This is a genomic window from Pseudocoprococcus catus, assembly GCF_019734885.1.
Taxonomy (GTDB): domain Bacteria; phylum Bacillota; class Clostridia; order Lachnospirales; family Lachnospiraceae; genus Coprococcus_A; species Coprococcus_A catus.
Genome location: NZ_JAAXCM010000064.1, coordinates 115343 through 173013, shown reverse-complemented (window position 1 = coordinate 173013; position 57671 = coordinate 115343). Strand labels below are relative to the sequence as shown.

Here is a 57671-nt window from a genome sequence, read left to right as displayed (position 1 = left end):
GAGCACTTGAATAAGTAATACAGAAGCTGTTTGGAAAAATATTGTGAAAAATAGCGGGGAGGTTATTGATAATTAATGAATGTAAAATTAAAATCTGGAAGCAAGCAAGCAACTGTAGCCTGGAGGGTGGGAGAAAGATGAAGAAGTGCAAATTAGTACAGAATATAAGAAATTTCAAATTTTGTTATTTTATATTTTGCACAATTATATGTTTAATGGTTTTATCCGTTCCTACATTTGCCAAAGAAAACTCTGACAATGTTATCCGGGTAGGATCTTTTGAAGAAACTTATAATACCGTCAATGAAAAGGGAGAAAGAAGCGGCTATGGTTATGAGTATCTTCAAGATATTGCAGGTTATGCAGGTTGGACATATAAATACATAACAAGTGATTGGAAAAACTGCTTTACACAGTTGGAAAATGGAGAGATTGATATTCTTGGTGGCATTTCCTATACAGACGAACGTGCTGAAAATATGCTTTTTTCCGATATGCCTATGGGGGAAGAGAAATATTACATCTATACGGATGCATCCAATATGGATCTTACAGCAGGAAATTTGGATTCTTTTGAGGGAAAAAATATTGGTGTGTTTAAAGATAATATAACGGAGGATGTGCTTAACGAATGGGAATCAAAATATGGTCTGCATACGAAGCATATCAATGTTTCTAATACCGCAGAAGTTATGGACAAACTGTCGAAACATGAAATTGACTGCTTCGTTTCGGTAGAAGAACCCCGTTGGGAAGAATCGGAGATTTCGCCGATTACAAGTATTGGAGAGACAGAAATCTATTTCGCTATAAATCCAGAACGTCCGGATATCAAAGAAGCACTGGATAGTGCTATGCGCAGAATCAAGGATGACAACCCATTTTACACTGATGATCTCTACAGGCGTTATCTTTCTGCACAGAGCAGCTCGTTTCTTTCAAAAGAAGAAAGGGAGTGGATCGAGCAGCATGGAGCAATCAGGATAGGGTATCTGAATCAGGATGGAGGTATCAGTAGTGTAGATCCATCAACAGGCAAATTGACAGGTGTTATCACAGATTATGTGGATCTTGCAGAAAATTGTCTGCAAGGTCAGACTCTGGAATTTGAATTAAATGGATATGATACAAGAAGTGAACTGCTTCAGGCATTGCAGGATGGAAAAATAGACCTGATTTTTCATGCAAACCAGAATCCATACTTTGCGGAAACAAATGGATTTGATTTGTCGAATACGCTGTTGACTCTCAATATGGCAGCAATTACGGCAAAGGATTCTTTTGATGAGAATAAAGAGAATATAGCTGCTGTTGAAAAAGATAATTTTGTATTGAAAACATATCTTTCATACAATTATCCACAATGGGAGGTTATGGAATATGAGACATCAGATGCAGCAGTAAAAGCAATGCAGAAAGGGGAGGCAGATTGTATTGTAAGCAATTCAGGTACTGTTTCAGACTATTTGAAGAATAATAAGCTTCATAGTGTTTTCCTGACAAAAGAAGCTGATGTTTCATTTGCTGTTCAGCAGGGAGAACCGGTTCTTTTGTCCATTCTGAATAAAACACTGACATCTATGCCTACAACTCAATTTTCAGGTGCAGTGGTTTCGTATAATGCTTCTTCACGAAAAGTTACAGCGAAGGATTTTATTCAGGACAATTTACTGGCTGTCTCACTCATAGTTGGAATCTCTATTTTTGTTGTCCTGTGTATAATTCTTGATTCTTTGAAAAAATCAAAACGTGCGGAAGAAAAATCCAAGAAGTCTGCTGAGCAAGCATTGAAGCTGAATCAGGAGCTTGAAGAAAAACAGCAGGAATTACAAAATGCACTTGTAGAAGCACAGAGTGCCAATAAGGCTAAGACTTCCTTTTTAAATAACATGTCTCATGACATCAGGACACCGATCAATGGCATTATGGGCATGCTTACAATTCTTGAAAAAAGCGGAAATGATGGTGAGCGGGCAAAAGATTGCCTGAATAAAATAAATGAGTCTTCGAAACTGCTATTATCATTGGTAAATGATGTTTTGGATATGGCAAAGTTAGAATCGGATACCGTGGTTTTTAGTGATGAATCCATCAATCTGGATCAGGTATGTCAGGAAATCACGGAGTCACTATCTTTTCAGGCAGAAGAAAAAGGACTTCATGTTATAGGAGAACATGATGATTACAGTGGTATATATGTTTGGAGCAATGCAGTTCATCTGAAAAAAATATTGATGAATCTGTTTACAAACAGTATGAAGTACAATACGGTGAATGGTTTTATTTACATGAGTATGAGAACGATTGAAAGATCAGAAGATCACATGACATGTGAATTTAAAATAAAAGATAATGGAATTGGAATGTCAGAAGAATTTATAAAAAATGAATTGTTTACTCCATTTGTACAGGCAGATAATTCCCCACGTTCTGATTATAATGGGACAGGTCTGGGAATGCCTATTGTAAAACAACTTGTAGAAAAGATGGGTGGAACCATAACAGTTGAAAGTAAGCTGGGTGAAGGGAGCTGTTTTACTGTAGTACTTCCATTTGAAATTGATACGAATGCACGACCGGAAGAAAAAGAAGATTTTGATGCAGATATATCAGATATCCGGGTATTGCTGGTTGAAGATAATGAGCTGAATGTGGAAATAGCAGAATTTATGCTGACGGAAAATGGAGCTAAAGTAGAAACAGTGAACAATGGGTTAGAAGCTGTTCAGCATTTTGAAGCTTCCGAACCGGGAACATACGATGTTATTTTAATGGATGTTATGATGCCGGTGATGGATGGTCTTACTGCTGCAAGAACAATAAGAGACCTGGAACGGCAGGATGCAAAAACAATCCCTATTATTGCTATGACTGCAAATGCATTTAGGGAAGATGCAGAAAAGTGTATGGAAGCAGGAATGAACGCACATCTTGCAAAGCCGTTGGATGATGAAAAAATTAAGCAGACCATAAGCGAAGAGTTGAGAAAGCAAAAGGCCTGTCATGAATGATTATGAGGCAACCGCAGCAATCAGGAGCCTTCCAGGTGCATGGGATAAGCAGACAGGAAACATAGAGAGAGGATTTTGTTATAACAGAAATGAAATATATATTTCCGAAGCAACTGCAGTCTGTGGCTGCTTTGGCTTTTATAGCCGTGCTGATAATTCTGCAGCATATTGTACAGGTGCCACTTGCAGTGATATCAGAGTGGGAGTTGCTTCATTGTTCACAAGATGAAATCTACATTGTGGAAAATCCTTCTGTTTTTGCAGTATTGTGTGGAAAAGAAAAAGAGGAAAACACAAGAAGAGCGTATATGTGTATGAATGGACAGCCGAGACTGGCCGGACTGATGGTACTGGAGCTTCTGGCAAAGTCTGGAACCAGAGTGTATTATGCGGGAGATCTGGATCCGGAAGGTATACTGATCGCACAGAAATTATCACGGTATTATAAAGGAGAATTTCATTACTGGCATATGGAAACGGAAGATTATGAGAAGTGTAAGTCAGAGGAAGTTATATCGCCGAAGCGAATGAAGATACTGGAGCGGATTAGGGATGATAGATTGAAACCGGTGGTGGAAAGAATTAAAGCGTATGGGACTGCCGGGTATCAGGAAATGTTGATGGAGGAGACAAAATGATGATCAGAGACGCAAAAGAAAAAGATATTCCGAGAATTTTAAAGCTATTAGAACAGGTACTGCAAATTCATGCAAATATAAGACCTGATATTTTTATCCCAGGTACGACAAAATATACCATAGACGAATTGAGAGAGATTTTAAAAAATAAAGAAAAGCCAATATTTGTTGCAGTGGATGAAGCGGATGTTTGTGTGGGGTATGCGTTTTGCCAATTACAGGAGCAGCCTGTTTCAAACAATATGGTACCATTTAAGTCGTTCTATATCGATGATTTGTGTGTTGATCAAGAAGCACGGGGCCAGCATATTGGTGAAAGTCTGTTTGAACATGTAAAAAAAGAAGCAAAGCAACGGGGATGCTATGAAGTGACATTGAATGTATGGACAGGAAATACTTCAGCAGAAAAATTTTATGAGAGAATGGGAATGCGAACGAAAAAAAGACAAATGGAATACACGGATCTGTAAAAGGATAGCTTGAAACATTAGATTGTGAGATGAAGGCAAGGGGAAATGAAATATGATCACAAATCATCTGATTTTAGATTTTTCACATGTATATTGTGACGAGAAGATTCCAAAGAATGATAAAGTGCATTGGCTGGACTGTTCTGATATTACGGAATGTGATTTATATTGTTCCAAACGTGCAGAAGAAGAAATCAGAGCGAGAATTGCGCCCTATGGCATTCACGGAATTCATTTTCTGGATTCTGGAAATTATCACTATGTAACAGGCATCATGACGGCGTTCATTAAACAGAAATTTTCTTTAATTTTGCTTGACCATCATACAGATATGCAAAAACCGATGATTGAGCAAATGACAAGCTGTGGTGACTGGGCAGGAAAAGTATTAAAAACAAATCCATGGTTACAGCAGTTGATATTGATTGGACCGCAGGAGAGCGATATTTTGCAGGTATATCGTGAAAAAGAAGGTCTGGTGTCTGACGCAGAATTGCAGGAAAAGCTGATTACTTTTTCAGAAGAAGAGATTCAAAGTGTAGAAGATGAAAATAAAATTTCGAGGATAAAAAGGAATCTTCCGGTTTATATTTCTATTGACAAAGATATTTTGGATGAAGAATATTCAGAGACAAATTGGAGTCAGGGAAAAATGTCATTGCCTGTGCTGGAACGGCTGCTGATGCCATTTTTAAAAAGCGGAAATATTCTGGGCATTGATATCTGCGGGGAATGTCAACAGGGAATACCATTGCCGCAGTACCTGGAAGCAGAGCAAATTAATGGAGAAACAAATAAAGAATTGTTTGATTTTCTGATGCATTACTGTAGAAATTTTTGAGGACTGTCATCGGCGACATACAGGCATTGCGATTCAGAATTTAAGGGAATTAAGTGAAAAATTGATGCAGTGTTCTCTAAATATAGGTTGTCAAATATTTCCATGTTAGTTATAATAAAATGGAACAAATTGGTAAAAATTGGAAATTTTAGCTCGGAAAGCCAATAGAATATATGTAAAAGATGTTAAATGGCGAGAGATTCTTAAAAAGGAACAGCTATTAAGCAAATATAAAGGAGGAAATTCATATGAACGTTACAGAAATCAGACGTCCGGCTAACATGGAAAGAATTACAACACCAGAGCTTGCACAGACTTTTATTGAAGAGCAGATTGCATTGATCAAAGAACAGGTAGGAGACAAGAAGGTACTTCTTGCACTTTCTGGCGGAGTGGATTCCTCAGTTGTTGCTGCACTTTTAATCAAAGCCATCGGTCAGCAGTTAGTATGTGTCCATGTGAATCATGGTCTGCTTCGTAAGGGTGAGCCGGAGCAGGTCGTTGAAGTATTCCGCAATCAGATGAATGCCAATCTGATTTATGTGGATGCAACAGATCGCTTCCTTGATAAGCTGGCAGGTGTTGAAGACCCTGAGACGAAGAGAAAGATTATTGGCGGAGAATTCATTGAAGTATTTGCAGAAGAAGCCAGAAAGCTTGACGGTATTGAATTCCTGGCACAGGGTACAATCTGGCCGGATATTCTTGAGTCAGAAGAAGGCATCAAGGCACATCATAATGCGGGCGGCCTTCCGGAAGATATGGACTTTGAACTTGTTGAACCTGTCAGAGTTCTGTTTAAGGACGAAGTACGTGTTGTAGGTGAAGAACTTGGTCTGCCACATAATATGGTTTATCGTCAGCCATTCCCTGGACCTGGACTTGGCGTTCGCTGCCCGGGTGCTATTACGCGTGATCGTCTGGAAGCAGTACGTGAGTCTGACGCCATTCTCCGTGAAGAATTTGAAAAGAACGGTCTTGGCGAAAAGATCTGGCAGTATTTCACAGTTGTTCCTGATTTCAGATCAACAGGAATTAAAGGCGGAAAGCGTGCTTTTGAGTGGTGCTGCATCGTTCGTGCCGTATGTACAACAGATGTCATGACAGCAACAGTTGCTGAGATCCCACATGAACTGATGGTACATATTACAGACCGTATTACACATGAAGTCGCAGGCATTAATCGTGTGCTCTATGATTTCACACCAAAGCCAACCGGAACAGTGGAATTCGAATAAAACGAATCGATACAATATAAAGCTCTTAGCTGTGGGTCAAAACCCATAGCTAAGGGCTTTTGTCATACCTATAATCGGAAAAATTGTATCACTATAATGTATAATTCCACTTTCTGTTTGACGGCTTTTTGTGTATACTAAAAGTAGCAGAAATATCTTCGCGAAGCAGACGAAGGATTCGTGTCAGATGGATGAGCGGGTTCAGGTATGCAGCGCATATAAAAAGAGTTTCTGATGACGTTGCAGGAGGAAAGTTTATGGGAACACGAAAAAAGATTTTGTCATTGCTGCTGATGATTGTATTACTGCTTCCGATTGGAATGGGGCTTCATGTGGAAGCGGCAGATGAAACGAAACAAGTTGACGTTCTGTTTACACACGACACGCATTCGCATCTGAACAGTTTTTCGACAATTGTAGATGGGGAGCAAAAGGAAGTCGGAGGATTTGCCAGAATAAAAACGCTGATCGACGAGAAGAAGAAAGCGAATCCGGACACACTTGTGCTGGATGGCGGCGATTTTTCAATGGGAACGCTGATTCAGACGGTCTATGATACGGAAGCGGCGGAGCTGCGCATGCTTGGTTTTCTTGGATATGATGTGACGACATTTGGCAATCACGAATACGATTACCGTTCAAAGGGTCTGGTGAATATGCTGAAAGCAGCTGTAAAGTCCGGTGAGACATTGCCGGCACTGGTTGTCTGCAATGTGGATTGGGACAGTATGGAACAGACTGGACTAAGTGATGGACAGCAACAGATTCAGTCTGCTTTTGAAACATACGGTGTGAAAGATTACGTTGTGCTTCAAAAGGGAAATGTAAAAATTGCAGTGTTAGGTGTCTTTGGAACAGACGCTTTGAAATGTGCACCGACATGCGAACTCATTTTTAAAGACCCGGTTGAGGCTGTTAAGGAAACTGTAGAGGAAATCAAGAAGAATGAAGATGTCGATATGATTGCCTGCGTGTCTCATGGCGGTACGTGGGAGGATGAGTCGAAGTCGGAGGATGAAATCCTCGCAAAGGCGGTGCCGGATATTGATCTGATCATCAGCGGACATTCGCATACGGAGCTGAAAACAGCCATTTGCCATGGCGATACATACGTTGTTTCCTGTGGTGAATACGGAAGAAATCTCGGTTCCCTGTCGATGACACAGAAAGCGGACGGCCGATGGGAGCTGACAGATTATACGCTGATTCCGGTGTCTTCGGAGGTCGAGCCGGATCAGGCAACGCAGGAAAGAATCAATGCATTAATGGATACGGTGGATACGAATTACCTTGCTGGTTTTGGTTATACAAGAGAAGAGGTTCTTGCAGAAAATGCAGTGGAATTCAACAGTCTGGATGAAATGGGGACAAAGCATGAAGAGCTGAATCTCGGTGATATCATGTCTGATGCGTATATTTATGCTGTCGAAAATTCAGAGTATTTTGATGGAGATCCGGTAGACGTGGCAGTTGTTCCGAGTGGTACGGTGCGAGACACCTATACAAAGGGCAACCTGACAGTTGAAGATATTTTCAATTCATTTTCATTAGGTATCGGCAAAGACGGTGTACCCGGATATCCGCTGATTGACGCGTATCTGACGGGAAAAGAGCTGAAACTGGCAGCAGAAGTGGATGCTTCCGTTTCCGACTTTATGACAACGGCACGGTTATACTGCAGTGGTTTGAATTTTACCTACAATCCGAATCGAATGATTTTAAATAAAGTGACGGACTGTTATCTGACGCGCAAAGACGGGGAAAGAATCGAAATACAGAATGATCAGCTGTATCATGTTGTGACAGATTTATATACCGGGCAAATGCTTGGATCCGTCATGGATCTGTCGTACGGATTACTTTCACTTCAGCCAAAGGACAAGGACGGTCATCCGATTGAAAATCTGGAAGATTACGCAATTATGGAAGGTAACAGAGAGTTAAAGGCCTGGGATGCGATTGCCAGATATATGCAGTCTTTTGATGATACGGATGGTGATGGCATTGCCAATGTACCTGAGTACTATGCGATGACACACGGTCGTAAGGTGGTGGACGACAGTAAAAATATCATAGATCTTGTGAAGCATCCGAACAAGTTCTCTGCGATCATTATCATGATTTGTCTGATTGTTGTTGCTATCATTGTGCTTGTGATCATTTTGATCCGAAAGCTGATTCGGAGAGCCCGAAAGAAGAACAGTGAAAGCAAGGAGGAGTAAGCAATGCCCGGGTTTATTGAACTAAAAGATGTGCGTAAAATATATCGGATGGGAGAAGTTGAGATCAAGGCAGTGGACGGTATCAATTTTTCCATTGAACGTGGAGAATTTGTAGTTATCGTAGGGCCGAGCGGTGCCGGTAAAACAACTGTTTTGAATATTCTTGGCGGGATGGATCAGGCCACTAGCGGTGAGGTGTGGGTCAACGACAACAATATTGCCGAATATTCCGCAAAGGCTTTAACAAAATATCGAAGAGATGCCATCGGCTTTGTTTTTCAGTTTTATAATCTGGTGCAGAATCTGACGGCAAAGGAAAACGTGGAACTGGCTGCCCAGATTTGCAAGGAGCCTCTGGATGCAGAGCTGGTGCTGGAGGAAGTCGGACTGACAGCGCGCAAAGATAATTTCCCGTCACAGCTATCCGGCGGGGAGCAGCAGCGCGTCGCAATTGCAAGAGCTTTGGCTAAGAATCCGAAGCTGCTATTGTGTGATGAGCCGACGGGTGCACTGGATTATCAGACAGGAAAGCAGATATTGAAATTACTGCAGCAAACCTGCTGGGATAAGAAGATGACAGTTATCGTCATTACACATAACTCCGCAATTACACCGATGGCGGACCATGTCATTGAGATCAAGAATGGTCGTGTCGGGCGAGAATATCGCAACGAGAAGCCGCTTTCAGTCGATACAATTGAGTGGTAGTGGATCTGTTCAGACGAAGCGTATTCACGGTGCCCGTTATGTGATAGAATAGAGACAGAGATAGAATAGAGACAGGACATCCGTTTGAAGTGGCAGGAGGATAAAGACAGATATGATTATTTCAAATCAACAGGACAATGAGATGGAGCATTTAAATAAAAGGATTCAGACAGTGGCTGTTCTTGGCGCCGGTGCAGTGGGCTGCTATTTAATTGCGGGCCTTGCGCCAAAGCTTGGTGAAAACCTCTGGATTATCGCAGAAGGCAGCAGAAAAGAGCGGCTGGAAAATGAAGGCCTGATAATCAATGACGGTCAGCTGTCACTTTGTGTCAAGACGCCTGAGGAGGCTAAAGGTGCCGATCTTCTGATTGTAGCTGTCAAATACGGCAGTCTTGAAGGAAGTCTGGATGCCATTGAACAGATCGTTGATGATGAGACGATCGTGATGAGTGTGATGAACGGTGTTGACAGTGAAGAGATCATTGGCCACCGGATCGGCATGCAGCATATGATGTATTCGATGATCAAAATCGCATCTGAGCGCACCGGCCATTGCGTCCGTTTTAATCCGGAAGTGACGGAGGGTGTTTATTTTGGGGAGGCAGACGGCAGCCTGTCGTGGCGTGTTGCGGCAATAGAGAATCTTTTCAATGATTCCGGTGTGCGATTCCATATTTCAGAAGATATCCTCAAAAAAATATGGGCGAAATATGCCCTGAATATCAGTATGAATCTGCCGCAGGCCATCATTGGATGTGGTCTGGGCGGTTACAGAGACAGTGCGTATGTGATGGATATCAGTACAAAATTAAAGGACGAGGTAGTGGCAGTGGCCCTGGCCGTCGGCATCGATATCCGGGAGGAAAAGGCGGCGAGCTTTGACAGCAGGACGGTTTCGCCGAAGGCCCGCTTCTCAACACTTCAGGATCTGGATGCAAAGCGGCATACAGAAGTGGATATGTTTTCGGGAGTGCTCCTCCGACTTGGAAAGCAGTTGGAAATTCCGACGCCATACAATGCGTTGGCGCTGGATATCATCAAGGCACTTGAAGAAAAAAATGACGGCAGGTTTGATTATCAATAATCCGGGGGAGAAAATAGAAAAATGAAAAAGAGAGTAATCACAGGGATGATGACAACATTGGTGATAGTAAGCCTGGCAGGCTGTGGTGCAGGTCAGAAGGAGACCGTGGAAAGTACGGCACCGGCAACAATGACAGAAACAGTTGCGGCCTCTCAGGTGGAGACAGCTGAAGCAATCGAGACAGAGACGACGGTGCAGGCAGACCGTGCATCAAGAATCAAAGCCTATCAGGCAGCATTGGAAAATATTTATCAGAATCATATTTTGCCGGACGGATCAGAATTGAGAGATGACATCAGTGGTGAGATGTCAGGCAACAAATTTGCTGTTTACGATGTCGATCATGACGACAGAGAAGAGCTTGTTTTCTACTATACGACAACAAGCATGGCATCAATGACAGCGAAGATTTATGATTACGATGAAGCAAGCGGTGAATTGTATGAGGAACTCTCACAGTTTCCGATGCTGACATTTTATGACAATGCAACGATTGGAGCCGGTATTTCGCATAATCAGGGCTATGCCGGTGAGTTCTGGCCGTATATGTTTTATACTTATGATGCGGCCAATGACAGCTACCGGGCCGAATACTTTGTCGATGCCTGGGATAAATCTTTATCCGATGTCAATTATAACGGGGAAGCCTTCCCGGATGATGCGGACAAAGACGGGGATGGTATTGTGTATTACCTGGAGGCGCCGGATGGCAGTGAAACCGGCGAGCCGCTCGACAAGGATGCTTTTGATCAATGGATCAGTGAGAATGTCGGCAATGAAGAAAATATTCCGTTTCAGGATTTGACAGAAGACGCAATCAGTCAGATTCAGTAAAAAAAAAGAATGAAATATACATGTGCTGATCGTGTTTTTTTTATAGAAACAGAAGGTGCGTAAGGGGGAATTGGGGATGGAACAGAGAGAAATCAGAACACTGGTCAATAGGCAGCGCAGGTTCTTTTATACAGGAAAAACGCAGCATATGGCATTTCGTGAGATTGCTCTGCGGCGGCTGCAGATCAGCATTATGGCACATGAGGATGAGATCAATCGGGCACTCAGACTGGATCTCGGTAAAAGCGCATCTGAAGCGTATATGTGTGAAACCGGCATGGTGCTGGCAGAGATCAGCTATATGCTTAAACATATGCGGCAGTTTGGCAAGGATCAGACGGTGCGGACACCGCTGGCCCAGTTCGCGTCCAGAAGCTTCAGAAAGCCGTCGCCATATGGGGTGACATTGATCATGAGTCCGTGGAATTATCCGTTCCTTCTGACGATGGAGCCTCTTGTGGACGCACTGGCAGCAGGCAATACAGCGATTGTTAAGCCGAGTGCCTACTCGCCTTTTACGAGTGAGATCATGGCGAAGATCATATCGGAATGTCTGCCAAAAAAATACGTTGCGGTTGTGAACGGCGGACGTAAAGAGAATCAGTGGTTGTTAAAGGAAAAGTTTGATTATATCTTTTTTACGGGCAGTCAGGCAGTAGGTAAAGAAGTGATGGCACATGCGGCGAAGCATCTGACACCGGTGACATTGGAGCTCGGAGGCAAAAGCCCGTGTATCGTTGACGAGACAGCCAATATAAAGCTGGCGGCCAGACGTATTGTCTTTGGCAAATATCTGAACTGCGGTCAGACCTGTGTGGCACCGGATTATGTGTACTGCGCAGCTTTGGTTAAGGATGTACTTGTTGACGAGATGAAGAAACAGATCAGGAAGCAGTTTGGAGACGATCCGCTGGCGAATGCCGATTACGGCCGCATTGTCAATGAGAAGCATTTCAGACGTCTGATTGGACTGATCGATCCGACGAAGGTTGTCGCAGGTGGCGAGTGTGATAGCACACTCCTTCAGATTGCACCGACGATCATGGATCAAGTGACATTTGAAGATGCCGTGATGCAGGAAGAAATATTCGGACCGATTCTGCCGGTGATGACCTTCCATTCACTGGATGCGGTGATCAGCCAGATCAATCGCAGAGAGCATCCGCTCGCCTTGTATATGTTTACGGAGAGCAAGGCCAATGCCGATCGTGTGATGACAAATTGCGGCTTTGGCGGTGGCTGTATTAATGATACGGTGATTCACCTGGCGACAAGTGAGATGGGCTTCGGCGGTTTTGGGGAGAGCGGCATGGGGTCTTACCATGGCAAGACCGGTTTCGATACCTTCAGTCATTATAAGAGCATTGTCGACAAGAAGACATGGATGGATCTTCCGATGCGCTATCAGCCGTATAACAAAGTCTTTGATTTCCTGATCCGACTGTTTATGCATTGATGGCTGCGTTGAAACCGAATTTTCAAAAGAGATAGACTTGTACTTATGCATATTATTTGATATGATAAAAGACGATTTAATTTAGTTGTGCGCCGAATTAAAGTGGTGGCGGCAACAAGACTGGATGGAGGAAATTATCATGGTTATTGCAAAAAGAATGGAGCCGCTTGTTGCAGGAAGCTCTATTATCCGTAAATTATTCGAAGAAGGCAAGGAAATGGCCAAAAAGGTGGGCGCTGAGAATGTCTATGATTACAGCCTGGGCAATCCAAGTGTTCCGGCACCGGACGCTGTCAAATCGTCGATTATCAAAATCCTGGATACAGAGGATCCGCTTTTTGTGCATGGCTATATGAGCAATTCCGGCTATGAGGAAGTCAGACAGGCTGTGGCGGATAATCTGAATGAGCGTTTCCAGTGGCAATATAAAATGGAAGATATCATTATGACAGTCGGCGCTGCTTCCGGTATCAATGATATTCTGAATCTTTTTCTGGACAGCGGTGATGAAGTGGTCGTCTTTGCACCTTTCTTTGGCGAATACAGGAACTATGTCATCACCGCAGGCGGTGTTTTAAAGGCAGTGCCGGCAGACACAGAGACCTTCCAGATTAATATTGACGGATTGGATGCAGTGATCACGGAGAAGACGAAGCTGATCATTGTCAACAATCCGAATAATCCAACCGGCGTCATCTATTCAGGAGACACTCTGGACCAGCTGCAGAAGGCACTGGAGCGGGCCGAAACGCGCATCGGGCATCCGCTGTATGTGATTTCAGATGAACCATACAGAGAGCTTGTTTATGATGATAACCAGCTGCCGTTTATGCCGGCCCATGTCAAAAACTGTCTGATTGTTTACTCTTTCAGCAAATCACTTTCTCTTCCGGGAGAGCGTATTGGCTATATCGCTGTTTCACCGAAGATGGATTATTATGAAGAAGTAAAAGCCGGACTGATCACAACGAACAGAATCGGCAGCGTGAATGCCCCATCCCTGATGCAGCTTGTCATCAAAGAGTGCCTGAATGAGCGCCCTCAGATTGAAGTTTACGATCAGAACAGAAAGATGCTTTATGAGCATCTGACAGCGCTTGGCTTTGAATGTCTGAAGCCACAGGGGGCCTTTTATCTTTTTGTGAAATCACCGATTGAAGATTATGCCGCTTTTGTAGAAGAAGGCAAGAAACAGCATATTCTGATGGTGGATGCCTCAAGTTTTGGATGCCCGGGCTATGTGCGTCTGGCTTATTGTGTATCCACTGAGATGATCAAGCGTTCTTTCCCGGCCTTTGAGAGATTGGCAGAAGCATGCAAAGCAATGAGATAGAGGAAGAGGTGACCGAGATGAAAGCATGGCAGGATAAAATTCGTTCAGTTGTACCCTATACACCGGGAGAACAGCCGAACAGACCGAATATGATCAAACTGAACACGAATGAGAATCCATACCCTCCGGCACCGGGTGTGCGGGATGTATTGGATCATTTTGATGAAGACAGATTGAGACTTTACCCAGATCCGACAGCGGGAACTCTGGTTGGCGCACTGGCAGATTATTATCATGTAGGAAAAGACCAGGTATTTACCGGTGTGGGCTCTGATGATGTGCTGGCCATTGCCTTTATGACATTTTTTAATTCAGATAAGCCGATCTTTTTCCCGGATATTACCTATTCTTTTTATCCGGTATGGGCGGATCTTTTTAAGGTGCCGTATGAGACAAAGCCACTGAAAGAGGATTTTTCCATTTGTCCGCAGGATTATTATCCGGACAACGGCGGTGTGATTTTCCCGAATCCGAATGCACCGACTTCCCACTATGAGGACTTATCTGTGATCCGAGAGATTCTGGACCACAATCAGGATGTGATTGTCATTGTTGATGAAGCATACATAGATTTTGCCGGCGAAAGTGCCCTGAGTCTGTTGGATGACTACGAAAATCTGCTGATCGTGCAGACATTTTCAAAGTCACGTTCCATGGCGGGAATGAGAATCGGTTATGCCATCGGTCATCCTGAGCTGATCAAGGCCATGAATGATGTGAAGTACTCCTTCAATTCCTATACAATGAGTCAAACTGCACTGGCTCTCGGTGTAGAAGCTGTCAGAGATGATGTTTACTTCAAAGCATGCACTGCGAAGATCAGAGCAACCAGGGAAAAAGCCAAACAGGCATTTACAGATCTTGGATTTACTTATCCGGAACCGGGTGCCAACTTCATTTTCGTCACTCATCCGGACTATCCGGCCAAAGAACTCTTTGCAGCCCTTCGCGAAAAAGATATCTATGTCCGCTACTTCGATAAACCGCGCATCAACAATTACCTGCGAGTCACCATCGGAACAGACGAACAGATGGAAGCATTATTTGCGTTCCTAAAGGAATATATGAATCGATAAATTTAATGAGATAAATTCAGTAAAGCTGCCATAAATAAGCACTTTTGTGGCATTTTGCTGTTATCTTAAAGCTTTCATAGACAGCTGTCGAACGGTCATCTATTCCAAATCAGGTGCTTACAGCACGTCCGGTACTTAAGCGGCGTATTTTGGCGCTTTATGTACCGCTGACAGTGCTGTGCAGTGCGAGCGTGCCTGAATTGGAATAGATGACCGCACGACAGCGTCTAAAAAGGAGAAACAAAATGTCACAAAAAACAGTCACCGTTTCCGTTCGCCGGCTTGTGGAGTTTATTCTCAGATCTGGAGACATTGATACCGTTTCCGGCGCGTTTGGAGAAATGGATGCAATGCAGCAGGGTGGCCTGATGCATCGAAAACTTCAAAAAGAGGCCGGGCCTTCTTACAGGGCAGAGGTGTCTCTGAAGCATACGACAGAAATGGATGAGACGCTGGCGATTACTGTTGAGGGACGTGCCGATGGTGTCATAACAGAAACTGAGATGGCAGCGGATGAAAGCGGCGAGCTGGGACTGAAAGAAGTTGTGACAATTGATGAAATCAAAGGTACTTATAGAAATTTAAGGTATATCACAGAGCCTGTGCTCGTTCATCTGGCACAGGCAAAGTGCTATGCCTTTTTTTATGCAGAAAAAGAGGATTTAGAGGAAATACAGGTCCAGATGACGTATGTGCATTTGAAGACGGGGAAAGTTCAGCGTTTCAGGGAAAAAATGACACGAAATGAGTTGGAAGTATGGTATACTGAACTGATAGACAGATTTGCGGTCTGGGTGCGTCATCAGATAGCCTGGATTAAAAAAAGAAATCTTTCTATTGGTGCCGGCAGTTTTCCTTTTGAGTACAGAGAGAGTCAGAAAAAGCTCGTCTCAGGCGTGTATCAGACGATTCTGAGACATCGGCGGCTTTTTGTAGAAGCACCGACAGGTACCGGCAAGACGATTTCCGCCATTTATCCGGCTGTTCAGGCGATGGGAAATGGGTTGACAGAGACAATTTTCTATTTGACGGCGAGGACTATTGCCAGGACTGTTGCGGAAGATACATTCGGACTTCTTCAGGATAAGGGACTTGCCATGAAGGTGATCACCCTGACGGCAAAGGAGAAAATCTGCGTGCTGGATAAAGTTCAGTGCAGTCCGGAGTACTGTCCAAGGGCAAAGGGGCATTATGACAGAATTAATGAAGCCCTTTATGATCTGGTCACCCAAGAAGACCGGATGACCAGGGAGTGCATCCTGGCTTATGCCGGCAAACATCAGGTTTGTCCCTTTGAGTTTCAGTTGGATGCGGCTTTATTCGCGGATGCGGTCATTGGTGATTATAATTATGTGTTTGACCCGAATGTGGCGCTCAAACGTTTTTTTAGTGACAGAAGCGGGGACTATCTTTTTCTGATCGATGAGGCACACAATCTGGTGGATCGTGCCAGGGAAATGTACAGTGCCGTGATGTCAATGACTGAATTGACCCATGCCCGTCACGCAGTGGAAGATAAAGCTGTGGACCGGCGACTGGTCACTTATATGGATCGTTCGATATTGGCCATGTCTGCGCTTCGGGAGTCTTCAGACCAGTCCTGCCAGCTGATGGGGAATATCGGCAGTCTGATCGTTTACCTGACGAAGCTCAGTGAGCAGCTGGAGGAAACACTGAAGGAGGGCGTTACTGCGCCACTCAGGGAAGTTCTGATGGAATTTTACTTTGACATTCGACGCTTTATATGTGCCTTTGACCGGTCGGATGACCGCTATTTGATCTATGCGCTTCGAAGTGAGGACAGCTTTGAAATCAAGATTTTCTGTGTGGATCCTTCCAAAGATCTGGGAGAACGTCTGGCAAAGGGATGCGGAGCCGTATTTTTCTCTGCAACGCTTCTTCCGGTGCAGTACTACAAAGAAATGCTCAGTGATACAGCAGCATCGGATTACGATCTTTATGTGGATTCACCTTTTGCGGAGGAAAACCGTCTGCTTGTAGCGGCAACAGATGTAAGCAGCCGCTATACAAGGCGGGGTAGAAAAGAGTATGAACGGATGGCTGCATATATCCGGGATATTATTCGCGGCAAGCATGGCAATTATATGGTCTTTTTCCCGTCATATCAGCTTATGAAGGATGTTTTTGAAGTTTTTACGGAAATGGAATTAATGAAGGCAGGCCATGGTCTGCAGCTGGTTGTGCAGGAATCCGAGATGAGTGAAGATGCAAGACAGAAGTTTCTGGATGCTTTTCAGGCGGATGCTGCAGATGCGGTTATTGGTTTCTGTGTGATGGGCGGTATTTTTTCGGAGGGCATTGATCTGAAAGAAGACCGGCTGATCGGTGTCATCATTATCGGGACAGGACTGCCGCAAGTTGGAGAAGAGAGAGAGCTTTTAAGTCGGTATTTCAATGAGAAATCCGGCAGAGGGTTTGAATATGCCTACCTTTATCCGGGGATGAACAAGGTTTTGCAGGCAGCAGGACGTGTGATCCGAACGGAGAAGGACAGAGGCGTGATCGCGTTATTGGATGAGCGATTTAATTACAGTCAGTACAGAAAAATGTTCCCGAGAGAATGGCACAATTGCAGTAAGACCAGTCTGAATACAATCGTGCAGCAGGTGGAGGATTTCTGGACAGATAAAGCATAGGATCAAATTAGGATTAGATTGAGAGAAAAATATTTTCAGGCAGATGAGATATTTGATATAGATAATAACAGGAGATAAACGGAGGCGATAAAGTTGAGGATTGGTTTTATAGGGCTCGGTATTATGGGCGAGGCCATGTGCTATAATATTATCAGAAAACATGACGGTGACGTCTATATTTATGACGTAAAAACAGAACCGGTACAGCGGTTGGCGGAAAAAGGTGGTATCGCCTGTGACAGTGCCATTGATGCAGCAAAACATTCGGATGTGATCATTACGATGCTGCCGAGATCAGAAGATTCCCTGTCAGTATATAAAGAAATACTCCCGGCCGTCAATGCAACGAAAATCTGTATTGACATGAGCACCATTGATCCTTCCGTTTCATTGAAAATCAGTGTTATGATCCAGGCTCATGGCGGACATTTCCTGGATGCGCCGGTTGTTAAGTCGAAGGCGGCCGCGGTGCTGGGCAATATCGGCATTTATGTAGGCGGCGAGAAAGAAATTTATTTCCAGGTGAAGCCAATCCTGCAGTATATGGGATCAAATGTACTGTATATGGGATCCAGCGGCAAGGGCATCGGTATGAAGATCTGTCAGACCACGCTGCTGGCACAGATTCAGAATGGTGTCAATGAAGCCCTGGCTATGGCTGTGAAACAGGGCATTGATGTGGATCGTTTTACAGCGGCCCTGTCTTTTGGCGGTGGTCAGAATGCGTATTTTGATGAACGTCAGATGGCCATCAAGAACAAAGATTATACGACGACATTTTCGGTCCGGAATATGTCCAAGGATATTGATATCTGTCGTCGGCTGGCAAAGACGGAAGGAGTTCAGACAGAAAGTCTGGAAGGCATCAGGGAAGTCTACGACCGGGCACTTGAGGCGGGATATGGTGATAAGGATTACAGTTCTGTTATTGATATGGTCTTTGAGAAAAACTATGTCAAATATAAACCTAAATTATAAAAGCGATAGATTGTTGAAAGTGCGATTATAAAAGTATTATTCAAAAGTGAATATTGAATATTGTATACAAATTGTATAAAATTAAAAACTATAGGAAACTGTGTTGAAAGAAAAAGAAACTATTGTTAAAATATTGTTAATCACTCGGGGAGGAGAATGATTAACTAAAATAAGGAGGAATTGCTATGACAATCACAATCTGTATTGGAAGTTCATGTCATCTGAAAGGTTCAAGAACAATTATTCAGAAACTGGAAGAATTGATCACGGAGCGTCAGTTAAACGACAAAATTGAGCTCAATGGTTCATTTTGCATGGGCGAATGTTCAAATGGTGTTTGTGTAAAGATTAACGATGAATTGTTCAGCGTTTCACCGGAGACTGTGAATACATTTTTTGAAAATGAAGTACTCAGGAGGCTTTAAGGGTGGGCGTCATTGGATTTAGAAAGGCAAAGTGCAAGGACTGTTATAAATGTGTCCGTTTGTGTGAAGTAAAGGCCATTCGTATCAAGGATGAACATGCACAGTTTGTTGCTTCAGAGTGTGTGGAATGCGGTCAGTGTCTGGAGGCCTGTCCACAGAATGCGATTACATTTATCAAGGATATTCAGTGGATCAAGTCCATGGTGAAGAACCGGGAGAAGACCGTTGTATCTCTGGCACCGGCGTACCTGGGGGTATTTGGAGATGCAGATCCGAACCAGATGGCGGCAGCCCTTCATCAGCTGGGATTTACATATGTACATGAAACGGCAGAAGCTGCCGGATATGTTGTGCAGGAATACATGAATTATTGTGACAGATCCGATAAGGATGCAGTCCTTCTGACATCATCATGTTCTGCCATCAACAACTTGATTGAGAAATATCATCCGGATATGCTGCCGTATCTTCTGCCTGTTGTGACACCGGCTATCGCACATGCAAGAATGCTCAGAGCACAGTATGGACCGGATGTGAAGATCATCTATATCAGTCCATGTGTCTCAGATGGAGGAGATGCATTAAAGGATCCGAGAACAAAAGGCATCATCGATGCGGTGTTGGATTTTGCAACACTGCGTGAATGGCTCAGAAGCGAACAGATCAAGATTCCGGAATGTCCGAGCAGCCATATGGACAGTATGGATCCAAAGGTGATGCGTCTGTTTGCTGTCAGTGGAGGGATTCTTTCTGCTATTAAGGCTGCAAAAGGCCGTAAGTACAAGCACAAGCGACTGTATGTCAGTGGTATCGGACCATGTGAAGAGCTTTTTGAATGCATTCGCAACGGTGAGATCAAGAATTGTGTTATTGAGCTGAATTCATGTACCGGCGGCTGCATCAACGGACCAATGACCGGAGGCAAGAAGCGTGACCGTTTCAGATCCAAGATCAGTGTCAGCCAGAAAGTAGATGAGCATGAGGCACCGGAATTGCCGCCGCTGCCGGAAGGTGTCAGCCTTTATAAGGAATATACGGCACGCTGCGAAAAGAGAATTGTCCCGTCAGATGAGCAGATCCGTGCGATCCTGTCCAAGATTGGCAAGGATTCACCGGAGAAGGAATTAAACTGCGGTGCCTGCGGTTTCCCGACATGCCGTGATAAGGCCATTGCTGTATACCGCGGCAAAACCCAACTGACCATGTGTATTCCGTATATGTATGAGCAGGCCAAGGGTATGTCTGATATTATTCTGGCTGTGACACCAAGTATGATCATTGTTGTGGATAAGGATTATTATATCTGTGAATTCAACAATGCAGCAGAGGTCGCTTTTGGTGTATCCCAGCAGAAAGCGCTGGGACATCCGGTATCTGAATTTATTTCCACAGAATATTTTGAAAAGGTTTTCCGTGAGAAGCGAAGTATTATTAATCAGCGTGTAGATTATGATGCCTATCATATTAAGACAATGCAGAATATTATCTACATGCGTGAGCAGGAAAAGGCCCTTGTGATTATGCGTGACATTACGGAAGGTGTGCGCAAGCAGGAGCAGCTTCGGAAGGTGAAACTGGACACAGTGGCTATGGCTCAGAATGTCATCAACAAACAGATGATGGTGGCTCAGGAGATTGCCGGTCTTCTTGGTGAGACAACAGCTGAAACGAAGTCAACCCTTCGCAAATTGAGAGACACACTGATGGACAGTGATGAGGATATAAAGATATGAATGTAAGTCTGGATGTCTGCAGCAAGAGTCTGAACAAAAGAGAAGAAGAACTTTGTGGTGATACTGTCGAGATCGTTAAGACAGCGGATGCTGATATTATCATTCTGTCAGATGGTATGGGAAGCGGTGTAAAGGCCAATATCTTATCCACATTGACCACCAGGATTCTCGGTACGATGCTGAAAAACGGCGAGACCATTGAAGACTGCGTGGAGACCATTGCTATGACACTGCCAATCTGCAAAGTAAGGCAGGTGGCCTATTCCACATTTGCGATCCTTCAGATTTTCAGAGATGGGCGTGCCTATCTGGTGGAGTATGATACACCGGCCTGCATTGTGATCCGTGACGGTCAGAAGCTTGATATTGAGCATACAGAGCGGGAGCTTTCAGGCAAGATTATCAGAGAATATCGTTTTAACATTCAGGAAGACGATTATTTTGTGATGATGAGTGACGGTGTGACCCATGCAGGGGTTGGCGGTCTGTATGGTTTTGGATGGGGACGGACGAGAGTCGGTGAGTTTATCCAACAGAGGTTCAATGATACGAAGATGACGGCAGCACGCCTGGCATCCTATGTGATCAATGAGTGCAGTCAGCTGTACCATCAGCGACCGGGAGATGATACAACCGTTGTTGTGGCGAAAGTGACAGCACGAATGGACCTGAATATTTTCACAGGTCCTCCGACAAAGCGAGAAGATGACGAAAGTGCTATCCGTGAATTCATGCGCTCACAGGGGCTGCATGTTGTCAGCGGCGGTACAAGTGCCACAATAGCGGCACGTGTATTAAACAAACATATAAAAGCATCCCTCATTTACGAAGATCCGGATATTCCTCCGACAGCTGAAATTGACGGACTGGATCTTGTGACGGAAGGTGTTCTGACACTGAACCGTGCGGTGAGTATGATGCATGAATATAATGAAGGACGGCAGGATCAGTCGTTTTTCAAACGGCTTGATGAGAAGAATGGCGGTTCGCAACTGGCAAAACTCATTATTGAGAGATGCACGCATCTGCATTTATTTGTAGGTGAAGCGATGAACCCGGCTCATCAGGCAGCTGGTCTTCCATTTGATCTTAGTGTCCGCATGCGTTTGGTGGACAAGATCATTGAGGAAGGCAGGAAGATGGGAAAAACAGTCAGTGTTAAATATTATTGAGGATGATATGTATGAAGACAACATTTATTACTGATATTAATAAAATTAAATTTGAAGTCAATACAGAAGTTGCCCGGCTGGCTTTTGCAGGAGAATTGGACGAGAAAGCCAATGAGATTCCTTACAAGCTGATTCCGGGACGTACACCGCACTACAGATGCTGCGTTTATAGAGAACGTGAGATCATCCGTGAACGTGTACAGCTGGCTATGGGACGTTCTGCCATGTCCGGCCAGAAGAACAAGAATATTGTGCAGGTGATCGAGGCTGCCTGTGAAGGCTGTCCGATCAACAGATTTAATGTGACTAACAACTGTCAGATGTGTATGGCCAAAAAATGTCTTGGCGCATGTAATTTTGGCGCCATCAAGTTTGAAGGCGGCCATGCCGTCATTGACCATAAGAAATGTAAAGAGTGCGGTAAGTGTGCAGAGGCTTGTCCTTACAATGCCATTGCCGACCTGATGCGTCCATGTAAGCGCAGCTGTCCTGTAGATGCCATTACAATGGATGAGGACAACATTGTTGTTATTAATGAGGAGAAATGCATTAACTGCGGTCAGTGTGTGATCAACTGTCCGTTCGGTGCTTTATCAGACCGTTCATTTATGGTGGACGTAATCAAACTGATCAGCAGCGGCGCACCGGTTTACGCCATGGTGGCACCGGCTATTGAAGGGCAGTTCGGCCCTGATGTCAGTGTCGGTATGATCCGTGAGGCTGTCATGAAGCTTGGTTTCAGAGACATGTATGAAGTATCTCTGGGCGCAGATTTTGTTTCAAAGAATGAAGGACAGGAGCTTCTGGAGCACTATGAAGCCGGCGAGAAAATGACAACATCCTGTTGTCCGGCTTTCGTTTCTCTGATCAAGAAGCATTATCCGCAGGTGCTCAAGTATATGTCTACAACTGTTTCACCGATGACAGCTACAGGACGTCTGATCAAAGCCATGCATCCGGATGCTGTATGCGTTTTCATAGGACCATGTATTGCCAAGAAATCCGAAGTCATTGATTCCATTACTTTCGGTGGTGCGGATTATGCCATGACTTATGAAGAACTGGCCAGCATGTTTGAGGCGAAAAATATTGATCCTGAGGAATGTACAGAGACCCTGCAGCAGGGAAGTAAGTTCGGCAAGCAGTATTCTGTATCCGGCGGTGTAACAGCAGCCGTCCTTGAAACATTCAAGGAAGCCAACAAAGAAGTTGATCTGAAGGTTAAGACCTGCAGCGGTGCACAGGAATGCAAGAAAGCACTGATGCTTCTGAAAGTCGGCAAGCTTCCGGAAGACTTTATTGAAGGTATGGCATGTGTCGGCGGCTGTGTTAACGGTCCAGCAATGCTTGGTAAATCCAGAACATTCCTCAAGGACAGAAATGGTCAGATCGCCAAGGCGGATGATCGAGGTGTTCTTGAAAATGTTGCACAGTACGATGAATACGGTATTAATATGACGAGAAATCATCAATAAAATGATTAAAATGCGTTCGTATATTTCGAAAAGGATATAAAAAGGAGACTCTTCAACAGGCACGTTTGCACTGCCTAGCTCTGGCAGCAGTACGTAAGATGCTAAAAAACAGCATCTAAGTACTGGCCGAGCTAGAAGCACCTGTTTGAAGAGTCTCCTTTTTATATCCTTTCTCCGAAGTGTTTAGACGCATTTTATATGATGTATTGATGGTTTCTCGAAATCGGAGGAAGAGTGGGGAATAATCGAGGAAGATAAAATAGTGAGCAATTTTTTTTTTGATGGTTTTGACTGCACGCTGTGATGGGCAGAAGTGTATAGGAAATAGTCTTCTTTTTTATCACCTTTTCCGAAGTGTTTTGTACGCATTTTATATTTTATTGCAGGGATGAATGCTGTGGTTGAGTACATTTTTTCAAGAAAATGTAGAGAATATAGGAAATAGATATTGACGAAAAAATGTTTATATACTAAAATAATGATAACGATTATTATTTATAAAAGTGGAAGCTGGTATATGAAAGCTGGCTTCGGAGAGTTATATTGAGTTAGATTTAGTATAGAATTGAGGAGATTAGTATGCCGGGATTGAAGTACAGCAGACAGAGAGAGTCTATTATTAATTGCCTGAAAGGGCGGAAGGATCACCCGACAGCAGATATGATTTACGCGTCGGTGCGGGAGGAGTATCCGAAGATCAGTCTTGGGACGGTTTACAGAAACCTTTCTTTATTAGTGGATCAGGGAGAAATTCTCCGCTTTTCATGCGGGGAAGGACAGGATCATTATGATGCAGATACATCACAGCATTATCATTTTGTATGCAAGAAATGCAGGGCTGTTTCAGATTTGCATATGCCACCGTTGGAACATATCGATGTGCTTGCGAAGGATGGTTTTGACGGTGAGATAGATGGTCATTTCGTTCTGTTTTATGGCACCTGCGGGAAATGCAAAGAAAATGAAAAAAATAGTTGACAAGGCGGGAAAAGTGGTGTAATATACAGATAACAGTAATGATTACTGTTTTGAGAGAAACATATTAATCGTAACCGTTCCGTATAATGGGGAAGCAGTCAGCGGGCATATAGCTGAAGGCAGTTAGTATGGATCGGAATGGTTACAGGATATTATAAAGTATGAAAAGGAGATTATAATTATGAAGAAATGGGTTTGTACAGTATGTGGTTATGTTTACGAAGGTGAGAATCCACCAGAATTTTGTCCAGTCTGTAAGCAGCCTGCCAGCAAGTTCAAAGAACAGTCCGCAGATAAGACATGGGCTGCAGAACATGTTGTAGGTGTTGCACAGGGCGCCCCGGAAGATATCATGAGTGATTTAAGAGCGAACTTCGAAGGTGAATGTTCAGAAGTTGGTATGTATCTGGCAATGGCTCGTGTGGCTCATAGAGAAGGTTATCCTGAAATCGGTTTATACTGGGAGAAGGCAGCTTATGAGGAAGCTGAACATGCAGCTAAGTTTGCAGAACTCCTTGGCGAAGTTGTTACAGACAGCACAAAGAAGAACCTTGAGATGAGAGTAGATGCTGAACACGGTGCAACAGAAGGTAAATTTGACCTTGCTAAACGTGCGAAAGCTCTGAACCTGGATGCAATCCATGATACAGTGCATGAGATGGCCCGCGATGAGGCCCGCCATGGAAAAGCGTTTGAAGGACTGCTTAAGAGATACTTCGGCTAATCACAAAGCCGCATAGAATAAGGATTTTTATAAGAGGGAACCACGAAAGTGATTCCCTCTTTTCAGTTTCGTCGATCTTGATCCTTCCCTTTTTACAAGTCGTAGTCTTGGATTTCAATCGATGGGCAGCGGATTAATGGACCGCAGATATAATAGCCTGTCCTCGTTTAATCATGCTGGATAACTTTGCCTGATTGAGTGGTTTGCGTTTGTAAAGGACATAATCATAAAGATCCTGTCTGTATTGGTGTACTTCTCGGAGCAATGAATTTGTAGCAGAACCATGAAACGGCTCACTGAAGATATCTTCAAGGTTTAAAACGATGCGCTCTCTTGACTTTATTTCTTTCATAGCCCAGTCTTTACGATATTCCGTTGTCATTAAATCAAGGTACATATTGAGCAGATTGATTTGGGCTTTTCCAAGGCTCTGAAGCTCTGCCTGAGCTGTCTTTTTAAGTTCTAAACTTGAATCACCGTAGAAAATTGCATCTTTATTGTCAAACCAAAGCTTCCAATTGAAATCATAGGTTTGACTATTCCAACATTGTTCCACAAGTTTGTACATTTCTTGTTGGAAATATTTTTTTGACCTTTCCTTTTCGGCTTTTTCATTTGTCTCTTTTGTGTGATTATACAGACAAATACCTACGATTACACCAATAACGCCGTATAGATGTCCTCCGCTCAGGAAAATAAGGATACCGATGATAGAAATGATGATGCCGACAGCTTCTGTTTCGAGACAAAATAGAACAACATTTACAAGGATTATAAAGAGGAGGGCTAATCCGATAATAGTTAATAACATTGATGTATCAATTCCTTTCTTTTCTGTTTATTTGATTTTTGATGAGTTGTGAAAAATAATTTGTTTTCTATGCTGTTATTCTATCATTCAAATTAGAAGCGGGTGGTCCCGGGTGGGTAAAAAAACAGTGATTTGGAACTTGTAGGCGGCCGTGATAATCGCTATAATAATGAAAGAGATAAACGGGCGCTTCACAGTGCGACCGTGTCAAAGGAGTCGATCAATGATAATTACAATACTACTTGCAGGGCTGCTTCTTATACTTGTTGCAGGCATCAGGTGTGGCTTTGCGTTGAATGATTTAATACGGATGGCAGTCAATGGCATAAAAAAGGCTGTGAATGTCCTGATTGTGCTGGCGGTCGTCGGCATTTTGACAGCGATGTGGAGGGCAGATGGTACGATCGCTTATATCGTATCATCTGCAGCGGGGTTATTTAAGCCATCTATTTTGATCGTGACCATTTTTTTGATGAATTGTCTTGTTTCTTTTATGACAGGGACTTCATTTGGAACAGCGGCAACCATGGGCGTGATCAGTATGACGATTGCAGGAACAGCGGGTGTCAATCCGATGGTCAGCGGTGGTGCGGTGATTTCCGGCTGCTTTTTTGGTGACAGAAGTTCGCCGCTTTCAAGCAGCGCAATTTTAGTTGCCTCGATTACAGAGACTAATCTCTTTGATAACATCCGAAATATGTTAAGGACGGCAGCCGTTCCTTTTGTACTGACATGTATTATTTATGGGGTCATTGGACTTGGCGGTGTCAATCAAGTTGATGCAGTTTTCGTATCGGATGTTTTTGCAAAAGAGTTTCAGCTGAATAGGTGGATGATTTTGCCAGCTGTGATTGTGCTTGGACTTTCGATGCTGCGTGTCGATGTGAAGAAGTCAATGACATTGAGCATTGTATGTGCAGTCATCCTTTGTATTGTATTTCAACACAGATCAGCGCCAGAGATTATTCGGATTATGCTAACAGGTTATAAGGCTACAGATTCGGCGGCTGCGCAGATGATTGATGGCGGCGGCCTGTTATCGATGAAGAAGGTCTTGATGATTGTCTGTATGACATCGACTTATTCGGGAATTTTCAGTGGTACCGGAATGCTGGATGGTATAACAGAATATGTAAAAAAATTTTCCAAAAAGACGGGAAGATTTTTATGTATCGTGTTGCTTTCTGTTATTACAAGTATGGTTGGCTGCAATCAGACAATCGCGATTATGATGACAGAGCAGCTTGGCTGCGTTTTGTATAAAGCACAAGAGAATTCGCAGAGAGCAGTTGATCTGGAAGATTCTGCCGTTTTGATTTCGGCACTTATTCCGTGGTCCATTGCAGGAGCTGTGCCGGCAGCTACGATTGGTGCACCGCTATATTGTCTTGCAGCGGCATGCTATCTGTATTTAATCCCGATTTGTCGACTGGTTAGAAAAAAGAATATCTTTCCGGGATGCAACAATTAAGAATAATATAAGAAATAAGTCAGTCAATCGTCCTTGACAGAAGATGCAAAAAAAATTACAATATCTATTATACATGGAATTTGCTCCCAATTCCGCTGAAAATAAGGATGGGAGCCTTTTTATCATAATTGGAGTATAAATTCCGCCTGTGGTAAACGCTCCGCATGGATGCGCAGCGATTTTTAATGGATATTTAGTTTGATCATTGAGTTTTGTCTGCACATGCAGACAGATAGATTTAGGAGGAGACGACAACATGCCGATTAAAATACAGGATGATTTGCCGGCAAAGTCCGTGTTGGAGGATGAGCACATTTTCGTGATGACGGAGACGAGAGCTTTGTCTCAGGATATCCGTCCTTTGAAAATTGTGATTCTGAATCTGATGCCGACGAAGATTGAGACAGAGACGCAGATTCTGAGACGCCTTTCCAATACGCCGCTGCAGATTGAGATTACGCTTTTGCAGACAGCGACCCATGAGTCGAAGAATGTATCTGAAGAGCATATGATTGCTTTTTATCAGGAATTTGACCAGATTAAGGATGAGAATTATGACGGAATGATCATTACCGGTGCGCCGGTGGAGATGATGCCATATGAAGAAGTGGAATACTGGGATGAGTTATGCGAGATTATGGAGTGGAGTAAGACACATGTGCATTCTACCTTCCATATTTGCTGGGGTGCCCAGGCGGGGCTTTATTATCATTACGGTATTCCGAAGTATATTCTGGACAAGAAGATTTCCGGCGTATTTTCCCATAAAGTGCTGAACAAGAAGTCCAGATTGTTCAGAGGTTTTGATGATACATTTTATGCGCCGCATTCCCGTCATACGGAAGTGAGAGCCGAGGATATCGAGAAGGTGCCGGAGTTGAGGATTATGGCAGCTTCCGAGGAGGCCGGTGTTTATGTTGTGGGCAGTGCGGATGATTCCCAGTTCTTTATTATGGGACATTCAGAGTACGATGTGGATACATTGGCGAAAGAATATTTCAGGGATGCAGAGAAGGGAATGAATCCGGAAGTGCCGAAGCATTATTTCCCGGATGATGACCCGACGAAGCAGCCGGAGATGAAGTGGAGTGCCCACGGACAGTGGATTTATTCTAACTGGATGAATTATTTTGTTTACCAGACAACACCATATGAATTGAAGAACGGTGTTTTTGTACCTGTAGAATAGCATAACAGTTACCCTGTGAAATGAGTGACAGGTAAGCGTATACCGGCGAAGCGATACAGTAATGCCATGGTATACAATATAAAAAGGATGATTTTATGACGGAAGATTATAAGGGACTATCTGGGAGTGAAGTCAGCCAGAGAGTTGAAGCGGGAAAGGTCAATACCACCACCAACAGTATATCCCGAACGAAGAAAGAGATTTTTCGGGCGCATTTATGTACCTTCTTTAACTTTCTGAATGTTTTTCTTGGTGCACTTGTTCTGATGACAGGACAGATTAAGAATCTGACTTTTATGTTTACGATTATTGCCAATTCAGTCATTGGTATTATTCAGGAGTTAAAGGTCAAGAGTCTTGTGGATAAGTTGTCTGTGATTACAGCTTCGAAGGCGACGGTTATCAGGGATGGCACGAAGAAGCAGATACCGCTGGATGAGCTTGTTGTGGATGATGTGATGGTGCTGGAAAGCGGTGATCAGATTGGTGCGGACTGCGTGGTTCTGGAAGCCCAGGGCATTGAAGTGAATGAATCCATGATTACAGGTGAATCTGTGGCTGTGAAGAAGCATGAAGGCGATGAGATGTTGTCGGGAAGCTTTCTTGTGGCCGGAAGCGGTGTGGCAAGGGTTATTCATGTGGGCAGTGAGAATTATGCTACGATTCTGGCAGCCAAAGCCAAAGACAAAAAGCGTGCCACGTCGGAAATGCAGGATTCCATCGGCAGGATTATCAAGATTGTCGGTTTCCTGATTGTACCGGTTGGTATATTGCTTTTCCTTTCTCAGAGAGCCATTGAGGGAACCACCACATCCGATGCCATTGTCAACACCGTTGCCGGTGTCATCGGTATGATTCCGGAAGGGCTGGTACTTCTGACAAGTGTTTCATTTATTTTGGGTGTTGGCCGTCTGGCAAGAAAGCAGGCATTGGTGCAGGAGATGGAAGCCATTGAAGCACTGGCCCGTGTGAATGTGCTTTGCCTAGATAAAACCGGTACCATCACCACCGGTGATTTGGAAGTGGTGGAAGTTGTGCCTTGTGGGACTATGTCGGATGAGAAGATCAGAGAGGCCATGAATGAGATCACATTTGCATTCAATGATGTCAATCCGACCCAGCAGGCTTTGATGAATTATTTTGAAAAGACGCAGAAATGGCAGACAACGGATTTGATTCCGTTTTCCTCTGCAAGAAAATATCGTGCCATTGCCTTTGGCGAGCACGGAGCTTATGTGCTGGGCGCGCCGGAATTCATTATGAAGAATGATGAAGAACTGCTGAAGAAGAGCGAAACTTATGCTTTGCAGGGCTATCGTGTGCTTTTGCTGGCGGAGACGAATCAGATTTCAAGTGCCGATGGTGCGGTGGGAACACCAAAACCTGCAGCGCTTATTGTTATTTCCGACTGTGTCAGAGAAGAAGCACCGTCCACATTTGCTTATTTTGAAGCACAGCATGTGGCGATTAAGGTTATTTCTGGTGATAATCCGGCGACAGTTTCACAGATTGCCCAGAAGGCCGGTCTGAAGGATGGCGACAAATATATCGATGCTTCCACTTTGCCGGAGAGCTTTGATGAGCTGAAAAATGTTGTCAAGAACTACACGGTTTTCGGCCGTGTAACACCGGAGCAGAAGCAGCGCCTGATCAAGGCTTATCAGGCCAATAAATCGGTTGTCGGCATGGTGGGCGATGGTGTCAACGATGTTCTGGCTTTAAAGGATGCTGACTGTGGTATCGCCATGGCGGCGGGCAGTGATGCAGCGAAACAGGTGGCACATATCGTGCTGCTGGATTCAGATTTTGTTCATTTGAAGGAAATCGTCAGCGAAGGCCGTATGATTATCTCCAACATTGAGAGAGTGAGCTCTCTGTATCTGACAAAGACGATTTATTCATTGCTGTTGAATGTGATTTTTATCTTATTGGGACGTTCCTATCCGTTTGTGCCGATTCATCTGACACTGATCAGTACGGTGGCCATCGGTATTCCAAGTTTTATTCTGGCATTAGAACAGACCGAGACTGTGACCCAGAGCGGCTTCCTAAAGCATGTGCTTCGAGTCGCACTGCCTGGAGCTTTGACCATGGTGCTGAATATGCTGCTGATTCAGGGAATTTCTATTGTACTTGGGTTTGACAGCGGCATGACTGCGACGTATAATTTGATTGTGGCAGGCATGGTCAGCCTGATGGTACTGATGCGGGTATGTAACCCGATGAATAAGATCCGAAGTATTTTGTGCAACACGATGATTGTGATTTTTGTGGCCTGTGTCATTTTATTCCCGGATCTGTTCAGCATCAACAGTGTATTCAGCTGGAGAATGATCTTTATTGCACCGCTTGTTATTTTTACTTATTACAGTATGAAGTATCTGTCGGCAATTGTTCATTTTCTGTTAAGAAAACATATTTAGAATCAGGAGGCCGTCGCTGCCTGTCGAAGTCTTTCGGCAGTGGCGGCGGTTTTTGTTTACGCGAGCAACGAGCAAAAGTCCGTGCTTGCACGAGACCTTGGCGTTGCTAAGCGCCAGTGGCGCTTGTTTAGCAACGACCGAAACGGAGTGTAGAGGCCGCGATAACTTGAGAAACTCGCGAAGCGTGTTTCGTCTCGTTTTTCTGTAATTCGAGCATTAAAGATATAAAGATATCGCTGAGTGATTGAGTCATCAGCGTTAGGGAGGTATTTGTATGGATATAAAAACTTTTGCCAAGGAACATTTTGAAGAATATCAGGCACTCATCTGCAAACTGACGTCAATTCCGGCACCCTCACATCATGAGGAAAGGAGAGCGGCGTTTATCTGCGAATATCTGCATCAGTTGGGATATGGCCAGGCGTTTATTGATGATGCGAAGAATGTGATCTGTGAGATAAAAGGCAGTGATTTAGAGGCACCGGTGCATATTTTTATGGCGCATACGGATACGGTTTTCCCTGATGAGACAGAGATTCCGGTTGTTGTGGAAGACGGCTGTATCAAGGCACCGGGAGTTGGGGATGATACCACCAATGTGTGTGCGATTCTGATGACTTTGAAATATTTATCAGAGAAACAGATTGTGCCAAAACAAACCATGGTTTTTGCCTTGAATTCCTGTGAGGAGGGACTTGGCAATTTGAAGGGATGCAGAGCCCTTGTGAAGCAGTATACAGGAAGAATCGGACAGTTGGTTTCTTATGATTGCGGGTACAATGCGGGAACCGTCTGGGCTGTCGGTTCGAGACGTTATGAGATTCATATTCGGACTACCGGTGGACATTCCTATGCAGATTTTGGAGCGACCAATGCGATTGCCGTGGCTGCAGATATGATTCATGATTTTTATGAGATAGACACCAATACGATGCCGGGAAAAACGACGTACAATGTAGGATTGATCGAAGGCGGTACATCAGTGAATACCATTGCTCAGGATGTGAAGATTCTCTATGAATATCGTTCAGACAGAATGATGGGACTGGAGCTGATGGAAAGAGAAATGTCAGCGATTGTTGATAAGTATACTGAGCGTGAGGATGCCAGAGTGGATATTGAGATGATCGGGGACAGACCTTCTATGGGGCAGGTAGATAAAAAGAAAATGGCGGAGCTGCAGAAGCGGGCAGAAGGGATTATTTTCAGAAATACCGGTGTGATGCCGATGTTCGGAAGCGGATCCACAGACTGCAATATTCCGTTGTCCATGGGCATACCGGCCATCTGCTTCGGCGTCTATCTGGGCGGCGGACAGCATACAAGAGAAGAATATGTCCGAATCGATTCACTGGAAACAGGCCTGTGTGCGGCCATGCAAATGATTTGCGAGGATATGACGAACCCGTTGTAGGAAAGCTGGGGTTCTTGGTTGTTAACGGCTGAATATATGGTATTCCTCCCTGAAACGTCGCACACCCGTGCGAAATGTTTCAGGGAGGAATACCATATATTTCAGCCTGCGAATAGAAAGAACAGGAGCTTTGACAATAGAGGGTTTGTGATATCCTCTTTTATATAAAGCGGTTACGAGGATGAAAAGAATAGGAAGTGGGACAGATATGAAGATCAATAGAATGGCAGTTGTACAGGGGCTGAATCTTGAGACTGTTCCGGGACAGTTAAGATATGGCTGCAGCATGACTGATTTTGAGGACTTTTATGACATTGCTGAATGCGTGAATGAAAAAGCATATTTGGGCAATCAGATTGTTTTTGGCGATTATGAAACGGGGGCAGTGTATACACCTTTTGAAAAGGAAAGGAATATTGCCTATGGCGGAGTTGAATGGATAGAAGGTTATTTTTATTTTTTAAAGGCTGATTTTAGCAAAAAGACGGTGACAATTATGCAATATCGGCCGGATTGGGAATGTAAGGAATACTTCAGTATCGAAATGGCTGAAGTGGAATTGTATAATTTGCGTATTGTTGGGACACCGGTCCATTTGATTAGCCAGAGTGAAGAGATGAGGTGTTATTATCCTGAACAATTTTCAATTAAGCTTTCAGTTCGGGAAAGTGTGATTGAAATTGTGGATAATCTTATCTATTGCAGCAGCTGGGAAGAAGAAGGTATTGCTGATGGTGGGATCACGGAAGATTATAAATATTATGAAAAACTGATCGTCAGAAATAGATTCGGTGATGTGGTGTCAGAGGAACCGGGGGCATTGACACGGCTGCCGAATGGCCAGTGGTGGTTGTCGTAGAAGTTGCCGCGGATGTATCAGATAACAGGTGTGAATTACCTTTTTCATGCAAGCGGGAATGCCGCCGGTTTGACACCGCTGCCTGACAGAGATGGAAAACCGGTGTTTTCTCCGATTATGAGTGAATAGGTTTACTGAATAAATATTAGGTCATGTTGTAATAGGCTGCATAAATGCCATTTTTATCAAGCAGTGTCTCATGTGTTCCGCGTTCGGCAATGCCGTTTTCAGTGAGGACAATGATTTCATCTGCATTTTTAATAGTGGACAGACGGTGAGCGATGGTGATCGTTGTACGGTTTCTGGAGAGTTCCTCCAGACTGTGTTGGATCCATCGCTCACTTTCGTTGTCCAGGGCACTTGTTGCTTCATCAAGAATAAGAATCGGCGGATTCTTCAAGAAGACCCGGGCAATGGAAATACGTTGCTTCTGGCCACCGGAAAGTCTGGCACCACGTTCACCGACAAAGGTATCATATTGATCGGGCAATTCCATAATGAAGTCGTGGATATTGGCACGTTTGGCAGCTGCAATAATTTCTTCTTCTGAGGCATTCGGTTTACCGTAAGCAATGTTATCGCGGATGGATCCGGAGAACAGATAGACATCCTGCTGTACAACGCCAATCCGGCTTCGCAGACTTTTTAGAGTGAGGGTGCGGACATCGTGACCATCAATTGTGATCCGGCCATCGGTTACATCGTAGAAGCGGGGCAGCAGGGAGCATATGGTTGTCTTACCGCCGCCGGAAGGACCGACCAGTGCGACGGATCTGCCGGCAGGAATATCAATGGATACATGGGAGAGAACGGTTGTCTCATCGTCGCTGTAATGGAAGGAGACATCTTCATAGCAGACATGACCTTTCACATTGGCAAGATCCACGGCATCCGGTGCATCCTGAATTTCCGGCACGGTTTCCATAACATCAAGAAAACGGCGGAAACCGGAAAGACCCTTCTGCATCATTTCCATCAGTTCTACCAGAATCTGTATCGGACTGATGAAGATGCCGATATACAGGGCATACATAGCCAGGTCGGCAGCAGACATTTCGCCATTGGCGATTAAGAAACCGCCATAAACCAGTGTGACAAGATACATCATGCCCTGGAAGAACAGATTGGAGCTCATGAATTCACCCATACATCTGTAGTTGTCTTTTTTGGAAACAAGGAATGCCTGATTGCTCCGTCGGAACTTTTCTTTCTCGATGTCTTCATTTGTAAAGGATTGAACCACACGGATGCCGGCTAAAGTATCCTGCAGGCTGGCATTGACATCCCCGATTTTTCTTCTGTTTTCCATGAATGTCCGCTGCATCTTCTGATTTTGACGGAAAGAGAAGAAAAACATGACAATGACAAGAAAAATCAGAGGCAGAGCAAGCTTCCTGTTGATGACAAAAAGGAAGATGAAGGCACCGACAATTTTGATCAGAGAAATGAAAAGATTCTCCGGACCATGGTGGGCAAACTCAGAAATATCGAACAGGTCACTGACCAGTTTGCTCATCATTTGTCCGGAATTATTCTGGCTATAATAAGAAAAAGACAATTCTTCATAATGCTCAAAGAGCTGCTGACGCATATCCCGTTCCATGTTGGCACCCATCATATGACCCTGATAGCTGACATAATATTTGCACAGGCTCTGGATCACGTACATCAGGAATAATCCGATGCCGATCCATGGGAGGGCATGCAGGATCATGCTTTTATCCTGAGTGAAAAGTGTTTTGGTGGCTGTCCGCAGAATCTGCGGGTAGGAAAGGTCTACAAGGCTGATGATGGCTGCACAGAGCAGGTCAATAAAAAAGACCACTTTATAGGGGCCGTAGTAATGAATGAATTTTTTGAGTGTATGCATAAAAAGTTCCTTTCATCATATGATTTCTATTTGGTCAGTCATGACGTTGATTTTATTATAAAGGAATACGGGCACTATGACAAGCTGTTCATTCAAGTCATTTACCGACCTCTGTTTTTATGGTATAGTGACAATCTGGATTGAAGCAGGGTATATCATCAATTTGGTCATACTATGTTTTTTACTTTAATCAAGATTAGAAAAAATGTAAAATTAAATAGTAAACAGGTCGGAAAAAATGTAAAAAATATAATTGTGGCAAATTTCATCCTAAGAAAGCGGTGCGTTTTTCTACTTTAAAGTATATGGATCAGGAATGGATGGTCAACATACCGCTGTATGCGGTATGTAACTTATAAATCCGGATTTGTGAAGTTGGAGGAAAAGGTATGACAGAATGGGAAAAATCCTGTTTTTGACGAATAGAGAAAAGAACATTCAGATGTATTAAAACGTTAATCGCATCTGATGCCATACCACATTTCCGTGGACAGATTCTGAAATGCCTTCGTCCACGAAACCAAAGGAGGCATAATAATGGATCAGCTTGTCTTTGCAGGTTAATACCAGACCTTTTCGGTGCTGGGCTTTTGCGTCGAAAATGGCTCTTCGGATTAATTCTCCTGCATAGCCATGCTGACGATAAGAGGGGATGGTATTGACACCGAAAATCATTTGCCATGCCCCTTTTTCATTGTGCATAGAGGCGTTTTCATACATTTCATCGGTCAAATCCGGCTGGTCGGTAACAAATCCATCCACAAAAGAAATGAGTTTGTCTGCATCAAACATCAGCCAAAAATGATCGCCGTAAAATTTAATCCGTTCTGCAAATTCTTCTTTGGTTGCGGCTTCTGCTGCAGGAAAACATTCTGCTTCGACAGCAGCGACCGCTTCAAGATCATTGATGGTGGCTGTTCTTATCTCCCTCTGATGCCATAGATTAATTGATTCGATATCTGCTTTTTTAAATTCATCTTTTATATTTTTTTCATTGTCCATGTGAACCCCACCTGCATTTAAATTTTGGGGGATTATATCATAAATTAAAATATTTGTCAATCAAAACATATGAAGGATATTCGGGCCAGTGTGGATGTATTGATACATGAAAATATACAGCCACTTATTTTTGTGATATAGTGTTGGTAGAAACAACTGTACTTGGAGGTATACGATGATTTTTTGTTTTTCAGGAACCGGCAACAGCCAATATATTGCACAGCGGATTGCGGAGGCTCTGCAGGAACCGATGATAGATTTAAATGCCAGAATTAAGGCAAATAATACAACAACTGTGGATACCGGCAGTGATGTTATCATGGTGACGCCGACTTATGCATGGCGTATTCCAAAAATTGTCTCGGAATGGATGGAGAAAACAAAGTGGACAGGTGCGAAGCGTATCTGGTTTGTGATGGACTGCGGCAGTGAAATCGGCAATGCGGCGAAGTATAATCGTGGTCTGGCAGAACAAAAACAGCTTCACTATATGGGAACAGCACAGATTATTATGCCGGAGAATTATATCGCCATGTTCAATGCACCTCAGGTGGATGAGGCACAGCAGATTACGGCAAAAGCGGAACCTGATATTCAGGCAGCAATCAAATGTATTCAGAAGAAGCAGGAATTTCCTGTACCGAGGAATAATTTGTATGACCGTTTGATGAGTGGACCGGTGAACCCGATTTTTTATAAAATGATTGTAAAAGCGGATGACTTTAAAGCAAGTGAAGCCTGTACTGGATGCGGATTGTGTGTTAGAAAATGTCCGATGAACAATATTCAACTTCGGGAGAAAAAGCCGGTGTGGGGTAGAAATTGTACCCATTGTATGGCCTGTATCTGCTATTGTCCGACGGAAGCCATTGAGTATGGCAAGAAGAGCATCGGCAAACCAAGATATCAATTTGAAAAGCTGACAGGGGTGAAGTGATGGAGATAAAACTGCATTATCAGGAAAAAGGGGAAGGCGAACCGATGATTCTTCTGCATGGAAACGGGGAGGATGGTTCTTATTTTGCACATCAAATGGACTATTTCAGCAGGAATTATCGTGTGATTGTGGTGGATACAAGAGGACATGGACAGTCACCCAGGGGAACGGCGCCATTTACCATTGCTCAGTTTGCGGATGATTTGAAGGATTTTATGGATGAGCTTGACATTTCAAAGGCAGTGATTCTTGGTTTTTCAGATGGGGCAAATATTGCTATGAAGTTCGTTCTTAAATATCCTGAAAGGGTAAAGGCTCTGATATTAAACGGAGGCAATCTGAACCCGAAAGGTGTAAAGCCTATCACGCAGATCCCGATTGAGATTGGTTACAGAATAGTCTCGAAATTCGCTTCAAAATCAGCTGGGGCGAGGAAAAATGTGGAAATGTTGAGATTGATGGTGAATGATCCGAATATTGAGGCAGAAGAATTGTCCAAGATTACGGTTCCGACTCTTGTTATTTCCGGAACGAAGGATATGATTAAGGAATCTCACACAAAGGAGATTGCCAAAGCGCTGCCCAATGCAAAGCTGGCTATTATAGAGGGCAGCCATTTTATAGCCAGTGAGAATCCGAAGGTATTTAACCGGGTGGTGGAGCAGTGGTTGTCGGGGGTGCAGCATGAAAGATGAAGCAGAATATCAATGCTAAGCCTGTGGCGTAATTAAGGAAATGTAGTGGTTGACAATTAAATAAAGAAAAATATATAATAAATTATGTCGTACGACTAAATTGATTTTGAAATCGCTGAAATTTAGTCGTACGACTAAATTATATAAACTAATTACTAAAATTTAGTCGTACGACTGAATTTATTATGAGGTGTATACTGTGAAGATTAAAAACGCAGCTGATTTTGGACAGATAATACGAAAGAGAAGAAGAGAACTGGGTTATACACAGGAGTTTGTAGCTGAGTTTACAGGGGTGAGTGTGACTTATATATCACAGTTAGAAAGAGGGAAAAAAACGGCAGAAATTGAGAAGGCAATAATGCTTGCGAATGTTCTTGGATTGGATTTATGCATAGAAAAGAGAGGGTAGTGCATGAAGAAATTAAAAATATACATGGAAATTTGCGGGAAAAGTCATCTGGTTGGACACATTCTGGTGTATAAAGATGGGGGCGCAGAATTTATTTATGATGATGGGTATCTCGAGTGGCCTGAATGCAGACCTATATCTATTAGTTTGCCATTAGAAGAAAAAAGTTTTAATTCGGATAGAACAAAAAAATTTTTTGAAGGATTACTTCCAGAAGGATTTACTAGAAGATGTGTTGCAAATTGGCTCCATAAAGATGAGACTGATTATATATCAATTTTATCTAATCTCGGAAGGGAGTGCCTTGGAGCTATAAAAGTTGTTTCTGAGGAAGATGAAAATGTTGAATCTTCATATCGTAAATTGTCGGCTGAAGAAGTAAAAAGATTGGCGCAGGAAGGTGCAACGGAATCTGCAGAACTTGTTACAAAAGCGCATCTATCATTGACAGGGGCATCAGGAAAAGTTGGATTGTATTATGATAATGAAAAAGATGAATGGTATCTTCCATATGGGGATGCACCGAGTACACATATAGTCAAACAAAGTCATGTAAGGTTAAAAAACATTGTAGCAAATGAACAATTATGTTTGTTGACAGCAAAAAAATTAGGAATAGAAGTTCCCGAAAGTTTTATTGTAAAAACGACAGGTATTGATAGTGAAGACGTACTTTTTGCAACAAAAAGATATGATAGAAAAATTTCTGTCAATAACAAAAAAATAAATGGGTTAACAATTCCTTATAGACTTCATCAAGAAGATTTTGCCCAGGCATTGGGCATAGCTTCAAGTGACAAATATGAAACGAATAATGAAGAGTATTTAGTGAAGATGTTTTTGATATTGCGTAATTATTCAGCTTCACCAATTGAGGATCAGTTAAAGCTGTGGGATATATGTGTATTTAATTATTTAATTGGAAATACCGATAATCATGTAAAAAACTTGTCATTGTTATACAGTGAAGATTTAAAGTTGATACGTCTTGCGCCAGCTTATGATATAGTAAGTACGATAGTGTATGAAACAAGTACTGAAAAAATGGCATTACGTGTTGGCGATGTCTATAAACTTTCTGACATAAGAAAAGGTGATTTTGAAAAGGAAGCAAAAAAAGTTGGCCTTGGAAAAAATATCGCAATGAAAAGATTTGATTCAATGAGCGGAAAATTTTTAAAAGCAATCAATGAGGCAAATGAGCAATTGATGGACAAGGGATTTCGGACAGAGCAATTAAAAGAAAAGATATTGTCAAAAGGTGGAATTGCTTATATTACAAAATGAATTTAAGGTGGGGTAATAATGTTTATACAACCGGACCATACATACAGAGATATTCAGGAAAAATCCTTCCAGCAGTGGCTGGATGAAATGGAGCAGCATGAGGATTTGGCCGTCAGCGGCGGCGTCAAACTGGCCAGAGAATATGTACAGCATCTGAAAGATGAGATAAAGCGTCAGGAAGAATCCAACCAGCTGAAAATAGACTATATGAAAAAACTGAAAAACGGCAGATAGAGAAAGAAAATAACAGAAGATGAAACAGACAGCAGAATGACTGGAACAATGGAATGGTCATATCTATGGCTTTGTCCGTTGAAACGTTTCGCACGGGTGTGCGTTGTTTTAACGGACAAAGAACATGAAATATGACCAGACTGTGCCTATGTGCTGTCTGTTTCATTTTCTGTTATTCAAAGCCTATTTGTTTTCGGCTCAAAATTTTTAGTTTAATTCGGCGATTCGCGATACCCCCACATAGATTTGGCTGATCTTATACCATGTGGCATAATCCGTCACCCCGGTCTGAGGGAGATTGAAGATTTTCTGGAAGGTCCGTACAGCCTCTGCGGTCTGATTGCCATAGATGCCGTCTGCCGCTATTTTCGGAATAGCTGGATAATTATCGGAGATACGGTTTAATTGTTCCTGCATCTGCTGGACCTTCTGGCCGGAACTGCCGATGGTGAGATCGTAACCCGGCCAGGAGCTTGGAATGCCGCTGATCTGTTCTGCAGAATTAATATAGATATCATCCCCGTAGTAATAGCGCAGAATCTCAATGGGTGAATAGCCCTGTTCGCCCAGATCCTTAGAGCCCCACTGGCTCATCCAGTTTGGGCAGGAGACCCGGCGACCGTCACAGTACTGGGTGAGAATCGGCTGCAGGACACCCGGACGGGAGAGATAGTTGGAGAAAATCATATCCACTGTTTCGGATATGTTTTCAAAAATATTTCTTCCATAGACAAAGAAATGGTCGTAGGCAGTGGAGTTGGTGATAGTGAAATTATAACCCTTATTGCGATACCATTCAGTGAACACTCTGTTGAGGGTGAAGGAGATAATGGCCAGACAGTTGGCGATAATGGAGGATTCCGGCCAGGTGGCGTAGATTTCACTGGAAGCGACATTTTTGATATATTCTTTAAATGGAATATAATAATTGGCAGCTCTGGTATCTGTAGGCGGTCCGTCGTGGACGATGATGGTTTCGGGAATGACAACACGGCTTAGTACGACTTCACCGGATTCAGAGACATCTTTGATTTCCGCTTCTGCGATTTTAGGCGGGAAATTACCGTATAGGGTATGAGGCGGTACAACGATCGGAGAAGCTTCGATGTTGGTCAGGGGCATAAGTCGGGCGCTCTGAAGGGCAGTAACGTTGGCTAGTATCTGAGCACCGCTGATTGTCAGATTGGAATAACCTTCAGCCTGAACGGTGAAATTATACTCTGAATAGGGTTGGGCACTGCTGCTCTCCAGACTGTAAGAAACAGGAGGGGCAGGCAATTCAATGGTGGGTGTTTCACCGGAATTATCTGTTGTCAGTTCCTCAATAATATTGTCTGGATTTCCGGTATCTGTAATCTGGATTATGGCATTTTCGATGGGAGTATAATCATTGCGGCCTGTGACGGCAAGCTGCAGGCGACCGTAGGAAGCGGCGGATACCTGAGCCGGCATAACAGGAACTGGGGATGAAGCCATGGGCGTAAACCTCAATAGGGAATTGATTTATTATATGCATATTTGACGAAAAGATGACGGAGAAAGCATGCATTATGTGAAAAATTATGCATACAAAAATTTTCAGATAATCATATAATTATTTAGGTTGAATTTGCTTTTAATCTATGGTATACTTCATGCAGTTTAAAATTCAGTGTCGAAAGATATTGAATATAAGTGACTTTTGGAAGTTATTTACAAAAAAGGACAGGAGTGGAAGTATCAATGATGTGGTTATATTCGCAAAGTTTGAAAATGCATATTTATACAAAACTCTCCATTTCTTGTTTATATTTATTAACTTAAAAAAAGAGGTTTCATGTTATTGTCTTTTCTATTTTTGACATGAAATTATCTTTTTTTTTTGCAAATTAGGAGAAAGGATCAGGTGAGAAAATGAAAGCGTTTCTGATTTTGGCAGACGGTACTGTTTATGAAGGAGAAAGCATCGGTTCTACCAGAGAAGTTATCAGTGAAATTGTGTTTAATACATCTATGACAGGTTATTTGGAAATTTTAACAGATCCGTCCTATTGCGGCCAGTCTGTCGTTATGACGTATCCGTTGATTGGCAATTATGGTGTATGTTATGAGGATATGGAGGATCCGGAATCTTATGTAGACGGTTATATCGTCAGAGAGATCTCCAATAGCCCAAGCAACTTCAGAAGTGAAGATAAACTTGAAAAATTTCTGGTGGATCATGATATCGCCGGCATCCAGGGCATTGATACACGTGCATTGACAAAACGTCTGAGAAACTACGGTACAATGAACGGCATGATCACAACCAATGAAAATTTTGTTCTGGAAGAGGTTCTTCCGAAGATTAAGGCTTACAAAGTAACAGATGCGGTAAAACGTGTCAGCTGCAAGGAGAAGACAGTCCTTCCGGGTGACGGCATGAAAGTAGCTTTGATGGATTTCGGCGCAAAGAAAAACATTGCCAAATCCCTGAATGAGCGCGGATGTGAAGTAACGATTTATCCGGCGTATACATCTGCCGAAGAGATTATTGCTTCCAATCCGGACGGTATTATGCTGTCAAACGGCCCCGGCGACCCAAAGGATTGCGGACCGATCATTGAAGAACTGAAGAAGCTTTATGCAACAAATATTCCGATTTTTGCAATCTGTCTTGGACATCAGCTGATGGCGCTGGCCAATGGCGCTGATACAAGAAAGATGAAATGGGGGCATAGAGGTGCCAATCATCCGGTCAAAGATCTGACAACAGGCCGTGTGTATATGTCTTCACAGAACCATGGTTATGTGGTAGCAGATAAGACAGTACCGGAAGATGTAGCTGAGATCAGTTTCATTAATGCCAATGATGCCAGCACAGAAGGTCTGCATTACCTTGGCAAGAATATTTTTACGGTGCAGTTCCATCCTGAAGCCTGCCCGGGTCCACAGGATACAGCGTTCCTTTTCGATAAATTCATAGACATGATGGAGGTCAATAAAGATGCCGAAGAATAATAGTATTAAAAAAGTTCTGGTTATTGGTTCTGGTCCGATTGTCATAGGACAGGCAGCAGAGTTTGATTATGCAGGTACACAGGCCTGCCGTTCTCTGAAAGAAGAAGGTATTGAGGTTGTACTGGTCAATTCCAATCCGGCAACCATCATGACGGATAAACAGATTGCGGACAAAGTGTATATTGAACCGCTGACAACAGAGGTTTTGAAGAAGATTATCAAGAAAGAAGAACCGGACAGCATTCTTCCGACACTTGGCGGACAGGCTGCACTGAATCTGGCTATGGAGCTGGATGAGAGCGGATTCCTGGTTGAAAATCGTGTCAGAATGATCGGTACTTCTTCACAGACCATCAAGAAAGCCGAAGACCGTCTGGCATTCAAAGAGACAATGGAGAAGATCGGCGAGCCATGTGCAGCCAGTGAAGTCTGCACAACACTTCAGGGATGTTTTGATTTTGCAGAGAAGAACGGTTATCCGGTTGTTATCAGACCAGCTTATACACTGGGCGGCAGCGGCGGCGGTATTGCACATGATGCACAGCAGCTGCATGATATTGCCAGCAATGGTCTGAGACTGAGCCGTGTCGGTCAGGTCCTTGTTGAACGCTATATCGGCGGTTGGAAAGAAATTGAATATGAAGTAATCCGAGACAGCTACGGCAACTGCATTACCGTATGTAATATGGAGAATATCGATCCTGTGGGCGTTCATACAGGCGACAGTATCGTTGTGGCACCTTCACAGACTCTGGGGGATAAAGAGTATCAGATGCTTCGTACATCTGCTCTGAACATCATTCAGGAACTGGATATCCACGGCGGCTGCAACGTACAGTATGCACTGAATCCAAACAGTTTTGAATATTGTGTTATCGAGGTTAATCCGCGTGTATCCCGTTCTTCAGCGTTAGCTTCCAAGGCAACGGGTTACCCGATCGCCAAAGTTGCTGCCAAGATCGCTCTGGGTTATGCCTTGGATGAAATCAAGAATGCGGTTACCGGCAAAACATACGCCAGCTTTGAACCGGCCCTTGATTATGTGGTTGTCAAAATCCCGAAATGGCCTTTTGATAAATTTATTACAGCGAAACGTACACTGACGACTCAGATGAAAGCCACAGGCGAGGTTATGAGTATCTGCCAGAATTTCGAAGGTGCGCTGATGAAAGCCATCCGTTCTCTGGAACAGAATATTTACAGCCTGGATTACGGCAAATACCATGAGCTGACAGATGAAGAACTGAAAGAACATTTATATAGAATTGATGACAGACGTCTTTTCTGTATCGCAGAGGCTATTCGTCGTGGTTATACACTGGAAGAAATCCATGCCATCAATAAGATCGATCTCTGGTTCCTGGATAAGATCGCCAACCTTGTCAAGATGGAACAGCGTCTGAAAACAGAGCCGATGTCTGTTGAACTGATGAAAGAAGCAAAGCGTATGGAATTCCCTGATAAGGCCATTGCTGAGTTTACACATCAGTCCGAAGCAGAAGTGAAAGCTTATCGTTACAGAAACGATATCGTTGCAGCATTCAAGATGGTTGATACATGTGCAGCTGAGTTTGAATCCGAAACACCATATTATTATTCATGCTTCGGCAATGAAAATGAAGTTGAAGTTGGCGAGAAGATGCGTAAGAAAGTCCTTGTACTGGGTTCAGGCCCAATCCGTATCGGTCAGGGTATAGAGTTTGACTACTGCTCCGTTCACAGTGTATGGGCATTCGCAGACTGCGGTTATGAGACAATTATTGTCAACAACAACCCGGAAACAGTCAGCACGGACTTTGATATTGCAGATAAACTGTATTTCGAACCATTAACACCTGAAGATGTGGAGAATATCGTTCGTTTGGAGCATCCGGACGGTGCGGTTGTTCAGTTCGGCGGCCAGACAGCCATTAAACTGACACAGGCCATCATGAAGATGGGTGTGCCGATTTACGGTACACAGGCAGAGGATGTAGATGCAGCTGAAGACAGAGAGCTGTTTGATGAAATCCTTGAGAAGTGTAAGATCCCGAGACCTGCAGGCACAACAGTATTCACAACAGAAGAAGCATTGAAGGCAGCCAACCATCTGGGTTACCCGGTACTGATCCGTCCTTCCTATGTTCTTGGCGGACAGGGTATGCAGATTGCAGTTAATGACGGCGATATTGTCGAATTTATGAATATTATCAATCAGACAGTTCAGGAACATCCGATCCTGATCGATAAGTATCTGATGGGTAAGGAAGTCGAAGTGGATGGTGTCTGCGACGGCAAAGATGTCCTGATCCCTGGCATCATGGAACATATTGAGAGAGCCGGTATCCACAGCGGTGACAGTATTTCCATCTATCCTGCACAGCATTTGAGCGATGCCGTTATTGACAAGATTGAAGACTACACAGCGAAACTGGCGAAAGGCCTGCATGTCAAAGGTCTTCTGAACATTCAGTTTATTGTATATCAAGAAGAGGTTTATGTTATTGAAGTAAACCCTCGTTCAAGCCGTACGGTACCTTATATCAGCAAGGTAACAGGTATTCCGATTGTCGATATTGCATCAAAATGTATCGTGGGCAAGACGATCAGAGAGCTTGGTTATGAGCCGGGTCTTCAGAAGAAAGCAGATTATATTGCCATCAAACAGCCGGTATTCTCATTCGAGAAACTGCGTGGTGCCGAGACAAGCCTTGGACCTGAAATGAAGTCAACGGGCGAAGTTCTTGGTATTGCCAAGACATTTGAGGAAGCCCTGTACAAATCATTTATCGGTGCCGGCATCAATCTGCCGCGGACAAAGAAGATGATCTGTACAGTCAATGATGCGGACAAAGATGAATTAGTACCGATCGCAGCACGCTTCCAGAAATTGGGTTATACCATCTATGCAACCCGCAGCACTGCAGATAAGCTCATTGAGAATGGCATTCCTGCCATCAAGATCAAAAAGATTTCTGCAGGCTCACCAAATGCGCTGGATCTGATCCTTGCCGGTGAAGTCGACCTTGTTATCGATACACCGACACAGGGTCGTGATAAGAGCAGAGATGGTTTCCTGATCCGTCGAAATGCCATTGAGACAGGATGCACATGTCTGACATCCTTGGATACAGCGGCAGCATTGGTAACAAGCCTTGAAAATGCCAATATGGAGACACTTTCCGTGATTGATATCGCAGAAATCTAAAAGCTTCTGACATTTTTGACGGTATGAAAAGATTCATGCTGGTCAATTGAGAAAAAGTATGCTAAACTAAATACAAAATATGGAAAAGGCTGCAAGGGGGCAGTGTGTGGAGTGAGAATTCCCTGCCCTTTTGCGGTCTTTTTGTATATGCCTGACGTAAATTTTTTACAATATTGACAAAGAAAGGGCATTATTGATATAGTTGAACTATCTTAATATAAGGAGAGAGCGTAATGGCAAAATATACAAAAAAGGACATTATTCAGATGGTGGAAGATGATGATGTTGAATTTATCCGACTCCAGTTTACGGATATTTTCGGAGCATTGAAGAATGTGGCGATCACAGCCAGTCAGATTGAAAAAGTACTGGACAATGGCTGTATGTTTGACGGCTCTTCGATCGAAGGCTTTGCCAGAATCGAAGAATCCGATATGTATCTGGTACCTGACCTGAATACATTTGAGATCTTTCCGTGGCGTCCGCAGCAGGGCAAGGTGGCACGTCTGATCTGCGATGTTTACAAACCGAATGGTGAACCTTTTGAGGGCGATCCCCGTTATATTTTAAAGAAAGTGATCAAAGAGGCAGATGCGATGGGCTATACATTCAATGTCGGTCCTGAACTGGAATTCTTCCTTTTCCATACAGATGATTACGGTATGCCGACGACAGAAACCCATGAAAAAGGCGGTTATTTTGATCTTGGTCCTATTGACCTTGGTGAAAATGCAAGACGTGATATGGTACTGACCCTTGAGGATATGGGATTTGAAATCGAGGCATCCCATCATGAAGTTGCACCGGCACAGCATGAGATTGACTTTAAGTATACAGATGCTCTTCATACAGCGGACAATATTGAAACCTTCAAGCTGGTTGTCAAATCCATTGCGAAACGCCATGGTCTTCATGCGTCCTTTATGCCGAAGCCGGTTTACGGTGTGCCTGGTTCCGGCATGCATATCAACATGTCACTGGATGACCAGGATGGCAACAATATTTTTGGTGATCCGAATGATGAGAATGGTCTCAGCAAAGAAGCCTATTATTTCCTGGCCGGTCTGTTAAAGCATGCAAAAGGTCTGATGGCATTGACGAATCCGCTGGTCAATTCCTATAAGCGGCTTGTACCGGGGTATGAGGCACCGGTGCATATTGCCTGGTCGTCCATCAACAGAAGCCCGCTGATCCGTATTCCGGCAACCCGAGGAACCGGACGTCGTATTGAACTCAGAAGTCCTGATCCGGCCGGCAACCCGTATCTTGTACTGGCAGCATGCCTGGCAGCGGGTTTAGAAGGCTTAAAAGAAAAGAAAATGCCGATGCCGAATGTGGATAAGAATATTTTTGAGATGACAGCAACAGAAAAAGCAGCAGAAAGCATTGAAGAACTGCCGCTGAATCTTTTTGATGCAGTTAAAGAGCTTGAGGCCGATCAGTATATCTGTGATACTCTGGGCAAACATGCCAGCAGCAAATACATCGAGGCAAAATACGCGGAATGGGATGAATATCGCAGACAGATCACAAACTGGGAGATTGAACAGTATCTGTACAAAATTTAATTTTTTCCCCTTCTTGATGAATCATTAATGGAGGTGGAAAAGGGTGGTTAATATTATCGTTGTCTTTTCAAGCCAGAAGGATGGCATTAATATCCGCAACCTTCTGATGAGGCACGGGCATAATGTGGTCACTGTCTGTACCAACGGAGCCGCTGTCAGTCAGGCAGTTGATCAGATGGAAGGCTCCGACGGCATTGTTGTGTCGGGCTATAAGTACCAGGATATGACTTACAGTGACCTTCTGGCGGATCTTCCGGATACATGGCAGATGATCGTTATGGCCTCTCCGGGTAATCTGAGCCATATTTTTGAGTACAACGTTATTAAAATTCCCATGCCGGTCAAAGTCTATGATCTGTTTACAACATTGCAGGCCATTGAGACAACCATTATGCGCCGACGCAAGAAGCGCAGAGAAAAGCCGAAGGAGCGTTCATCCGCTGAGAGAGCCTTGCTTGAGCATGCCAAAAGCCTTTTGATGGAGACAAAGAATATGTCCGAGATCGAAGCCCACAGGTACATACAGAAATGCAGCATGGATAACGGAACTAACATGGTAGAGACAGCGCAGATGGTTATCGAGATTTACTCTCAGGCGTAAAGAGGTGTGCGAAACTTCAAGGGTATTGAACTGTTGAGATATTTAACAGTTTCGTAGCGGCAAAACACGAAGGCTGTGAATTGATTGAATCACTGCATTATTCAGATGCAGCGATTCAATCGATAATGAGGTTTATTGAGTTTTGCCTTAATAATTCAAGGTTATACGACTGTTAAATACCTCAATATTTTCAAAGGCTGTGAGTTTCGCAAATATTATTTAAGCCGTAGGGGTTATAGGGAAGTGTAGCTATGGACCTATTGTTAACTTAAATATAAAAAAGGTTGACAATAGGCTTTTCATGGTTTACAATACCAACATCAGAAATTTTTATTTGAATGAAAGAAACAAGCATTTGCAAAAAAAGTTATAGTTTTACACGGATAAAGTTGTTCAATCAGTAGATTTAAATGCAGGTGCTTCCGACGCGGTCGGTACTTAGGTGCTGTTTCTTAGCACCTTATGTACCGTTGCCAGCGGCGGGCAGCGAGAGCGGCCTGCTTTAAACTACTGATTGAACAGCTTTTCTTGAATGATTCTTTTTTTGGAAATGCTTGTTTCTGCATTAAAAAGAGATGTAGAGGAGTTGTTACCATGGAAAATGAATTTTCAAACAGAATTTCGGTGAAGAATATTGTGTTGGCCGGCATGTTTGCCGCATTCCTGGCGGTTATGTCCCAGGTTTCCCTGCCGATGCCGACAGGTGTCCCGATTACGGTGCAGGTTTTTGCGGTTGCTCTGGTGGGAGTGATTCTTGGCTGGAAGAGAGGTGTTCTGGCGGTTCTTGTGTATATTTTAATCGGTGCTGTCGGCGTTCCTGTTTTTGCTAATTTTAAAGGCGGTCTTTCTGTCCTGACAGGTCTGACAGGCGGTTACATTATTGCATGGCCGGTGATGACGATTTTATGCGGTATCCAGCCAAAGACTCAGAATACAAAACTCAATGTTGCCCTGAATATCATTTTATCTTTGGTTGGACTGGCTGTCTGTGAGAGTGTAGGTGCACTGCAGTGGGCATTACTTTCAGGAAGTGATCTGAAGGGAATTATCATTTATTCTCTGACAGCTTTTGTGCCAAAGGATATTATTTTGACGGTACTGGCTGTGCTGATCGGACGCCAGGTGCGTAAGATGGCATCCAAGGCTGGTGGTCTTTAAAATGTTTTTGGCAGTTTAAGGATAAGATTAAAAACAAAAGAACATTCAAAAGCAGGATTCAGATCGCGTACATTTCGATGTACGCGATTTTTGCATAGAATATTCTGCCCGAACAGCTATTGACAAAAATTATTAATAAGGATAGACTAACTCCGTAAGAATTGATTTTTTTTATCAATAGGAGACGTAAGATGACTTTAAGAGATTTACAGACAGGCGAATCTGCCGTGATTCTGACTGTCGGCGGAAGCGGTGCCCTGCGCCAGCATTTTCTGGATATGGGCATGATTCCGGGCGTGGAAGTAACACTTGTGAAGTATGCACCGATGGGAGACCCAATGGAATTGAGGCTTCACGGCTATGAGCTGACGCTGAGACTGGCAGATGCTGAGCAGATAGAGATTGAAGAAGTTCAGAAGGCAGGAGCCGAACATGAAGCCTCTAAGGCGAGAAAAGATGGAAGATTGAAGGAAAGCGGGCGCTTTACGGATCATCCCGGTCTTGGTGAAGGCGGCAAATATCATGAGAAGGAGACTGAGCATCCGCTTCCGGATGGGACAACACTGACATTTGCACTGGCAGGCAATCAGAATTGTGGTAAGACGACACTGTTTAACCAGCTGACCGGTGCCAATCAGCATGTCGGCAATTTCCCGGGAGTTACTGTGGACCGCAAGAGCGGTGTGATCAGAGGGCATGAGGATACACTGGTGACAGATTTGCCGGGTATTTATTCCCTGTCACCCTATACAAGTGAGGAAATTGTCTCACGGCAGTTTATTCTTGAGGAAAAGCCGACAGGTATTATTAATATTGTAGATGCAACCAACATTGAGAGAAATCTTTATCTGACCATGCAGCTGATGGAACTGGATGTACCGATGGTGCTGGCATTGAATATGATGGACGAGATGCGCGGCAATGGCGGAACCGTTGATATCAATGAGATGGAGGCACTTCTTGGAATTCCGGTTGTACCGATTTCGGCAGCGAAGAATGAAGGAATTGAAGAGTTGGCCAGTCATGCGCTGCATGTGGCGAAGTATCAGGAATGCCGAGGAAGAAAAGATTTCTGCGATGAGAGTGACCATGGCGGTGCGGTTCACCGCTGTCTGCATGGTATTATGCATCTGATTGAAGATCATGCCATACAGGCCGGCATCCCGGTGCGCTTTGCGGCCACAAAGCTGGTGGAGGGCGACAGCGGCATCCTGGAAGCTTTGAAACTGTCACAGAATGAGCAGGAGATGCTGGAGCATATTATCTGTCAGATGGAGGAGGAGCGCGGACTTGATCGTGCAGCGGCCATTGCGGATATGCGTTTTGCATTTATCCAGCACCTGACAGAAGCATGTGTGGTCAAACCGCATGAAAGTAAGGAGCGCGAGAGAAGCCGTAAGATTGATCAGATCCTTACCGGCAAATATACAGCTATTCCATCTTTTATCGGTATTATGGCGTTGGTTTTCTGGCTGACATTTAATGTGATCGGTGCATGGCTGCAGGGACTGCTTGAACAGTTCATCGGATGGCTGACGGAGCTGGCAGATGCCGGAATGACTGCGTGGAATGTGAATGATGCCCTGCATTCGTTGATTATTAACGGCATTTTTAATGGTGTCGGCAGTGTGTTAAGCTTCCTGCCAATCATCGTGACGTTGTTCTTCTTCCTGTCCCTTCTGGAGGATACAGGTTACATGGCCAGAGTGGCTTTCGTTATGGATAAGCTGCTGAGAAAGATCGGACTTTCGGGACGAAGCATTGTACCGATGCTGATTGGTTTTGGGTGTTCAGTGCCGGGAGTTATGGCCAGCAGAACACTGCCGTCGGAACGAGACCGTAAGATGACGATCATGCTGATACCGTTTATGAGCTGTACAGCCAAACTGCCGATTTACGGATTCTTTACAGCGGCTTTCTTTCCGAAGTATAGTGGTCTGATCATGGTTGCACTCTATTTTGGCGGTATTGCAGTAGGCATCTTAGTGGCAATGATTGCCAAAAATAGTATTTTCAAGGGGGATGCAGTGCCGTTTGTTATGGAGCTGCCGAATTACAGAATGCCTGGAGCCAAAAATGTTCTGCAGCTTTTGTGGGATAAGGCCAAAGATTTTCTTCAGCGAGCATTTACGGTTATATTCCTTGCAACGATTATTGTCTGGTTCCTTACAACATTCAGTCCGCATCTGAATATGGTGACAGAGTCCAAAGACAGTATCCTGGCGGGGATTGCCGGCGTTATCGCACCTGTTTTTGCACCGCTTGGATTCGGTGACTGGAGAATATCAACAGCATTGATCACCGGCTTTATTGCCAAAGAGAGCGTTGTTTCCACATTATCTATTCTGTTTGGATCAACGGCAGCCCTGACATCACTGATTTCAACAAAGGCAGCGGCAGCATTACTTGTTTTCTGTTTACTTTATACGCCTTGTGTAGCAGCGATCGCATCAATTAGAAGAGAGCTGGGACAGAAGTGGGCCATTGGAGTTGTGATTCTGCAGTGTGCTATTGCCTGGATCTGTGCATTCCTGGTTTATCATGCGCTGATGTTTTTGTAATGGATTTTGAAATTGGATAAAGATATGTCTATGTAGAATAAAAACGACCATACTGAACGAAAGAAAATTCAGTGATGGTCGTTTTTCTTTTATCCGTCATTGACCGATGGATAGAGTTGTAATAAAATAGGAAGAGTCAAAATGGCCGAAAGGAGTAAATATCATGCGAACGGCTGAAGAACTTCGTAAAGAACTGCGTGGAATGGACAGGAGAAGTTATCCTGCATATAAGTCACTGGCCGGAACCTATCAGTTTGAAAAATATAAATTAATCATTGATCATGTACAGGGAGATCCTTTTGCATCTCCCTCCAGTCTGCATGTGGAAATGCCTCACCGGCAGGCGGGAATACCGGAGAGGTATTATGAGAGCAATTGTGGGGAAATTGCATTGAGAGATTATATTGTCCGTGAAGCAGGACGGCAGTTTGAAAAATATAATTTTAAAGCAAAGGGTTCAGGAAAGAGCGGACTGATGAGTATCAGCAGATGCGGACAGGAGGTACTTGAGCGCAGTGCCTGTGAGATTGATGCTGTGGGAATTATTCTCAGATTTCATGTGGGATTTCCGGCATCTGGAAGGACGATTCAGGCAAAAGAGCTTGAAAAGATATTGTTTGAGTTTTTGCCTGAATGTATTGAAAATGCTTTGTGCTGGAGACGGCTGGACCATCAGAAAGTGGAGCAGGCAGTCTGGTTGGCAGAAGATCAGAATGTATTAAGAAAAATACTTGCCGAAAATCATTGGGTCGCTTTTGCAGCAAATGGTTCTATTTTGCCGAGAAAAAGCGGCGTGTCTGAATTGCCGATGTCAGGGAGCGTACCTTTTCAGTCTCCGGATACATTAGAGAAAGTGATCGAATTGCCTCATCGAGGGAAAGTCAGTGGTATGGCGATTCCGGAAGGTATCACTCTGATCGTCGGAGGCGGTTATCACGGCAAGTCAACCTTGCTTGAAGCATTGCAGAATGGTGTATATGATCATATTGGCGGTGACGGCAGAGAATTGGTAATCACAGATGAAACAGCTGTCAAATTAAGAGCGGAGGATGGCCGCTCTGTGAGAAATGTAGATATCTCGATGTTTATTAATGATCTTCCGAACGGCAGAGATACCAGCTGTTTTTCAACGATGGATGCCAGTGGCAGTACTTCCCAGGCAGCCGGAGTTGTGGAGAGTATGGAAGCAGGGACCAGACTGCTTTTGATTGATGAAGATACATCGGCTACGAATTTTATGGTGCGGGATGCACTGATGCAGCGTGTAATTTCAAGAAAAAAGGAACCAATCACACCGTTTATCGAGCGAATGCGTGCACTGTATGAGCAGGCCGGAATATCCACAATTCTTGTTGCCGGAAGCTCAGGAGCTTTCTTTTATGAAGCAGACAGAGTTATTCAGATGGATCGTTATCATGTAGTGGATATCACGGATAAAGTCAGAGAAATCTGTGGACAAAATGAGAACGGGCAGATCACTTCGGCACAGTTTGAGATGCCGGCCTTTGACAGAAAGAATCCGTCAGCCGGACACAAGCGGGAACAGATGCACGGCGGAAGAGACTGCGGCAGACGAAGAGGACGTCAGGGATCCGGCGGTTCTGAGAGACCGCGTGCTATGAAAGTGAAAGTCATGGGCAGAGAAACAATGGTCCTTGACAAAGAAACAGTGGATCTGAGATATGTGGAGCAGCTGGCAGACAGCGAACAGACGGCCGCACTGGCGTATTTTATGCGTTATCTTCTGGAAAAGAATCAGACAGTACAGACTGTACAGGAGACGGTGGACGGTGTAGAGAAAATATTTGATGCAAGAGGATGGCAGGCCTTTTGCAGCGGTTATGTGCCCTGTGGTCTGGCACGTCCGAGAAAACAGGAAATTTATGCGGTGCTGAACAGATACCGCGGCTAAATATAAGGAGAAAATTATGCTGAATCAGTTTTCTAGAACAGAATTACTGCTGGGACATGACAATATGGAAAAACTGAAAAATGCCAGAGTGGCAGTTTTTGGGATTGGCGGCGTAGGCGGTTTTACAGTTGAAGCCCTGGCCAGAAGCGGTGTCGGTACATTGAATCTGATCGATGACGATAAAGTGTGTCTGACCAATATCAATCGTCAGATCATTGCCACAAGAAAAACTATTGGACAGTACAAGGTAGATGCAGCAAAGGAGAGAGTCCTGGATATTAATCCTGATGCGGTTGTGAATACGTACAAGACATTTTTTGTGCCGGATACCGCGGATGAATTTGATTTTGCATCGTATGATTATGTTGTAGATGCCATTGATACGGTGACAGGCAAAATTATGCTGGTGGAAGCCGCACAGAAAGCGGGAACACCGATCATCAGTTCCATGGGGGCAGGCAATAAGCTGGATCCGACAGCTTTTGAAGTGGCAGACATTTATAAGACATCTGTATGCCCTCTGGCGAAGGTGATGCGGCGTGAACTGAAGAAAAGAGGAATTAAGAAACTGAAGGTTGTGTATTCAAAAGAAAAAGCACTGACGCCGATTGATGATACGGAAAACAGCTGCAGATCACATTGTATTTGTCCTCCGGGGAGTGCAAGGGCATGCACGCAGAGACGTCAGGTACCGGGAAGCACAGCCTTTGTGCCATCTGTTGTCGGACTGATCATAGCCGGCGAGGTCATTAAGGATCTGACAGTACGCTGAAGCGGAGGAAGGCTTTATAGCACTTTTTTTCTCTAAATTATGGCATAGAAAGTATAAATGTGGTATACTCATTATACCTTTGGGGGTTTGTTTATAGAGTTAAGAAAGGATTTGTATATGCTGAATGAGGAGAAAATTCGCTGGATGACGAAGGCATCGATTTATGAAAAGCGGCAGGGCCGTATTGATCTCGGACGCAATGAGTATTTTATGGGTGATTACGTCAGACTGCATCTTTTGAAGAATGGCATTAGTCTCACAATTGCGTATATATTGTTGGCAGGACTATATGCTGTATATAAGATTGAAGAGATATTTGATATGGCAGCCAATATGCAGTTGGGATTGCTGCTGAAAGAAATGCTGCTTCTTTATATTATTCTGCTTGTTATCTATACGGGAATTGGTATTGTTTATTATTCGTGGCAGTATCAGTCAAGTCGCAAGCAGGTGAAGAAGTATTACCGTATACTGCGTCATATTGATCAGTGCGGAGAGAAGAATGTCCGGACACAGGAGGATAAGAGATGACAGAGCTTTTTGTAATGCGGGATAAGATCAGCCGTTTTGTCAAAGAATACGAGACATGGTTTTTGATCATTGCCAAGTTTATCGGAATGATGTTTGTATTTAATTGTGTGAATTCACAGTTAGGATATTTTGAAATTCTGGATAATCCAATGGTAAATGTATTGCTGTCATTAATCTGTTCGATTATTCCGGGCAGCTTTTCAGTTTTTATTGTTGCGGCTGTAATTACAGCACACATGATGAAATTATCGGTGCTCATCGGAGCTTTGGTAATTGTTGTGATGCTTATTTTATATCTGATGTTTCTGAAGTTTGCACCGGAGCAGAGTGTGGTTCTTCTGGCAGTGCCTGTTTTGATGCAGTATGATATGCATTTTATGATACCGATTCTGGCGGGGATGTTTTTTTCGCCTTATGCGGTTGTGCCTGCGGTGATCGGTCTCTTTATGGTGAAGTTCCTGGGCTATGCCTGTGGAGCAGCATCCATTGTCGGAACAGGGATGTCCTTTAATCTGGATGCCATCGTTGAGGCGATGGGTACAATTATTGGACAGGTAACAGATGATAAGATGATCTGGCTGTATGCGATTGCAGCAGCAGTGGCGATGGCAGTTGTTTTTATTATTAGTCAGTTTTCATTTGATTATGCGTGGTATGCTGCAATTGCAGCAGGTGCGGCAGCAGAGATCGTTGTTGCATTTTTCTGTGCGGCGGCTTTTGGAATAGATCTCAATATTATTGGTCTGGTTGCGGGTGCGGTGATTGGGGCATTATTGGCGATGTTGCTGCAGTTTATGAAGTGTGCGGTAGACTATTCCAGAAAAGAATACGTACAGTTTGAGGACGATGACTATTATTATTATGTGAAGGCGATACCGAAGATTTCGGTTTCAGGTGCAGAGAAGAATGTCGTTAAGGTTAATTCTCAGACAAAGAAATCTGTGAAGAATGGTGTTCAGGCTTCACAGGAGAACAAATAAAGTATTAGATTTATACAGGACAGGGGGGATGATATGAAATGCATAGATGGATGAGTATGTTGAACAATATTGGCTTTCCGCAGTCATTTCATCTTACCTATATTGTAGAAATCCTGATTTTGACAGTGATTATTTATGAGCTGTTGATCTGGGTTAAGAATACGCGGGCGTGGACATTGCTGAAGGGCATTGTTGTGGTGACAGCCTTTGCTTTGATTTCCTATTTCTTCCATCTCACTACGCTGACGTGGTTGATGTCAAAGACAGCAGGTGTGCTTGTGACAGTTGTTGTCATTGTTTTTCAGCCGGAGCTGCGGCGTGCCCTTGAGCAGTTGGGAAGGAAAAATATTATTTTTTCTATTTTCGGAACATCGGCAGTGATTGCAGAGGAAGACAGAAGAAGTCGTGACAAGATCAACTCCGAAATTGTGAAAGCGGTTTTTGAGATGAGCAAGGTAAAGACCGGTGCGCTGATTGTGATGGAGAAGAAGGTGATTCTCAATGAATATGAACGCACAGGTATTCCGATTGACGCATTGATTTCAAGCCAGTTGCTGATGAATATTTTTGAACATAATACACCGCTGCATGATGGTGCTGTGTTCATAAGAAACCAGAGAGTAGTGGCTGCGACTTGTTATCTGCCGCTGAGTGACAATATGGAGCTGAGCAAAGAACTTGGTACGAGACATCGTGCAGGTGTTGGAATCAGTGAAGTTTCAGACAGTTTGACAATTATCGTTTCTGAGGAAACGGGTGCGGTTTCTATTGCAGAGAGCGGTAAACTGACCCGAAGTGTATCTCCGGATGATCTGAAAGCAAAACTGGCAGAGATAACCCAGGGTGTTGATGAGGGCAAGCGAAAAAAACTGAGGGAGAGGATTAAGAATGAGAGAAAGACTGACGCATAATTTTGGTCTGAAGATTCTGTCATTGGCCCTCGCAGTTTTGGTGTGGCTGGTGGTGTTGAGTATTGAAGATCCTGTTTATACAAGGGAGTTTTCAGATATCAGCGTAACAGAGATCAATGGTGATCAGATTACGGAAGCAGGCAAAGCCTACAGTTATGTAGGGGGCAATACGGTCAGCGTAAAGGTCAAAGGAAAGACATCTATTGTCAATCGATTATCCAAGGATGATCTTCTTGCGGTTGCAGATCTGTCTACGTTATCCATTACAGGCGCTGTTATGGTGGATGTCTCCTGCCCGAAATATCCGAATTTGGAGATCACACCCATTGGAAGCAGTACAGTACTGAAGGTTGAGATTGAAGACTTGGTTGAGAAGTCACTAAATATAAAGGTTGTTACAAGCGGCAAAGTTGCTTCAGGATATTATATTGGTCAGGGAGTTGCGACACCGAATATGGTGACGGTATCCGGTCCGAAATCAGTTGTTGATCAAATTGCGGAAGCAAATGTCAGTGTTGCTGTCGGAAGCAGCAATACATCTGATATAACAACGAATACAACGTTGAAATTATTAGATCAGAACGGCAGTGAAGTATCCAGCTCCACGTTGAATATTTCTCAATCAGATATCAGTGTGAATGTGCCGATTTATCAGACGAAGACGGTACCTGTTAATTTTGGTGTAACCGGTCGGGTAGCAGAGGGATATCGTGTGGTATCAGCTGTTTATGAACCGAAGGAAGTAACAGTTGCCGGTCGTAAGGAAGATCTGGATAAGATTGATCAGGTGACATTGAAGGATTATGATATATCCGGTAAGAATGATAAGATCGAAGACTCTGTATCAATTGCAC

Annotated in this window: 47 protein-coding genes (1 of these 47 cut by a window edge); 43 read left to right on the top strand and 4 right to left on the bottom strand. The window is 43.7% G+C overall.

Features of this window, described 5'->3' with window-relative positions; all coding sequences use genetic code 11:
* Nucleotides 1–137 precede the first annotated feature (137 nt).
* The 20 genes from HED67_RS16545 to HED67_RS16450 all read left to right on the top strand — a co-directional run bounded on the left by HED67_RS16545 (nucleotide 138) and on the right by HED67_RS16450 (nucleotide 25053).
* Complete coding sequence (locus HED67_RS16545) at nucleotides 138–3011, top strand: response regulator (RefSeq protein ID WP_221718936.1); 2874 nt, start codon at nucleotides 138–140, stop codon at nucleotides 3009–3011.
* Between the two features lie 89 nt (nucleotides 3012–3100).
* Nucleotides 3101–3649, top strand: coding sequence for a DUF2399 domain-containing protein (locus HED67_RS16540; RefSeq protein ID WP_221718935.1), 549 nt, complete (start codon nucleotides 3101–3103; stop codon nucleotides 3647–3649).
* Nucleotides 3646–4119, top strand: a complete 474-nt coding sequence (locus HED67_RS16535) for a GNAT family N-acetyltransferase (RefSeq protein WP_221718934.1) — start codon at nucleotides 3646–3648, stop codon at nucleotides 4117–4119. Before HED67_RS16540 ends, HED67_RS16535 begins: the two co-directional genes overlap by 4 nt.
* A gap of 52 nt (nucleotides 4120–4171) precedes the next feature.
* A complete protein-coding gene (locus tag HED67_RS16530; protein ID WP_221718933.1) occupies nucleotides 4172–4960 on the top strand; it encodes an arginase family protein in 789 nt (262 codons plus the stop codon).
* A gap of 281 nt (nucleotides 4961–5241) precedes the next feature.
* Nucleotides 5242–6198 (top strand): glutamine-hydrolyzing GMP synthase, encoded by a 957-nt coding sequence (guaA, locus tag HED67_RS16525; protein WP_334294111.1) that lies wholly within the window; start codon nucleotides 5242–5244, stop codon nucleotides 6196–6198.
* 257 nt (nucleotides 6199–6455) lie between these two features.
* Nucleotides 6456–8420 carry a bifunctional metallophosphatase/5'-nucleotidase gene (locus HED67_RS16520; protein ID WP_221718931.1) on the top strand — a complete coding sequence of 655 codons (1965 nt, stop codon included), beginning with the start codon at nucleotides 6456–6458 and terminating at the stop codon, nucleotides 8418–8420.
* A gap of 3 nt (nucleotides 8421–8423) precedes the next feature.
* Nucleotides 8424–9128: an ABC transporter ATP-binding protein gene (locus HED67_RS16515; protein ID WP_178439356.1), complete on the top strand. Its 705-nt coding sequence runs from the start codon at nucleotides 8424–8426 to the stop codon at nucleotides 9126–9128.
* 112 nt (nucleotides 9129–9240) lie between these two features.
* Complete coding sequence (locus HED67_RS16510) at nucleotides 9241–10212, top strand: ketopantoate reductase family protein (protein ID WP_221718930.1); 972 nt, start codon at nucleotides 9241–9243, stop codon at nucleotides 10210–10212.
* Nucleotides 10213–10233: 21 nt separating this feature from the next.
* Nucleotides 10234–11046 carry a hypothetical protein gene (locus HED67_RS16505; RefSeq protein WP_221718929.1) on the top strand — a complete coding sequence of 271 codons (813 nt, stop codon included), beginning with the start codon at nucleotides 10234–10236 and terminating at the stop codon, nucleotides 11044–11046.
* Nucleotides 11047–11122: 76 nt separating this feature from the next.
* The gene (locus HED67_RS16500) at nucleotides 11123–12502 is read left to right on the top strand and encodes an aldehyde dehydrogenase (RefSeq protein WP_221718928.1); all 1380 of its coding nucleotides are present in this window, start codon (nucleotides 11123–11125) and stop codon (nucleotides 12500–12502) included.
* Nucleotides 12503–12641: 139 nt separating this feature from the next.
* Nucleotides 12642–13835 carry a pyridoxal phosphate-dependent aminotransferase gene (locus tag HED67_RS16495; protein ID WP_221718927.1) on the top strand — a complete coding sequence of 398 codons (1194 nt, stop codon included), beginning with the start codon at nucleotides 12642–12644 and terminating at the stop codon, nucleotides 13833–13835.
* Nucleotides 13836–13852: 17 nt separating this feature from the next.
* A complete protein-coding gene (gene hisC, locus HED67_RS16490; protein ID WP_221718926.1) occupies nucleotides 13853–14911 on the top strand; it encodes a histidinol-phosphate transaminase in 1059 nt (352 codons plus the stop codon).
* Nucleotides 14912–15156: 245 nt separating this feature from the next.
* Nucleotides 15157–17568, top strand: coding sequence for an ATP-dependent DNA helicase (locus HED67_RS16485; protein WP_221718925.1), 2412 nt, complete (start codon nucleotides 15157–15159; stop codon nucleotides 17566–17568).
* A 93-nt stretch (nucleotides 17569–17661) separates the two neighbouring features.
* Nucleotides 17662–18546 carry an NAD(P)-dependent oxidoreductase gene (locus tag HED67_RS16480; protein ID WP_221718924.1) on the top strand — a complete coding sequence of 295 codons (885 nt, stop codon included), beginning with the start codon at nucleotides 17662–17664 and terminating at the stop codon, nucleotides 18544–18546.
* 185 nt (nucleotides 18547–18731) lie between these two features.
* On the top strand, nucleotides 18732–18971 hold the full coding sequence (locus tag HED67_RS16475) for a (2Fe-2S) ferredoxin domain-containing protein (protein ID WP_015515270.1): 240 nt from the start codon (nucleotides 18732–18734) through the stop codon (nucleotides 18969–18971).
* A gap of 2 nt (nucleotides 18972–18973) precedes the next feature.
* A complete protein-coding gene (locus HED67_RS16470; protein ID WP_178439334.1) occupies nucleotides 18974–20704 on the top strand; it encodes a [Fe-Fe] hydrogenase large subunit C-terminal domain-containing protein in 1731 nt (576 codons plus the stop codon).
* Nucleotides 20701–21876, top strand: a complete 1176-nt coding sequence (locus HED67_RS16465) for a SpoIIE family protein phosphatase (RefSeq protein WP_221718923.1) — start codon at nucleotides 20701–20703, stop codon at nucleotides 21874–21876. The genes HED67_RS16470 and HED67_RS16465 overlap by 4 nt, the downstream gene beginning before the upstream one ends.
* A gap of 11 nt (nucleotides 21877–21887) precedes the next feature.
* Complete coding sequence (locus tag HED67_RS16460) at nucleotides 21888–23351, top strand: 4Fe-4S dicluster domain-containing protein (RefSeq protein WP_221718922.1); 1464 nt, start codon at nucleotides 21888–21890, stop codon at nucleotides 23349–23351.
* A 579-nt stretch (nucleotides 23352–23930) separates the two neighbouring features.
* Entirely contained in the window at nucleotides 23931–24329 is a 399-nt protein-coding gene (locus tag HED67_RS16455; RefSeq protein WP_215633221.1) for a Fur family transcriptional regulator, read from the top strand.
* 181 nt (nucleotides 24330–24510) lie between these two features.
* A complete protein-coding gene (locus tag HED67_RS16450; RefSeq protein WP_221718921.1) occupies nucleotides 24511–25053 on the top strand; it encodes an NADH peroxidase in 543 nt (180 codons plus the stop codon).
* A gap of 133 nt (nucleotides 25054–25186) precedes the next feature.
* Here the strand turns inward: HED67_RS16450 and HED67_RS16445 are convergent, their stop codons facing one another.
* On the bottom strand, nucleotides 25187–25864 hold the full coding sequence (locus HED67_RS16445; RefSeq protein ID WP_221718920.1) for a hypothetical protein: 678 nt from the start codon (nucleotides 25862–25864) through the stop codon (nucleotides 25187–25189).
* Nucleotides 25865–26087: 223 nt separating this feature from the next.
* Here HED67_RS16445 and HED67_RS16440 point away from each other — a divergent pair, with 223 nt between their 5' ends.
* From HED67_RS16440 to HED67_RS16415, 6 genes are all read left to right on the top strand, one after another.
* Nucleotides 26088–27335 (top strand): Na+/H+ antiporter NhaC family protein, encoded by a 1248-nt coding sequence (locus HED67_RS16440; RefSeq protein ID WP_221718919.1) that lies wholly within the window; start codon nucleotides 26088–26090, stop codon nucleotides 27333–27335.
* A 256-nt stretch (nucleotides 27336–27591) separates the two neighbouring features.
* Nucleotides 27592–28524: a homoserine O-acetyltransferase MetA gene (gene metA, locus HED67_RS16435; protein WP_015515284.1), complete on the top strand. Its 933-nt coding sequence runs from the start codon at nucleotides 27592–27594 to the stop codon at nucleotides 28522–28524.
* 95 nt (nucleotides 28525–28619) lie between these two features.
* Complete coding sequence (locus HED67_RS16430; RefSeq protein WP_221718918.1) at nucleotides 28620–30947, top strand: HAD-IC family P-type ATPase; 2328 nt, start codon at nucleotides 28620–28622, stop codon at nucleotides 30945–30947.
* A 274-nt stretch (nucleotides 30948–31221) separates the two neighbouring features.
* Nucleotides 31222–32361, top strand: coding sequence for a M20/M25/M40 family metallo-hydrolase (locus tag HED67_RS16425; RefSeq protein WP_178437829.1), 1140 nt, complete (start codon nucleotides 31222–31224; stop codon nucleotides 32359–32361).
* 208 nt (nucleotides 32362–32569) lie between these two features.
* Complete coding sequence (locus HED67_RS16420) at nucleotides 32570–33220, top strand: hypothetical protein (RefSeq protein ID WP_221718917.1); 651 nt, start codon at nucleotides 32570–32572, stop codon at nucleotides 33218–33220.
* 12 nt (nucleotides 33221–33232) lie between these two features.
* Nucleotides 33233–33349: a DUF6440 family protein gene (locus HED67_RS16415; RefSeq protein WP_221718916.1), complete on the top strand. Its 117-nt coding sequence runs from the start codon at nucleotides 33233–33235 to the stop codon at nucleotides 33347–33349.
* A gap of 16 nt (nucleotides 33350–33365) precedes the next feature.
* On the opposite strand, the gene HED67_RS16410 is transcribed toward HED67_RS16415, so the two are convergent.
* Entirely contained in the window at nucleotides 33366–35090 is a 1725-nt protein-coding gene (locus HED67_RS16410) for an ABC transporter ATP-binding protein (RefSeq protein ID WP_215633226.1), read from the bottom strand.
* A 447-nt stretch (nucleotides 35091–35537) separates the two neighbouring features.
* A complete protein-coding gene (locus HED67_RS16405; RefSeq protein ID WP_246612274.1) occupies nucleotides 35538–36092 on the bottom strand; it encodes a GNAT family N-acetyltransferase in 555 nt (184 codons plus the stop codon).
* 175 nt (nucleotides 36093–36267) lie between these two features.
* On the opposite strand from HED67_RS16405, the gene HED67_RS16400 reads away from it, so the two are divergent.
* The 5 genes from HED67_RS16400 to HED67_RS16380 all read left to right on the top strand — a co-directional run bounded on the left by HED67_RS16400 (nucleotide 36268) and on the right by HED67_RS16380 (nucleotide 39657).
* Entirely contained in the window at nucleotides 36268–37029 is a 762-nt protein-coding gene (locus tag HED67_RS16400; RefSeq protein ID WP_178437823.1) for an EFR1 family ferrodoxin, read from the top strand.
* Complete coding sequence (locus HED67_RS16395; protein ID WP_221718915.1) at nucleotides 37029–37724, top strand: alpha/beta fold hydrolase; 696 nt, start codon at nucleotides 37029–37031, stop codon at nucleotides 37722–37724. Before HED67_RS16400 ends, HED67_RS16395 begins: the two co-directional genes overlap by 1 nt.
* 199 nt (nucleotides 37725–37923) lie before the next feature.
* Entirely contained in the window at nucleotides 37924–38136 is a 213-nt protein-coding gene (locus HED67_RS16390) for a helix-turn-helix domain-containing protein (RefSeq protein WP_221718914.1), read from the top strand.
* A 3-nt stretch (nucleotides 38137–38139) separates the two neighbouring features.
* A complete protein-coding gene (locus HED67_RS16385) occupies nucleotides 38140–39423 on the top strand; it encodes a type II toxin-antitoxin system HipA family toxin (protein WP_221718913.1) in 1284 nt (427 codons plus the stop codon).
* Nucleotides 39424–39441: 18 nt separating this feature from the next.
* Complete coding sequence (locus HED67_RS16380; protein ID WP_015515292.1) at nucleotides 39442–39657, top strand: hypothetical protein; 216 nt, start codon at nucleotides 39442–39444, stop codon at nucleotides 39655–39657.
* Nucleotides 39658–39864: 207 nt separating this feature from the next.
* Here the strand turns inward: HED67_RS16380 and HED67_RS16375 are convergent, their stop codons facing one another.
* The gene (locus HED67_RS16375; RefSeq protein ID WP_408639825.1) at nucleotides 39865–41109 is read right to left on the bottom strand and encodes a peptidoglycan-binding domain-containing protein; all 1245 of its coding nucleotides are present in this window, start codon (nucleotides 41107–41109) and stop codon (nucleotides 39865–39867) included.
* 441 nt (nucleotides 41110–41550) lie between these two features.
* Here HED67_RS16375 and HED67_RS16370 point away from each other — a divergent pair, with 441 nt between their 5' ends.
* The 12 genes from HED67_RS16370 to HED67_RS16315 all read left to right on the top strand — a co-directional run.
* Nucleotides 41551–42636 (top strand): carbamoyl phosphate synthase small subunit, encoded by a 1086-nt coding sequence (locus tag HED67_RS16370; RefSeq protein WP_178437817.1) that lies wholly within the window; start codon nucleotides 41551–41553, stop codon nucleotides 42634–42636.
* Nucleotides 42623–45823 (top strand): carbamoyl-phosphate synthase large subunit, encoded by a 3201-nt coding sequence (gene carB, locus HED67_RS16365; protein WP_015515299.1) that lies wholly within the window; start codon nucleotides 42623–42625, stop codon nucleotides 45821–45823. Before HED67_RS16370 ends, carB begins: the two co-directional genes overlap by 14 nt.
* A gap of 233 nt (nucleotides 45824–46056) precedes the next feature.
* Nucleotides 46057–47391, top strand: coding sequence for a type I glutamate--ammonia ligase (gene glnA / locus HED67_RS16360; RefSeq protein ID WP_221718912.1), 1335 nt, complete (start codon nucleotides 46057–46059; stop codon nucleotides 47389–47391).
* A 43-nt stretch (nucleotides 47392–47434) separates the two neighbouring features.
* Entirely contained in the window at nucleotides 47435–47992 is a 558-nt protein-coding gene (locus HED67_RS16355) for an ANTAR domain-containing response regulator (protein WP_221718911.1), read from the top strand.
* Nucleotides 47993–48586: 594 nt separating this feature from the next.
* Nucleotides 48587–49150 (top strand): biotin transporter BioY, encoded by a 564-nt coding sequence (locus HED67_RS16350; RefSeq protein ID WP_178437811.1) that lies wholly within the window; start codon nucleotides 48587–48589, stop codon nucleotides 49148–49150.
* A 191-nt stretch (nucleotides 49151–49341) separates the two neighbouring features.
* Entirely contained in the window at nucleotides 49342–51711 is a 2370-nt protein-coding gene (feoB, locus tag HED67_RS16345) for a ferrous iron transport protein B (protein WP_178437809.1), read from the top strand.
* 163 nt (nucleotides 51712–51874) lie between these two features.
* Nucleotides 51875–53623 (top strand): ABC-ATPase domain-containing protein, encoded by a 1749-nt coding sequence (locus HED67_RS16340; RefSeq protein ID WP_221718910.1) that lies wholly within the window; start codon nucleotides 51875–51877, stop codon nucleotides 53621–53623.
* Nucleotides 53624–53639: 16 nt separating this feature from the next.
* Complete coding sequence (locus tag HED67_RS16335; protein ID WP_221718909.1) at nucleotides 53640–54395, top strand: tRNA threonylcarbamoyladenosine dehydratase; 756 nt, start codon at nucleotides 53640–53642, stop codon at nucleotides 54393–54395.
* Nucleotides 54396–54539: 144 nt separating this feature from the next.
* Nucleotides 54540–54926 carry a hypothetical protein gene (locus HED67_RS16330; RefSeq protein WP_178437803.1) on the top strand — a complete coding sequence of 129 codons (387 nt, stop codon included), beginning with the start codon at nucleotides 54540–54542 and terminating at the stop codon, nucleotides 54924–54926.
* Nucleotides 54923–55906, top strand: a complete 984-nt coding sequence (locus HED67_RS16325) for a hypothetical protein (protein ID WP_215633240.1) — start codon at nucleotides 54923–54925, stop codon at nucleotides 55904–55906. Before HED67_RS16330 ends, HED67_RS16325 begins: the two co-directional genes overlap by 4 nt.
* Before the next feature lie 38 nt (nucleotides 55907–55944).
* Nucleotides 55945–56817, top strand: coding sequence for a diadenylate cyclase CdaA (gene cdaA, locus HED67_RS16320; protein WP_221718908.1), 873 nt, complete (start codon nucleotides 55945–55947; stop codon nucleotides 56815–56817).
* Nucleotides 56795–57671, top strand: the 5' portion of a protein-coding gene (locus tag HED67_RS16315; RefSeq protein WP_221718907.1) for a CdaR family protein. The gene runs 383 nt beyond the window's last position; only the first 877 of its 1260 coding nucleotides appear in the window; its start codon is at nucleotides 56795–56797; its stop codon lies beyond the right edge, outside the window. Before cdaA ends, HED67_RS16315 begins: the two co-directional genes overlap by 23 nt.

Excerpts from the sequence above, each read along its gene's own strand:
- HED67_RS16455 (WP_215633221.1), top strand. The coding sequence starts at position 23,931 with ATGCCGGGATTGAAGTACAGCAGACAGAGAGAGTCTATTATTAATTGC.
- HED67_RS16520 (WP_221718931.1), top strand. The coding sequence starts at position 6,456 with ATGGGAACACGAAAAAAGATTTTGTCATTGCTGCTGATGATTGTATTA.
- HED67_RS16485 (WP_221718925.1), top strand. The coding sequence starts at position 15,157 with ATGTCACAAAAAACAGTCACCGTTTCCGTTCGCCGGCTTGTGGAGTTT.
- carB (WP_015515299.1), top strand. The coding sequence starts at position 42,623 with ATGCCGAAGAATAATAGTATTAAAAAAGTTCTGGTTATTGGTTCTGGT.
- HED67_RS16415 (WP_221718916.1), top strand. The coding sequence starts at position 33,233 with ATGTATCAGATAACAGGTGTGAATTACCTTTTTCATGCAAGCGGGAAT.
- HED67_RS16420 (WP_221718917.1), top strand. The coding sequence starts at position 32,570 with ATGAAGATCAATAGAATGGCAGTTGTACAGGGGCTGAATCTTGAGACT.
- HED67_RS16370 (WP_178437817.1), top strand. The coding sequence starts at position 41,551 with ATGAAAGCGTTTCTGATTTTGGCAGACGGTACTGTTTATGAAGGAGAA.
- HED67_RS16380 (WP_015515292.1), top strand. The coding sequence starts at position 39,442 with ATGTTTATACAACCGGACCATACATACAGAGATATTCAGGAAAAATCC.
- HED67_RS16535 (WP_221718934.1), top strand. The coding sequence starts at position 3,646 with ATGATGATCAGAGACGCAAAAGAAAAAGATATTCCGAGAATTTTAAAG.
- HED67_RS16330 (WP_178437803.1), top strand. The coding sequence starts at position 54,540 with ATGACGAAGGCATCGATTTATGAAAAGCGGCAGGGCCGTATTGATCTC.
- HED67_RS16430 (WP_221718918.1), top strand. The coding sequence starts at position 28,620 with ATGACGGAAGATTATAAGGGACTATCTGGGAGTGAAGTCAGCCAGAGA.
- HED67_RS16385 (WP_221718913.1), top strand. The coding sequence starts at position 38,140 with ATGAAGAAATTAAAAATATACATGGAAATTTGCGGGAAAAGTCATCTG.
- HED67_RS16540 (WP_221718935.1), top strand. The coding sequence starts at position 3,101 with ATGAAATATATATTTCCGAAGCAACTGCAGTCTGTGGCTGCTTTGGCT.
- HED67_RS16340 (WP_221718910.1), top strand. The coding sequence starts at position 51,875 with ATGCGAACGGCTGAAGAACTTCGTAAAGAACTGCGTGGAATGGACAGG.
- metA (WP_015515284.1), top strand. The coding sequence starts at position 27,592 with ATGCCGATTAAAATACAGGATGATTTGCCGGCAAAGTCCGTGTTGGAG.
- HED67_RS16515 (WP_178439356.1), top strand. The coding sequence starts at position 8,424 with ATGCCCGGGTTTATTGAACTAAAAGATGTGCGTAAAATATATCGGATG.
- HED67_RS16465 (WP_221718923.1), top strand. The coding sequence starts at position 20,701 with ATGAATGTAAGTCTGGATGTCTGCAGCAAGAGTCTGAACAAAAGAGAA.
- feoB (WP_178437809.1), top strand. The coding sequence starts at position 49,342 with ATGACTTTAAGAGATTTACAGACAGGCGAATCTGCCGTGATTCTGACT.
- hisC (WP_221718926.1), top strand. The coding sequence starts at position 13,853 with ATGAAAGCATGGCAGGATAAAATTCGTTCAGTTGTACCCTATACACCG.
- HED67_RS16400 (WP_178437823.1), top strand. The coding sequence starts at position 36,268 with ATGATTTTTTGTTTTTCAGGAACCGGCAACAGCCAATATATTGCACAG.
- HED67_RS16335 (WP_221718909.1), top strand. The coding sequence starts at position 53,640 with ATGCTGAATCAGTTTTCTAGAACAGAATTACTGCTGGGACATGACAAT.
- guaA (WP_334294111.1), top strand. The coding sequence starts at position 5,242 with ATGGAAAGAATTACAACACCAGAGCTTGCACAGACTTTTATTGAAGAG.
- HED67_RS16375 (WP_408639825.1), bottom strand. The coding sequence starts at position 41,109 with ATGCCGGCTCAGGTATCCGCCGCTTCCTACGGTCGCCTGCAGCTTGCC.
- HED67_RS16475 (WP_015515270.1), top strand. The coding sequence starts at position 18,732 with ATGACAATCACAATCTGTATTGGAAGTTCATGTCATCTGAAAGGTTCA.
- cdaA (WP_221718908.1), top strand. The coding sequence starts at position 55,945 with ATGCATAGATGGATGAGTATGTTGAACAATATTGGCTTTCCGCAGTCA.
- HED67_RS16440 (WP_221718919.1), top strand. The coding sequence starts at position 26,088 with ATGATAATTACAATACTACTTGCAGGGCTGCTTCTTATACTTGTTGCA.
- HED67_RS16410 (WP_215633226.1), bottom strand. The coding sequence starts at position 35,090 with ATGCATACACTCAAAAAATTCATTCATTACTACGGCCCCTATAAAGTG.
- HED67_RS16425 (WP_178437829.1), top strand. The coding sequence starts at position 31,222 with ATGGATATAAAAACTTTTGCCAAGGAACATTTTGAAGAATATCAGGCA.
- HED67_RS16495 (WP_221718927.1), top strand. The coding sequence starts at position 12,642 with ATGGTTATTGCAAAAAGAATGGAGCCGCTTGTTGCAGGAAGCTCTATT.
- HED67_RS16505 (WP_221718929.1), top strand. The coding sequence starts at position 10,234 with ATGAAAAAGAGAGTAATCACAGGGATGATGACAACATTGGTGATAGTA.
- HED67_RS16350 (WP_178437811.1), top strand. The coding sequence starts at position 48,587 with ATGGAAAATGAATTTTCAAACAGAATTTCGGTGAAGAATATTGTGTTG.
- HED67_RS16510 (WP_221718930.1), top strand. The coding sequence starts at position 9,241 with ATGATTATTTCAAATCAACAGGACAATGAGATGGAGCATTTAAATAAA.
- HED67_RS16395 (WP_221718915.1), top strand. The coding sequence starts at position 37,029 with ATGGAGATAAAACTGCATTATCAGGAAAAAGGGGAAGGCGAACCGATG.
- HED67_RS16405 (WP_246612274.1), bottom strand. The coding sequence starts at position 36,092 with ATGGACAATGAAAAAAATATAAAAGATGAATTTAAAAAAGCAGATATC.
- HED67_RS16325 (WP_215633240.1), top strand. The coding sequence starts at position 54,923 with ATGACAGAGCTTTTTGTAATGCGGGATAAGATCAGCCGTTTTGTCAAA.
- HED67_RS16500 (WP_221718928.1), top strand. The coding sequence starts at position 11,123 with ATGGAACAGAGAGAAATCAGAACACTGGTCAATAGGCAGCGCAGGTTC.
- glnA (WP_221718912.1), top strand. The coding sequence starts at position 46,057 with ATGGCAAAATATACAAAAAAGGACATTATTCAGATGGTGGAAGATGAT.
- HED67_RS16460 (WP_221718922.1), top strand. The coding sequence starts at position 21,888 with ATGAAGACAACATTTATTACTGATATTAATAAAATTAAATTTGAAGTC.
- HED67_RS16530 (WP_221718933.1), top strand. The coding sequence starts at position 4,172 with ATGATCACAAATCATCTGATTTTAGATTTTTCACATGTATATTGTGAC.
- HED67_RS16445 (WP_221718920.1), bottom strand. The coding sequence starts at position 25,864 with ATGTTATTAACTATTATCGGATTAGCCCTCCTCTTTATAATCCTTGTA.
- HED67_RS16450 (WP_221718921.1), top strand. The coding sequence starts at position 24,511 with ATGAAGAAATGGGTTTGTACAGTATGTGGTTATGTTTACGAAGGTGAG.
- HED67_RS16545 (WP_221718936.1), top strand. The coding sequence starts at position 138 with ATGAAGAAGTGCAAATTAGTACAGAATATAAGAAATTTCAAATTTTGT.